We start from the raw sequence: 57,671 nt of genomic DNA on the forward strand, positions 1-57,671 counted from the left end.
GCGGTGATGAAAAGAGGGGCCGTCCGGCCCGCGGATTTCGTACCGCTACAAGTGGCGCAGGCATCAGGCGGACGCCTGTTGGCGTGGCGCACGGCAATATCTGCCGCGGAGTAACGCAATCATTCGCGCTACGCAAATCCGCGAAACAGAATGCCACTCTGTGGCTTTCGCGGGCTGACCGACCCGCCGCCCACGGCGGTGATGAAAAGAGGGGCCGTCCGGCCCGCGGATTTCGTACCGCTACAAGCGGCGCGGGCATCAGGCGGACGCCTGTAACAGAAACCTGACGGCATTGATGAATATTGATCGGATAGCGGAGTTGAGAGAATACGGGCGCGGCCTCGTGGCGGAGCAGGGATAGCGAATGATATTGATTCGCTCCCCTGCGCCGGTGTGCTGTTCAGGGCCGGCGGGCCCGGGCTGCGCGGTCGATACCCTTCCTGGCCCGCGCTGGCGCATACGATCGGCGCGCCCGGCGGTGATCAGCCGCTCTGTGCCAGCGGCCACTGATTGAGCTGAATTCCGCGCGCCGGCGCGTCCTGACCAAAGTCTTTGAGCACCGCCTTTACGTCCGGGTCAATGTACCCGGCGTTTTCCTGCTCGACGATCAGCACGCTTTGGTCCGGGATCTGCGACAGCAGGCTGTGCAGACGCGGATTGTGTAGAAAAGTCAGGTTCTGTCGCAGGCGCAGCACGTAGTGATCTTCATAGCGGGTCAGCTGCAGGGCGTAACGATGGCTCTGGTAAATGCTGCACAGCAACTGCGCCACCAGCCCCAGCGCAATCCCCGCCAGCATGCCAAATGCCAGGATGCCGCCCAGGGTGGCAAAGAACGGTAGCGCCTGCTGCCATCCGGCGCGCAGCTGGTCGATAACCAGACGCGGCGCGGCCAGCTTATAGCCGGTCCATAGCAGCACGGCCGCCAGGCTGGCCAGCGGAATGGCATTTAACAGCGGGCTGAACCACAATCCGCAGATCAGCAGCAGCACGCCGTGCAGTAAAATAGACGTCTTACTCTGCGCGCCGGCGCTGACGTTAACCGAACTGCGTACGATGACCGCGGTGACCGGCAGCCCGCCCAGCAGGCCGCACAGCACATTGCCGACGCCCTGCGCACGCATCTCTTTATCCGGCGACGGCGGCGGGTTTTGCGGGCGCAGCTTCTTCAGCGCCTCCTGCGAGAGCAGCGTTTCCAGACTGGCGACCAGCGCCAGGGTGAGCGCCACGACGTATACCGACGGGTCGGTCCACGCCCGCCAGTCCGGAGCCTCCAGCTCGGCGGTCAGCGCGGCGAAGCTGTTAAACTCGGGTAACGTGATGCGCGGCAGCGCCATGCCGGGAACCAGACGATCGCCAAGCAGCGTCGCGCAGCAGCCCAGCAGCACCGCCATCAGCGGGCCGGGGATCCAGCCCAGCGCTCTACTGCGGGCGATCGCCGGCGTCGTCCAGAGCCACAGGGTGAAGAGCCCGCCCAGCGCCACGGCGATCGCCGCCGGTGAGAGGGCGACTTCACCGCCGAACAGCGCCGACAGGCTGCCGTCCGCCGCCCCCAGCGCGACCGGAATTTGCTGCACGATCAGTAAAATACCTATCGCCGCCAGCATGCCTTTGATAACGCTCCCCGGCACCAGTGAGATAAAACGCCCGGCGCGCAGCATCCCCAGCGCGACCTGCAGGATCCCGGCCAGCACCAGCGCCAGCAGAAAGGCGGAGAAGGATCCCAGTGAGGCGATCGCGGCCACCACAATCGTGACCAGGCCGGCCGCCGGCCCGCTAACGGCAAAGGTTGACGGGCTCAGACTGGTGACCACCAAACCGCCGATCACCCCGGTCAGTAGCCCGACAAACGGCGGCAGTCCGCTGGCCTGAGCAATGCCGAGGCACAGCGGCAGCGCCACCAAAAAGACCACCAGGCCGGCCGGAATATCCTGACGTAACGTTTTCAGCGTCATGCGGAGAGCTCCTCTTGCTGTTGGGTGATAAGCGCTTGCAAGTGGCCGCTGTGCAGGTCATAAATACAGCCGTGAAGCGCCAGCGGCGCGCCGCGCCGCCAGGCGTTGCGCACCGGCTCGACGCGGATCAGATGGGCAAATTGCGCCAGCACGTTAGCCTCGACCAGCGCGGCGTGCCGCGCCACGTTCTCCTCCGGCGCCACGTCCGTCCGACCGCAGGGGAGGTGCGCGGCCAAATCACCGCGCAGTCGGGTAATTCGCCGCGACAGCGCAGAGTTTTCGTCATTCAACGCCATCTGCGGCAGATTGACCGCCGCCTGCACGCCGCCGCAGCCGTAATGACCACACAGCACGATGTTAGCGACCCGAAGATAATCAATGGCGTACTGCAGTACGCTCATCAGGTTGTCATCCTCCGCCATTACCATATTGGCGATATTGCGGTGGACAAACAGCTCGCCGGGATGCGAGCCGGTCAGTACCTCGGCGGGGACGCGGCTGTCGGAGCAGCCAATCCACAGCGAGTGTGGCGCCTGCCCTTCGGCATCTTTGGCGAAATAGTCGGCATTGCGGTCACGGCACTGCAAGGCCCAACTGCGATTTTTGGCAATCAGCGAACTCAGGGTGGTTAACATGACGCTCTCTCTGCGGGGACAAACAGGCCTGACGCCTGCCCGTCCGCTTTTTCCTCACCACGACTTGCCGGAGATCTCCGTTAAGCGTGCATTCATCTCGGTCCATCACTATTAGCACCGGCGGATTAATGAATTAACCAGGATTAATCTTATAAGCAACAATTAATTAAAATTGTAATTTTATTAAAATAAAGTACGGTTTTTACAGAGAGGCATTACTGCGCAGGGTGCGCATTGACATACCCCAGAGAGTAACTAATTAAATCATTATGATAGGATCGTAATCCGACAAACACACTGCTCAATGTAAACTTATTACACTTACAAAAATAAAGATAATTTAAAGACGGCTATCTCGTTAAATAACTAAATTTTTTTTATTGATTAATAATAGTGAGGGAATCACGGCGGTGAGAGTCGGTATTATCCGCCTGATTATCGATGATGACTCCCGCGAGGCGTGCAGCCGATCGTCACGCACCTGCAGGACTAAGCTGGAAGTCGTGCGGCGCCATTCCCGACGCCCAGTCACCGTACAGCGGGTTCGGCAGCGTAATAGACTGCGTGCCACCCTGCGCCTGATGCGGCCGGACACATGCCCGACGCGGCGCATGAACCTGATGTCCGGTGGCGGCGCCAGAATCATTGAGGTATCGCCAGCGTACCGCACGGTGCATAACCCGCAGCCGGAATGGCATCATAACGCGCCTGCTTGTTACTGCTGCCGCGCTTCAGACGCAGGGGATGATTGACGGCCGGAAGCCCGGTTGGGTCAGGTTCGCGACGATCGCGGCGTGCTCTTGCCGATCGCGGTGAGATACGTAAAACAGCGTGTCCCCCGCGCGGGGAACGTGCTGCGCAACGTCGACCCGCGCCGGGAATGGCCAGGCCTGACGCGCCTGCGTCAAATACGACCCGCTGGCGTTGCCGTCAGGCTGCGCGCTTCGCACCTGCCAGGCGCTGCAGGCGCGGTTATCGAGCAGGGTGTCACCCAGATCCACCGCCGCCGCCCGCGGCTTCGCATCCGGAGGCGGCGCCCGGTCGAATGCCTGCGTCGCCAGGCGAAACGTCTGAAGCGCCAGCGCCCGATACTCACCGGACTGCTGGAACCGGTTCAGCCCCATGACCGTTTGCTGAGGCAGCTGCTGCCGCGCGCGGTCCGCATCAGGTGCACAGCCCGCCAGTGCCATCAGCAATGCGGCGCCGTCCGCCATCGCGGTTTCATTATCGTCCCGTTGCGCTACGCTGCCCCGCCCGCCGCGAAGCGCTCAGCGTAGCGAATGACGACTTTGCAAAACGCTGTTTCAGGTTATGATGAGGGCGTGATGTTTTGTCAGGAGCGCACGATGTCTACTCCCCTGTACTCCCCGCTGCTTCGCCAGCTTTCCTGGGTGGAGCACGCCTTTCAGCCGGCCGGCGAGCCGCCGCCCGCCGACGCCCGCTACGCGCATCAGCGCCACAGCGCCACGGTGCTGACCGACCGGCAGGCCTGGCCGGCCAAAAGCCAGCCGGGTGACGCCGTGATCGGCAGCGCGCAACACGCCGTGGCGGTGTATACCGCCGATTGCCTGCCGCTGCTGATTGCCGATAATCGTCAACGGCGGGTGGCCGCGGTGCACGGCGGCCTTCAGGGGGTTACGGCGGGGGTAATTAACGCCGCGGTGCGCGCGCTGGCGGCGGCGGGCAGCGCGCCCGGGGAGCTGTTCGTGGCGATTGGCCCGTCGATAGGCCCCTGCTGCTACGAGCTGGGCGAAGAGGCTATCGCCCGCCTGCGCGCCGCGCCGCTGCTGCACGACACGACGCTGCCCCTCTTTGCCACGGCCGCGCACAATCCGCGCGCCCGGCGGCCGCAGGCCCGGGCGCAGCAACACGGTCAGTGGTGCGATCTGCCGGCGCTGGCGGAGGCGCTGCTGCGCCGCGAAGGCGTACCGGCCGCGCAGATTGAGCGGCTGGGGGTGTGTACCTACTGCGAGGCGGAAGCGCAGGCCAGCTACCGGCGTAATACCCACACCGGCGAGGGCTATGCCTCACGCTATTCGTGGATAAGACGGCAGGGCTAATCTAATGATAAGTCCGCCGCACGGGCTTATTTCCGCGCGGGCTTACCCTCGTGTGCCCCCATCATCTGCGGCGGCGGGTTCTCCCAGCGATCGTCGCGGGTGGCGGCATAGTCAGGATGAAGTGGATACCAGATGCGGTTATCCGGTTTGTTTGCTTCCCCCACAACGAGAAAGCGCGCTTCTGCGTCACCGTTATTAATAAAGGTGTGACAAATGCCGGTACCGGCGGGAAAGGCAACCGCATCGCCGGGGATAAGCGGATAGCACTCGCCATTAATCCAGACGTCGGGTGTTCCCTCGAGCACATAGACGAATTCTTCTTCATGGCTCTCAGCATGCGGCCATGACAGGCGCCGCCCGGGGAGCAGCCGCTCGTGATGAATACCTGTTCGCGTCAGCCCCAGTGCCCTGCCCAGCGGGGCGCCGAACGCCATACGTTCATCACTGCCGGGATACGGCGGACAATCTTCCTGCTCCAGTTCCTGCCAGTGGCGAATAAACGCCGGTCGCGTTGGCATAGTCTCCCCCTGAAGTGAATAAAAAAACCCGCCAGCGGCGGGTTTTCGTTAACCTCTTATTTGGCGCTGGGGCGCAGCGCCGGGAACAGGATCACGTCGCGAATGGTGTGGCTGTTGGTAAACAGCATCACCAGGCGATCGATACCGATGCCGAGGCCGGCGGTCGGCGGCAGACCGTGCTCCAGCGCGGTGACGTAGTCTTCATCGTAGAACATCGCTTCATCGTCACCGGCGTCCTTGGCGTTGACCTGCTGCAGGAAACGCTCGGCCTGATCTTCCGCATCGTTCAGCTCGGAGAAGCCATTACCGATCTCGCGGCCGCCGATGAAGAACTCAAAGCGGTCGGTGATCTCCGGGTTCTGGTCGTTACGGCGCGCCAGCGGCGACACCTCGGCCGGGTATTCGGTGATGAAGGTCGGCTGGATCAGGTGCGCCTCGGCGGTCTCTTCGAAGATCTCGGTGACCACGCGGCCCAGTCCCCAGCTCTTTTCCACCTTGATGCCGATCGCCTGCGCGATGGCCACCGCCTTGTCGAAATCGTCGAGATCGGCAAGATCGGTTTCCGGACGGTACTGCTTGATCGCTTCGCGCATGGTCAGTTTGGCAAACGGCTTACCAAAATCGAAGGTGTGGTCACCGTAAGGCACTTCGGTGTGCCCCAGCACGTCCTGCGCCAGGGTGCGGAACAGGCTCTCGGTGAGTTCGATCAGATCCTTATAATCCGCGTACGCCATGTAGAGTTCCATCATGGTGAACTCCGGATTATGGCGCGGCGAGATCCCTTCATTACGGAAGTTGCGGTTGATTTCGAACACGCGATCGAAGCCCCCCACCACCAGGCGCTTCAGGTACAGCTCCGGCGCGATGCGCAGGTACATGTCGATATCCAGCGCATTGTGATGGGTGATAAACGGACGCGCTGACGCCCCGCCCGGGATCACCTGCATCATCGGCGTTTCCACTTCCATAAAGTCGCGCTTCACCATAAAGTGGCGGATACCGGCCATGATCTGTGAGCGAATTTTAAAGGTGTTACGCGACTCGTCGTTGGCAATCAGATCCAGATAGCGCTGGCGATAGCGGGTTTCCTGATCGGCCAGGCCGTGGAACTTGTCCGGCAGCGGACGCAGCGCTTTGGTCAGCAGGCGCAGCTCGGTGCAGTGGATCGACAGCTCACCGGTTTTGGTTTTGAACAGCGTACCGCGCGCGCCGAGGATGTCTCCGAGATCCCACTTTTTGAACTGCTCGTTATAGTGTCCTTCCGGCAGATCGTCACGTGAAACATACAGCTGAATGCGTCCGCCGACGTCCTGCAGGGTCACGAATGAAGCTTTGCCCATGATGCGGCGGGTCATCATCCGGCCGGCAACGCGCACTTCCACGCCCTCCCCGACCAGCGCTTCAGCGGAGATGTCGTCATACTGCGCGTGCAGCCGATCCGCCGTGCTGTCGCGGCGGAAGTCGTTCGGAAACGCCACGCCCTGGCGGCGCAGTGCGCCCAGCTTTTCGCGACGCGCTTTCAGTTCGTTGTTGAGTTCAAGTGCGGCATCGGCGCCCTGCGGGTGTTGTTCAGACATGTCGGTTCCTTATAGCCCTGCTTTCAAACTTGCTTCGATAAAACGGTCCAGATCGCCATCCAGCACCGCCTGGGTATTACGCGTTTCGACCCCGGTGCGCAGATCTTTGATGCGCGAGTCGTCCAGCACGTAAGAGCGGATCTGGCTGCCCCAGCCGATATCAGACTTGTTGTCTTCCGCCGCCTGCTTGTCCGCATTTTTCTTTTGCATTTCATATTCATACAGCTTGGCGCGCAGCTGTTTGAAGGCCTGGTCTTTGTTTTTATGCTGCGAACGGTCGTTCTGGCACTGCACCACAATGTTGGTCGGCAGGTGGGTAATACGCACCGCGGACTCGGTTTTGTTCACGTGCTGACCGCCGGCGCCGGAGGCGCGGTAGACGTCAATGCGCAGATCGGCCGGGTTGATCTCAATGTCGATGTTGTCATCCACTTCGGGATAGATAAACACCGAGCTGAATGAGGTGTGACGGCGCCCGCCGGAGTCAAACGGGCTTTTGCGCACCAGGCGATGCACGCCGGTTTCGGTACGCAGCCAGCCGAAGGCGTAGTCGCCCTGAATGCGCAGGGTGGCGGATTTAAGACCGGCCACTTCGCCTTCTGACTCTTCGATAACTTCGGTTTTGTATCCGCGCGCTTCGGCCCAGCGCAGGTACATGCGCAGCAGCATGCTGGCCCAGTCCTGCGCTTCGGTGCCGCCGGAGCCGGCCTGAATATCGAGGTAGCAGTCGGCGCCGTCGTACTCACCGGAGAACATCCGGCGAAACTCCAGCTCACCGAGCTTCTTCTCCAGCCCGTCCAGTTCGGCAACCGCCTCGTTAAAAGTCTCTTCGTCGTCGGCTTCGACCGCCAGTTCGAGCAGGCCAGTGACGTCTTCCAGACCCTGCGCCAGCTCATCGAGCGTATTAACAATCGCTTCCAGCGAGGATCGCTCTTTGCCCAGCGCCTGCGCGCGGTCAGGTTCGTTCCAGACGTCCGGCTGTTCCAGCTCGGCGTTTACTTCTTCAAGACGCTCTTTCTTGGCATCATAGTCAAAGATACCCCCGAAGAACGCTGCTGCGCTCAGTGAGATCCTGGATACGGTTTTTTACCGGATTAATTTCAAACATGGTTTTGAGATCTTATTAGGTGATCGAAAAGGGCATAATGGTAACCACGCAGTTTAACCGAAATGGCGTCCTGTTTGTAGCACTGAACGCGCATTGCCTGTTCAGCATTGCGCCACTTTTTTCGCGTAACCCTGCATCCCTTGTCTTAATGGAGAAAAAGATGACCGTGACCGATGCCCTGCTGGCATTTACCTTTGCTGCCACGCTGCTGACTCTGACGCCAGGGCTGGATACGGCCCTGATTTTGCGCACCTCGGCGGTGGAGGGAACCCAAAAAGCGATACAGGCGCAGCTGGGGATCAACGCCGGCTGTCTGGCGTGGGCGGCGGCGGTGGCTTTTGGCCTCGGTGCGCTGATTGCCGTCTCTGAGCTGGCCTATAACCTGTTGAAGTGGTGCGGCGCGGCTTATCTGGCCTGGCTGGGCGTCCTCATGCTGCTTAACCCTCGCCAGCGGATGGGGGAAGTCAGACTCGAGGGCAGCACGCAAAATTGGTTTGTCCGCGGATTTTTCGGCAACCTGTTGAATCCCAAGGTCGGTATTTTCTACGTTTCATTTCTGCCGCAGTTTATCCCCAGCGGCCATTCGCCGGTGCTGTGGACCTTTGGCCTGGTGTTTATCCATATTCTGCTGGGTACGCTGTGGTCCGGTCTGCTAATTGGCAGCACCCGCCGCCTGTCAGGACTGCTGAAGCGCCAGGGCGTGGTGCAATGGCTGGATCGCACCACCGGTGCCGTCTTCCTGCTGTTTGCCGCCAGGCTGGCGCTGAGCCGCCGCCCGGGGTAAGTGTGGCGTAACGTTCCGGCCTGTTGCCAGGGCCGGAGCGATTCGCCTTCAGCACCGAACCGGGCAGGATCGGTCACGCTTTGTCGGGTTACAGCGCCTGGAGATGGTCGATAATCAGCTGGACGTTACGATTGCCGCGAAACTCGTTGACGTCGAGCTTATAGGCCAGCTCAATCTGCTTCACGCTCGGATCGGGCCACAGCGCAGTATCGACGTTAAAGGCAATGCCGTCCAGCAGCGGCCCACCGCCCAGCGGCTCGATCATCACCTTCAGGTGCCGTTCGCCGACCAGCCGCTGCTGCAGCAGTTTAAACCTGCCGTCAAAGGTCGGCTCCGGGAACGCCTGCCCCCACGGACCGGCTTCGCGCAGCGTCTCGGCGGTGTGCAGCGTCAGCTCGTGCGGCTGCAGCTCACCGTCGGACCAGATAACCCCCCGCAGCGTCGCGGCGTCGAGCCACTCCGCCACCAGCGCGGCAAAGCGCTCGCGAAAGCCATCAAACTCGCTTTCGCGTAGCGACAGCCCCGCCGCCATGGCGTGGCCGCCAAATTTCAGCATCATGCCGGGGTACAGGGTATCCAACCGCTCCAACGCGTCGCGCAGGTGCAGCCCGGCGACCGACCGGCCCGAGCCTTTCAGAGTGCCATCGCCGGCGGGCGCAAAAGCGATCACCGGGCGATGGAAACGCTCCTTCAGGCGCGAAGCGAGGATGCCGACCACGCCCTGATGCCACTCGGGGTGGTACATGGCGATGCCCACGGGCAGCGCCTCGCGCTGATTTTCCAGCGACTGGCACAGGGTCAGCGCCTCCGCCTGCATCCCCTGCTCAATCTCTTTACGGGTCTGATTGAGCGCATCCAGCTCGCTGGCCAGCATCCGCGCCTCGGCAATGCTGTCGCTGAGCAGCAGCGCTACCCCGACTGACATATCATCCAGTCGTCCGGCGGCGTTTAAGCGCGGGCCGAGCGCAAAGCCCAGATCGCTGGCCGCCAGCTGGCTGCCGTCGCGGCGGGCCACCTCCAGCAGCGCGCGGATGCCGGGCCGGCACTTGCCGGCGCGGATGCGGCTCAGCCCCTGCCAGACCAGAATCCGGTTATTGGCATCCAGCGGCACCACGTCGGCCACGGTGCCCAGCGCCACCAGATCCAGCAGATCGGCGAGGTTGGGTACCGGCAGCGCGTCGCTGAACCAGTGTTGCTCACGCAGGTGGGCGCGCAGCGCCAGCATCAGGTAGAAGGCCACGCCGACCCCGGCCAGCGCGCGCGATGCAAACGCGCAGTCCGCCAGGTTGGGATTGACGATCGCCGCCGCGGCCGGCAGCGTCTCGCCGGGCAGGTGGTGATCGGTGATCACCACCGGGATACCGCGCTGCCGGGCGCTGTCCACCCCGGCGTGCGATGAGATGCCGTTATCCACGGTCAGAATCAGCTCCGCCCCGCGCGCATGGGCCTGCTCGACCACTTCCGGACTGAGGCCATAGCCGTCTTCAAAACGGTTGGGCACCAGATAGGCGACGTTGCTGGCCCCCATGCTGCGCAGCGCCAGCACGCTAAGTGCGGTACTGGTGGCACCGTCGGCGTCAAAATCGCCAACGATGACGATGCGTTGCTGGTTAATCAGCGCCTGGTGCAGGACCGCCACCGCGCGATCGATACCGTTCAGCTGCTGGAACGGCAGCAGGTGTTTTGCCCCGCGCTCCAGCGCCCGGGCATCGGTCACGCCGCGGCTGGCATACAGGCGCCGCAGCAGCGGCGACAGGCTTTCCGGCAGTGCAGCGTCCGCCGGCACAGGGCGGCGACGCAGTTCGGTCACCGGCTTCACTGTGGCGCGCTAACCTTATCCAGCATCTGCTTCATCTCCTGCGGTCCCTGGTAACCCGGCACCATCATGCCGTTCTCCAGCAGGATCGCCGGGGTGCCCTGGATGCCAAACAGCACGCCCAGCTTGTAGTGCTTGCTGAGATCGATATTGCAGCTGGCCGGCGCCGGCGCCTTGCCGTTTTCTACCGCGTCAAACGCCTTATTACGGTCGGCAGCACACCAGATCGCGGTCATCTCTTTCGCCACCTTGCCCTGCATGCCTTCACGCGGGAAAGCCAGGTAGCGCACGGTAATGCCCAGCGCATTGTAGTCTTTCATCTGCTCGTGCAGCTTGTGGCAATAGCCGCAGGTGATGTCGGTAAACACCGTAATCACGTGCTGCTCTTTGGGCGCCTTGTAGACGATCATCTCATCTTTTAGCGCGTCCACTTTCTTCATCAGCTGCTGATTGGTGACGTTCACCGGCTGGTTGCCGCTGACGTCATACAGCGGCCCCTGAATAAAGTGCTTGCCGTCGTCGGTGACGTACAGCACGCCGCTCTCGCTGAGCACGGTTTTGGTCCCCGGCAGCGGCGACGGCTGAATTTCCGTCTCATGCAGACCAAGACGGTTCAGGGATTGCTGAATGGCTGCATTATCCGCCTGAGCGAAGCCGCTGGCAGCGGCCATCAGCAGGGAGAGCAGCACTACACGCTTTTTCATCTTATTTCCTTATTCTCCGCGCGTCAGGCGCGCGGATGATGCTGTTGATGTAACTGACGCAGGCGCTCGGTGGCCACATGCGTATAAATTTGGGTGGTGGAGAGATCGCTGTGCCCTAACAGCATTTGTACGACACGCAAATCGGCGCCATGGTTCAGCAGGTGGGTTGCAAACGCATGCCGCAGCACGTGCGGGGAGAGCTTCTCGCTGTCGATGCCGGCCAGCACCGCGTAGTGTTTGATCCGGTGCCAGAAGGTTTGTCGCGTCATCTGCTGCCCGCGATTGCTGGGAAACAGCACGTCCATGGTGCGACCATTCAGCAGCCAGGGACGGCCATATTCGATAAACTGCTCAATCCAGTGCACCGCTTCTTCACCCAGCGGCACTAACCGCTCTTTATTACCCTTACCGGTGACGCGCACCACGCCCTGGCGCAGGCTGACATCACTGAGGGTTAAGCCTACCAGTTCTGAGACGCGCAGTCCCGTGGCGTAAAGCAGTTCCAGCATCGCTTTGTCGCGCAGCTCAATGGGCACGTCCAGCACCGGCGCCTGCAGCAGCCGTTCCACCTGCGCTTCGGTCAAATCTTTCGGCAGCCGCTGCGGCAGCTTGGGAGACGCCAGCTGTGCGCAGGGATCGTCACTCCGCAGCTTTTCCCGGTAGCAGTATTGATAAAAGCGCCGCATCGCGCTCAGCAGACGGGCGGCGCTGCTGGCCTTATAGCCGCCCGCTTGCCGATCGGCGAGAAAGTCCTGCAGATCGCTGGCCTGCGCATGGCGCAGCCCGCTGCCGCGCGCCGCCAGCCACGCCGCCAGCGTGCGTAAATCGCGCCGGTAGGCCTCCAGCGAATTTTGCGCCAGATTGCGCTCAATCCACAAAGCATCGAGAAATTGTTCAAGTAGTGCGCTGTCCTGCACGCGGCCTCCCGCCAGTGAAATCGTCGCCAGTATATCGCAAATTATCGTCCCGGGTCGCTATTGACGGCGCGCACGCCCCACGCTGCCGCCGCCAACGGCTTTCTGCTACACTCGCCGGCAGGCGTTCAGAAAAGAGTGTTTCCGCGTGAAGATAGGCTTATTTTACGGTTCCAGCACCTGCTATACCGAAATGGTGGCAGAGAAAATCCGCGACATTATCGGTGACGGGCTGGTGACCCTGCACAACGTTAAAGACGACCCGCCGCAGCTCATGGAGCAGTATGACATGCTGATCCTCGGGATCCCGACCTGGGATTTTGGCGAGCTGCAGGAGGACTGGGAGGCGATCTGGTGCACCCTGCCGACGCTGCAGCTGCGCGGGAAAGTGGTGGCACTGTACGGCATGGGCGATGCGCTGGGCTACGGCGAGTGGTTCCTCGACGCGCTGGGTCTGCTGCACGATCTGCTGACGCCGATGGGCGTGCAGTTTGTCGGCTACTGGCCGGTGGCGGGCTATACCTTTACCGCCTCCAAAGCGGTGATGAACAACGGCACGCACTTTACCGGCCTGGCGCTGGATGACGTCAATGAGTTCGACCTCACCGATGAACGGCTGGCCGTCTGGTGCGAACAGATCCTGACGGAGATGGCCGACACCCTCTGATCCCCCGCGGTCAGTCGCGCCGCAGGCCGCGTCGCCAGCTGCGCCACTCCGCTTCGCTGAGCGCATCGCGCATCAGCCACAGCACGCGATAACGCCCTCTGCCCTGCCGCAGCGGCACTCCGACGGCCCAGGGCAGCAGCCAGAGCGGCCCGCGCCGTTGCCACACCTGCTGCTGCCAGTGAATCTCGCCCGTCTCACTCAGTCGCAGGGTGCCGCTGACCGCTGCCAGGCGCTGTCGCCAGCGCAGGGCCTCGAGCGCGACGGCCAGCAGCCCACAGGCGTTCAGGCCGCGCGCCGGCCAGGCGGTGGGCCAGCCGGCCAGCAGCAATCCGGCAATCAGCAGCGCCGGGAGCACGGCCAGCCGCCGCGCCAGCCGCGACGGCCGCCATTCAGACCGGCACCGGTCCACGCGCCTGATTACGCTGCTGAATCAGCTGCACCATCGCGTTTAACTCGCTGTCGGCCGGCTCGCCGTGGTTCATCAGCCAGTTAAACAGATCCGGATCCGGCTGCTCCAGCAGGCGAATGAATTGCCGCTTCTGCGCGTCGCTCAGCGCGGCATATTCATACTTAAAGAAGGGCATAATGGTGACATCCAGCTCAAGCATGCCGCGGCGGCAGGCCCACTGAATGCGTGCTGTATCGTTGATTTCCATGATCGATGCGCTCGCAGCTAAACAGTGCCGGCTAGTGTAGCGCGTTTACCCGCACGGCTCGACGCCGTTTTTGCCCCTTTGCGGCACTGCTCGCATCCGCACACTTTTGTGCCGCCGGGTCGGAAAGGTGTTGCATTGGCTTTCGGCTCTTTTAACATAGGAGGCATTTCGTCACTCACTGACTGCCAGGATATGCCCATGTCTGAAATGACTTTTCCCCCCCGCCAGCCCGCCGCCGCCGCGCGCCTGCCGCTGACGCTGATGTCGCTTAACGACTGGGCGCTGGTCAGCGTGCAGGGCACCGACAGCACGACCTATCTGCAGGGACAGCTGACCCTCGACGTCGCGGCGCTGGCGGCCGATCAGCATCGCCCAGCCGCTCACTGCGACGCCAAAGGCAAAATGTGGAGCACCCTGCGCCTGTTTCATCGCGGCGAGGGCTACGGCTATCTGGCACGCCGGTCACTGTGCGAGACGCAAATCGCCGAGCTGAAAAAGTATGCCATCTTCGCCAAAGTGACCATTGCCGCCGATAACGAAGCGGTGCTGCTGGGCGTGGCCGGCTTCCAGGCGCGCGCCGCGCTGGCGCCGCTGTTCGAGCACCTGCCAGATGCCGACAGCCCGGTGGTGCAGGCCGGGGACGCGACCCTGCTGTGGTTTGACCGCCCCGCCGAGCGTTTTCTGCTGGTGCTGACCACCGCCGATGCGCAGCGGGTGGCGTCGGCCCTGCGCGCCAGCGCACAATTAAACGACAGCCAGCAGTGGCTGGCGCTGGATATTGAGGCCGGATTGCCGGTGATCGACGCCGCCACCAGCGCGCAGTTGATTCCGCAGGCCGTCAACCTGCAGGCGCTGGACGCCATCAGCTTTAAGAAGGGCTGCTACACCGGACAGGAGATGGTGGCACGTGCCAAATTCCGCGGTGCCAATAAGCGCGCCCTGTGGTGGCTGGCCGGCCGCGCCAGCGCCGCTGGCGACGTCAACGGATCGCTGGAGCTGCAGATGGGCGATAAGTGGCGCCGCACCGGCACCATTCTGGCCAGCGTCCGGCTGGATGATGGCACCTGCTGGGTGCAGGCGGTGTTGAATAACGATATCGCCGCAGACAGCGTGCTGCGGCTGGAAGGCGATGAGGGCGGCGAGCTGCGTATTCAGCCGCTGCCCTATTCGCTGGCGGAGTAGCGATACCGCGCGGGCGGAGGCGCAGCCCCGTCCGCCCGATCACCTCACGTACAGATAGATGGCGAGAAAGTGGCAGACGCTGCCGCCAAGAACAAAGCCATGCCAGATGGCGTGATTGTACGGAATACGCTTGCTGGCATAAAAGATCACCCCCAGCGAGTAGATCACGCCGCCGAGGGCCAGCAGCCAGACGCTGCCGGCCGATAAGCGCATCGCCAGCTGATAAATCACGATCAGCGACAGCCAGCCCATGCCAAGGTAGGTGATTAGCGACAGCACCTCAAAGCGGTGGGCAAAAGCCAGCTTAAAGACCACCCCCAGCAGCGCCAGGCTCCAGATAACCACCATCAGTCCGTGCGCCAGCGGCGAGCCAAGTCCCACCAGCAGAAACGGGGTATAGGTGCCGGCGATCAGCAGATAGATAGCACAGTGGTCAATTTTTTTCAGCCAGAAGCGCGCCCGCGGATGCGGGATGGCGTGATAGAGGGTGGAGGCCATAAACAGCACAATCATGCTGCCGCCGTAGAGACTGTAGCTGACGATCGCCGTGACGCCGGCGCGGCTCTCTACTGCCTGGGTTAACATCAGCACCAGGCCGACAATACCAAACACCAGTCCGAGCCCGTGGCTGATGCTGTTGGCGATCTCTTCCGCCAGTGAATATCCCTGTTTCAGGGCGCCGCGATCTTGCATAACATCCACCTGAGTGACTCCCCCTGCAACGCTACGTTGCGCTAAAAATAGTCAGAAACACTCTAACTGGGAATAATTTCAGAGTACAGGCGTTAGCTGAAAATAAATTATGAATGGCTGTAACACAGCGGGCCGTGCGCTGCGCAAACGATTACTTTACAATTCCGGCAGGATAAGTAAGGAGAGTTTGACCATGTCACACCCTACGTTTGATTTTGGCCCGCTGAGCGACGGCGTCGCCTTTCTGATGGAGCTCGACAAGCTGAAAAGCGTTGAGCGCCGCACCCGCCTGATCGGCAATGCGCGCCAGGAGAACTCCGCCGAGCACAGCTGGCACCTGGCGATGGCCGCCATGACCCTTGCGCCGTGGGCCGCCGAGGCGGTGAACCTGGATCGGGTGATTCAGATGGCGCTGCTGCACGATGTGGTGGAGATCGATGCCGGCGACGTGATGGTATACGACCTCGCCGCACGGGAGGCCGTTCAGGCGCAGGAGCAGGCGGCGGCGGAACGGATCTTTGGGCTGCTGCCGGGCGCGCAGGGCGCACGTTTTCGCGCCCTGTGGCAGGAGTATGAGGCCGGCGAATCCGCCGATGCGCGCTTTGCGAACATGCTCGATCGGGCGCTGCCGATCCTGCTTAATCTGCACAACGGCGGGCAGAGCTGGCGGGAGAACGGCATTCGCCTCGAGCAGGTGATCGCCCGCAACGCCGCGCTGGCGCGCGACTGGCCGGCGCTGTGGCAGCACCTCAGCCAGCACCTCCAGCTGGCGCAGCAGCAGGGATGGTTAGCCTGAGGGTGCGGCAAACGCCGCGCGCAGCCACTGGCTAAACGCCGTTACCGCGCGCGGTACCTGGGGCGCCCAGGGGCGCAGCAGGGAGATCTGGCGGGCAAACGCGCCGCGAACCTGCCAGTCCGGCAGTAGCCGACAGAGCGCCCCGCTCTCCAGCGCGCCCCGGGCGCTAAAGTCCGGGAGCAGGGCAATGCCGAGACCCGCCAGCGCCGCGTCGCGGATCGACTCACTGTTATTGGTTGCAAACGGACCGCTGACCCGGACGCTCACCGGGCGATCGCCATCGCGGGTAAAGTGCCAGTCGGGTGGTGCCGATCCGCGCGGGTAGTAAAGGCAGTGGTGCGCGGCGAGGGAGGCCGGCGTGGCCGGCTGACCACAGTGGCGCAGATAGTCGGGCGAAGCCACCAGCAGCGGCTCCGTAGTGCACAGCGGCAGCGCAATGTGGCTATCCGGCAGCGTATCGCTGTGCCGAATCGCCAGATCGTAGCCTTCACTCACCAGCGATACCAGCCGGTCAGAGACCTCCAGCTGCACCCTGACCTGCGGATGGGCGCGCAAAAAACCGGTGACGTGCGGCACCAGCTGCTGGCGGGCAAAAGCCACCGGCGCGGTGACCCGGATCCGGCCGCGCAGCGGACCGGAAGCATCGCGCACCGCGGCAAAACTCTGGCTGATGTGGCTAAATGGTTCCCGTAACTCCGCCACCAGCTTCTCGCCCTGCGCCGTGAGCCGTACGCTGCGGGTGGTGCGGCTGACCAGCGGCACGCCGGCCTGCCGCTCCAGCGCTTTTATTTTTTGACTCATTGCCGCTTTGCTGACCCCCAGCTGCTCGGCTGCGCGGGTAAAGCTGCCCCGATCGGCCAGCACGGTGAGCCAGTAGAGCGGTAGCCACAGCGCATCCGGTGTTATCTCGTCCATTACCATTGTTCACGACAGTAAATAATGAGTTTCAGTATAGTGGTTTTTCCCGCCCCTTTTTCCGCGTAATCTGGCCTCTGCATCGATAACTCAGGAGGTTTTTATGCCGTTACTGCAATTTGATCTGCTGGAAGGACGCAGCGATGAAGAGCTGCAAACCCTGCTGGATGCGGCGCACCGCGCGGTACTCAGCGCCTTTCAGGTGCCCGAGCGCGATCGCTACCAGATTGTTTATGAAAACAAACCTTCCCGGATGATCCTGCAGGATACCGGACTGGGCTTTGAGCGCAGTCCGCAGCAGGTGCTGGTGCGGGTGTTTACCAGCCCGCGCAGCGATGCGCAGAAGCAGCACTTTATGGCCGAGCTGGCGCGTGAGCTGCACACCCACTGCGGGCTGGACGGACGCGACCTGATGATTGCCTTCATCAATAATGCGCAAAGCGACTGGAGTTTTGCCCGGGGTGAGGCGCAGTACGTGACCGGGGCACTGTAACCGTCGCTGCGGGGTTTGCCGCAGCGCGGGGCGGAAATCATCTATACTCTCCCGGCGGCCCGGCCAGAGTCGCGCCCGTCCGGCGCATCGCCGGCCGCTTTCGGGAGGGACACATGCTTGAGTTAACTGAACGCCGCGTTATCCACCGCGCCGCGCGCCTGGACGACCTGCGCGCGCGGCAGTCGCGACCGGTGCCGGTGCTGATTGTTGGCGGGGGGATCAATGGCATCAGCACCTTCCGCGAACTGGCCCTGCAGGGCATCCCCGCTATCCTGATCGAGAAGGGCGACTGGTGTCAGGGCGCCAGCAGCGCGCTGTCGCGGATGATTCACGGCGGCCTGCGCTACCTGGAAAACGGCGAATTTTCCCTGGTCGAGGAAGCCGTGACTGAGCGCGATCGGCTGTTAAAAAACGCACCCCACTGCGTCTTTCCGCTGCGCACCACCATTCCGATTGACCGCTGGAACGGCGGAATGCTCACGGCCGCCAGGCGTTTTTTTGGCCAGCCGCAGGCGCCGGTACGGCGCAGCGCGATGCTTATCCACAGCGGCCTGACGCTGTACGATCTTTACACCCGCCGCTATGGCACCCTGCCGAAACACGCCCTGCACGATAAGGCCGCCACCCGCGAGCGCTGGCCCGACTTTGCCGACTGGGTGACCTGCAGCGCCAGCTACTTTGATGCCTGGATCAGCGCGCCGGAGCGGCTCGGCCTGGAGCTGATTGAGGACAGCGAGCGCGCCTGTCCGCATGCCCTGGCGCTGAACTACTTGCGGCTGGTGCACTGCCGCGACGGGCGCGTGACGCTGGAGGACACACTGAGCGGCGAGCGTTTCACCCTGCAGCCGCACGTGGTGGTCAACGCCGGCGGTGCGTGGATCGATAACCTGAATCAACAGCTGGCCGCCCCGGCCCCGCGGCTGATTGGCGGCACCAAAGGATCGCACCTGATTCTCGACTGCCCGGCACTGCACGCCGCGCTGGACGGTGAGATGATCTACTTTGAGAACCGAGAAGGCCGCATCTGCATCCTGTTTCCGTGGTATCAGCACGTACTGCTTGGCACGACCGATATTCGCGTAGACGATCCGGACGAGGTGGTGTGTGAAAGCGAAGAGCGCGATTACCTGCTGGACGCCCTGCGGTTTGTGTTTCCCGCTATCGCCATCGATGCCGATGCGGTGCGCTATACCTACTGCGGCGTGCGCCCGCTGCCGGTGAGCGAAGCGCACAGCAACGGTGCCATTCCGCGCAGCCACTCGCTGGTCCTGCTGCCGCCGGAGGGAGATCGCGATTTTGTCACCCTGTGCCTGGTCGGCGGCAAGTGGACCACCTTCCGCCGCTTTGGCGAGGAGGCGGCAGATCGGGTGCTGCGTCTGCTGGGCGAACGCCGCCGCGTCTCCAGCGCGGCGCTGCCGATTGGCGGCGGCCAGAACTTTCCCAGCCCGGCGCGGCGGCGGGCCTGGGAGGCGCAGCTGGCGCAGGCCAGCGGTTTGCCGCCGGCGCGCATCACGCAGCTGGTCACCCGCTACGGCACCCGTGCGGTGCCGCTGATCGCCCTGCTGAGCCGCGACGGCGATCGCCCGCTGCGCCATCACGCCGGCTACAGCGAGAACGAGCTGCGCTGGCTGATTCGGCATGAACAGGTCTGCCGGCTGGAAGATCTGCTGCTGCGGCGCACCGCGCTGGCCATCGCCGGCGAGCTGACCGCTCCGCTGGTGACGGAGATCGCCGCTCTGCTGGCCTCCGCGCTGGCGCTGTCGGCAGACGACGCCCGCCGGCATCTGGCCGAGACCGGCGAGCGCCTGGTGCGACTGCACGGGCTGAGCCAGTTAGCCCCCCTCGCCACCGCCGGCGCAGAGACGGCGGCCGCCTCGCCACCGGCAGCGGGCTGATGGCGACCCCGGCCTGCATTTGGGGGGCCTCTGAGGCCCCCGCCGCGCCCGCTAACCACACCGCACCGCCAACGCCGTGAGGTTCCCGACAGAAACGGACAGAATGCCGGCTTCGGCCTGCACTCGGGGGTCCTCTGAAGCCCCCGCCCCGCCCGTGCCCACTAACCGCACCGCACCGCCAACGCCGTGAGGTTCCCGACAGAAACGGACAGGATGCCGGCTTCGGCCTGAAAGATTGCCACTTTTCCCCCAGCGGGATAAATTACGCCCTCGCGATGAAACACAGACACCTGCCAGGCGCCGGGATGCGCCCACGATCACGAGAGGAAACATGTCATCTGAATGGCTCTCTTTGTTACTTTTTGCGGCCGCGGTCGCCATTTACGCCACCCTGGCCGGACGCCACCGGTTATGGTTCTCGCTGCTGCTGCTGCTTTCCGCGCTGTTTGTCATACTGAATGCGACCGAGCTGGCCAGTAACTATTTTACCGGCGAGGGCATCAACGATGCGGTGCTGTACACGCTGACGAACAGCCTGCAGGGCGCCGGGATCGGCAAATACCTGCTGCCGGCAGGAGGTCTGATGGTGGCGCTGATTGCGCTGTTCTGCGGGCTGGCCTGGATCCTGCGCGGCCGACGCCGCACCCGCTACAGCGGCCGCTTCAGCCTGCTGGCGCTGCTGCTGGCGCTGGCGTCAATTAATACCTCTCCGGCCTGGCAACAGGTGTCGTCGCTGATTCGCTCGCAGATTCGCCACGGCGAGTCCGACTTTGCCAGCCATTACCGCGTGCCGGCTAAAACCCTGCCCGCGTCAGCGCCCAACCTGGTGTGGATTTACGTCGAAAGCCTGGAACGTACCTACCTGGATAATCACCACTTTCCCGATCTGGCGCCGGAGCTGAACCGGACCCGCGCCGACGCGCTGGACTTCAGCGCCACCCGGCAGCTGCCGGGAACCGAGTACACCATTGCCGGCATGGTGGCGTCGCAGTGCGGCATTCCGCTCTTTGCCCCCTTCGACGGTAACGCCTCCAGCTCGATGTCCACGTTCTATCCGCGCAACGTCTGTCTGGGCGATATTCTGAAAGCCAACGGTTATGAAAACTATTTTATGCAGGGCGCTAACCTCAGCTTTGCCGGCAAAGATCTGTTTTTACGCTCGCACGGGTTCGACCACCTCTACGGCCTGAATGAGCTGCAGAGCCGGGTGGATGAGCCGGACTACCGCAACGACTGGGGCTGGTACGATGACACCGTACTGGATGAGGTCTGGCAGCAATATGTTGCGCTGTCGCAGGCCGGTAAACGCTTCTCGCTGTTTACCCTGACGGTGGACACGCATCACCCCGATGGCTTTATCTCCCGCAGCTGTCAGCGCAATCGCTACGCGTTTGACGGGAAAGAGAACCGGTCGCTGGCGGCGGTGGCCTGCAGCCAGGAGCACGTGGCGCAGCTGATTGAGCGCATTAAAGCGTCGCCGTGGTTCAAAAATACCGTGATCGTGGTGTCGTCGGATCATCTGGCGATGAACAATACCGCGTTTAAATACCTCAATCAGCATCCGCGCAATAACCTGTTTTACGTGATCCGCGGCGATCGGCCGCAGGCCGCGCTGAGTGATGCTCCGCGCAGCACGCTGGATAACGGCGCTACCGTGCTGGATATGCTGGGCGGCGATCGCGCCATGGGTCTTGGCCGCAGCAGCCTCGCGGAGACCTCGCTGAGCGCGGTGTTTCCGGATATCAAAGCGAAAATCCTCAGCTGGAAGCCAGATATCATCGGCCTGTGGAACCTGCCTAAACGCATCAGCGACTATCAGGTAGATACGCAGAAAGGCACCTTTAGCTTTTCCGGCGCCACTTACAAGCTGCCGCTGCTGCTGAGGGTCACCCCACACCAGGTGGAGCCGAAATTTGATGTCTATATCGTGGAGCGGCTGAAGCTACAGCTGGCGCGCTTTGCCCCGGACGATAAGTTTGTCTGGGTCGACAGCTGCTACAAAATGGGCAATGTCTGGCAGCCGGCGCTGATGACCGACGTTGGCTTGTGCATCGCCTCGGGCGATCTGAACAGCATTCCCACCCTGCGCAAGCTGCCGTTTGGCAGCAGTCAAGGCCGGGTGGATTTCAGTCAGCTGCCCGCCGGGGACGATGCGACCCGCGCGCGCAATGTTGCCCGACTGAACGTGCCCGATAGCGACTTTCACTACCCGTCTGACAGCCTGATTTTCTCCCTGCCGGGCCTGCCGGAGGGGGTGAAGTCAGTGAGCGGCCTCTCCTTTGCCGAAAACTGGGGGCGCTGGTCCGATGCCAATCTGGCGCCGGCGGTCACCCTGCGCTGGGACGCCCCGCTACCGGCCGCCTTTACGCTAACGCTCACGGCCAAAGCGCTGGGCGATAACGTCGGCAAACCGGTGGCGGTGCGGGTGGGCGACAGCGAGCAGCTGATCTCGCTGGATCGCGAGGCGAAGAGCGTGACCCTGCGGTTTGCTAACCCACAGGGGGCCGACAGCGTGGTGATTGTGCCACCGGCGCCGGTCAGCTCGACGCTGGGCACCGTGGAGGGGGCACCCACGCGTAAACTGGGCGTCGGACTGGTGCGCGTGCACATTCAGCCACAGGCGGATTGATTCCCCAGGCTGGCAGAAAAAAAGCCGCGGGGTGCGCTTCAACTGGCTGAAAAAGCGATTACTATGGTGCTTCCTGTCATCACCTGGTCTGGATAGAACCGTTGAAATCGCTGCGCACCCTGATTATTGCTTTGCTCACCCCCCTGCTGCCCGCACCGGCGCTGGCCGCCGGGGTGGTCGACCCGCTCATGGCCTCGCAAATTGTTGAGCGCTATGCTGATTCTATTTATGCCAACACCAAAGCCACCGGCATGGCGATGGTGGTGATTGACGCGAATCAGCGGATCTTCACCAGCCGGGGGGCGGTGAGTCCCGGCAGCAGCCAGCGGCCGCAAAAAGATTCGCTGGTGCGTATTGCCTCCCTGAGCAAGCTGCTGACCAGCGAAGTGATGGTGAAGCTGGCCGAACAGGGGCGGCTGAATCTCAACGACCCGCTGAGCCAGTATGCTCCGCCGGGACGCCGCGTGCCAACGGCCGGCGGACAGCGCATTACCCTGCTGAATCTGGCGACCCACACCAGCGGCCTGCCGCGCGAGCAGCCCGGGGGCAAACCGCACCGCCCGGTGTTTGTCTGGCCGACCTGGAGCCAGCGCTGGAGCTGGGTTAACAGCGCCAGCCTGACCCACACACCGGGCACGGTCGCCGCCTATTCGAATCTGGCGTTTGATCTGCTGGGCGATGCGCTGGCGGTCGCCGGCGGCAAGCCCTATCCGCTGCTGCTACAGCAGCTGATTACCCGACCGCTGGGGATGAAAGACACCACCTTTACCCCTTCGCCCGAGCAGTGCCGCCGGCTGATGATCCCCGCCAAAGGGGCGAGCCCCTGTAATAACACCCTCGCCGCCATCGGCAGCGGCGGCGTCTACTCCACGCCCGACGATATGGGGCGCTGGATGCAGCAGTTTCTCTCCTCGGACGTGCACGCGCGCAGCGGCCAGGCCGACCGTCTGCAAACCCTGATCTACCGCCGCGGGCAGCTGAGCCAGGTGATTGGCATGGACGTGCCGGGCAAGGCGGACGCGCTGGGGATGGGCTGGGTATACATGGCCCCGAAAGAGGGACGGCCAGGGATCATGCAGAAAACCGGCGGCGGCGGCGGCTTTATCACCTATATGGCCACGGTGCCGGAGTATAGCGTGGGGGTGTTCGTGGTGGTGGCCCGCTCGCCGGAAACCCGCTTTACGCCAATGAGCAACGGAGCCAATAACCTGCTCACCGAGCTTATCGGCAACACGCCGGGCAGCGCCGCGCTGGCGGCCAGCATTATGGAGGAGGAGTAGGCCCGCCGGCCTTGAACGGCATCCCCGGGCGATAGCCGCGGCCAGGCGGCCTGTAGCAGTGAGACGTTTTCGTTCACCAGAGCCCCCGCGGTGACGCAGGAGAGATGTTACCGCTACCCCGGCCGCTGGCCCGCGGCTGCCATTTACCGAAATCGGCCTGCAGTGCGCATCGTTGCCGTCTATGCCTGGACGCCGTGGCTGGCGGTAAAGCCGGCGGTGCTCGGAGGAGCCCGCGTGATGCATCAACGCGGGCTGGATCTGCCGCCGGCGGAGCGGCGCCGCGCCGATCGCCTCCCGCTTTGCGCGCAATGCGCTAAAAAAACCGCTGCGAAGCGCGATGGCGTGCGGAGTATCGGGTGATGGCAGGCGCTGAGCCGATCCCGGGCGCGTCCCCGGCAGGTTTCATGCGGGCGGACAGGCGGAGCACGCCGGCCGCGTTCACCCAGTCTGACTGGTATCCCACTGGCGTGACTCCGCCCCAGCGCGCCCTGCTCAGCGGCGATCCAGCGAAGCAGACACAGGGATGCCCCGTTTTACGGGCTGCCGGCGCGAAAGAGAGGATGGAGGGATGCATGGTGGTGCAGCCGCATGGCTGATTGACCCGCGCGATCGGGATCGGCGCCTTGCTTCGCAGCGGTGGCCATCACCGCGGCGCGCACGCCATCCTCCGGGCGTCAGAAGAGCAAAAACCCCCGCCGCGAGGCAGGGGTCGGGATTACGCGCTGCGTATCAGGTGGTCGAAGGCGCTGAGCGAGGCCTTCGCCCCTTCCCCGGAGGCGATGATGATTTGCTTGTAAGGCACGGTGGTACAGTCGCCGGCGGCAAACACGCCCTTGACGCTGGTTTCGCACTTCGCATCGATGATGATCTCGCCCATGCGGTTGCGCTCGACCGTCCCGTCCAGCCAGCCGGTGTTTGGCAGCAGGCCAATCTGCACAAAAATTCCGGCCACCGGCAGGTGGTGTACGGCATCGCTGACGCGATCGCGGTAGTCCAGCCCGGTCAGCGTCTTGCCATCGCCCTTCACCTCGGTGGTCTGCGCATTCAGGATGATGTCAACGTTGGCCAGGCTACGCACTTTATCCTGCAGCACCTTGTCGGCCTTCATCTCCGGCGCAAACTCGAGCAGCGTGACGTGCTCGACGATGCCCGCCAGATCGATAGCGGCTTCCACGCCCGAGTTACCGCCGCCAATCACCGCCACGCGCTTGCCTTTAAACAGCGGGCCGTCGCAGTGCGGGCAGTAGGTGACGCCGCGGGTGCGGTACTGCTCTTCTCCCGGCACGTTCATGTTGCGCCAGCGGGCGCCGGTGGCAATGATCAGGCTTTTCGCCTTCAGCACCGCGCCGGAAGCGGTTTCGATCTGGTGCAGGCCGCCCTCTGCCGCCGGGATCAGGCGACTGGCGCTCTGGGTGTCAATGACGTCGACGTTATAATCATCAACGTGGGCTTTCAGCGCGCCGGCCAGCTTTGCCCCTTCGGTTTTCGGTACCGAGATGTAGTTTTCAATGTCGACGGTATCCAGCACCTGACCACCGAAGCGTTCGCCCATCAGTCCGGTGCGAATCCCTTTACGCGCCGCGTACACCGCCGCCGCCGCGCCCGCCGGGCCGCTGCCGACAATCAGCACATCATACGCTTCGCGCGCGCTGAGCGCCGCCGCGGCGCGTTTTTCAGCGTTAACGTCGACTTTGCTGACGATTTCCGCCAGGGTCATGCGTCCCTGGCCAAAGGGTTGCTCGTTCAGGAATACCGCCGGAACGCCCATTACGTTACGATCGCCAATCTCCTGCTGAAACGCGCCGCCGTCAATCGCGGTATGGTGAATGCGCGGATTGAGGATAGCCATCAGGTTCAGCGCCTGCACCACGTCCGGGCAGTTATGGCAGGAGAGGGAATAGTAGGTTTCAAAATGCAGATCGCCATCCAGCTCGCGCACCTGCACCAGCAGATCCTGCGCCTCTTTCGAGGGGTGGCCACCGGTCTGCAGCAGCGCCAGCACCAGCGAGGTGAACTCGTGCCCCAGCGGCGAGCCGGCAAAGCGCGGGCCGTGTTGGGTCTGCGGATTGGCAATCATAAATGACGGCTTGCGCACCGCCAGCTGATTATCTTCGCGGTAGCTGACCTTGTCAGACAGACCGGCAATGGTGGTTAACAGTTCACGAATTTCCGCCGATGTGGCGCCGTCGTCCAGCGTGGCGACCAGCTCTACCGGCTGCGTGAGTTTTTCAAGATAAGCCTTTAACTGGGCTTGCATAGTGGTATCGAGCATTAAAGCCTCCCCGGCGAAAAAACGGGTGCCGCAGCACCCGTGAACACGTCAATGATGAACGCCCATGGCGATCCGCGTTAAATTTTACCGACCAGGTCCAGAGACGGCGCCAGCGTCGCGTCACCCTCTTTCCATTTGGCCGGGCAGACTTCACCCGGGTGCGCAGCCACGTACTGGGCGGCTTTCACTTTGCGCAGCAGGTCCGAAGCGTCGCGGCCAATGCCTTCGGCGGTCACTTCAACGGCCTGGATGATGCCCTGCGGGTCAACGATAAAGGTGCCGCGATCGGCCAGGCCCTGATCTTCGCGCATGTTGTCGAAGTTACGGGTCAGCGCGCCGGTCGGGTCGCCTATCATGGCGTATTTGATTTTGGCGATGGTCTCAGAGCTGCCGTGCCACGCTTTGTGGGTAAAGTGGGTGTCGGTGGAGACAGAGTAGATATCCACGCCCAGCTTCTGGAACTCATCGTAGTGATCGGCTACGTCACCCAGCTCGGTCGGGCAGACGAAGGTAAAATCGGCCGGATAGAAGAAGAACACGCTCCAGCGGCCTTCGGTATCTTTCTCGGTCACTTCGATGAATTCACCGTTTTTGAAGGCCTGGTTGGTGAAGGGTTTGATTTTGGTATTAATCAGGGACATGTGGTTTCCTCCTGTTGTCGTTGGAGGAAAAAGTACCGAAATCTGTGACGCAGGGCTAATTCGTTGGGCGTATTAAATCAATCAGCAAAACCTTACGCCCGCGCACGCCGGCGCTCCGCCGCGCCCGGCGCGGCGGCATGCGCACTACGCCTGGGCTTCCAGCCAGCCCGGGCGCATCTCCGGCACCGCGCGCAGCAGGGTGGCGGTATAGTCATCCAGCGGCGCGCTGAACACCCGGTCCAGCGGCCCTTCACGCACGGTTGCGCCGTTGCGCAGCACCATCACCTCGTCGGCAATGGCCCGTACGACCTGCAGATCGTGGGTGATAAACAGCAGCGCAATGCCGGTTTCCTCCTGAATACGGCGCAGCAGCGCCAGCACATCGCGGCCCACCAGCGGATCCAGCGCCGAGGTGGGCTCATCACAGACGATCAGCGTCGGCTCGACCGCCAGCGCGCGGGCAATGCAGACCCGCTGCTTCTGGCCACCGGAGAGGTGCCCCGGCAGGCGCGACGCCAGCGACGCAGGCAGCCCAACCTGCTCCAGCAGCGTCGCGACGCGCGCCCGGCGCTGGCTGGCGTTGAGTGAGGTGAGGCAGACCAGCGAGCGCGCAATCTGCTGCCCGATGGTCAGACGCGGGTTTAGCGCCGTGTCAGGATGTTGATGAATCAGCTGAATGTTCCCCAGCTCGGCGCGGCTACGGCCGCGCAGGGTGAGCGGCAGCGGCACGCCGGCCAGGCTGACGTGGCCCTGCTCCGGCGTCGCCAGCCCGCAGATCACCCGGCCGAGCGTCGATTTACCGGCGCCGGATTCGCCGATCAGCGCCAGCGTCCGCCCCTGTCCCAGCGTCAGAGAGATGTCGCGCAGAATCGGCTGCTGCTGATAGCGCAGCGATACCCCCTGAACCTGCAGCAGCGGCGGCGCCGCCGGACGCGGCCGGTGTGGCTCGCCGTGACAATTCAGCAGGTCGCGGGTGTAGGTCTCCTGCGGCGCACCGATCAGCGCGGCGGTCTCACCGCTCTCCACTTCGCGCCCCTGGCGTAGCACCATGATGCGGTCAGCCAGCTGGGCGACCACCGCCAGATCGTGACTGATATAAATCGCCGCCACGCCGCTGTCGCGGATTGCCTCGCGGATCGCGCGCAGGACCTCCAACTGCGTAGTGACGTCCAGCGCGGTGGTGGGCTCATCAAAGATTATCAGATCCGGCCCGGCGCACAGGCTCATGGCAATCATCGCCCGCTGCAGCTGTCCGCCGGAAACCTGGTGGGGATAGCGGTGAAAAAACGCCGCCGGCTGCGGCAGTTGCAGCTGGGTAAACAGCGCGATGGCGCGGGCAATCGCCGCCTGACGACTGAGCACGCGGTGGCGCAGTGCGCTCTCAATCACCTGCTCGCCTATAGGCTTCGCCGGATTAAATGACGCCGAGGCGGACTGCGCGACGTAGGCAATGCGGCGGCCGCGGATCGCGCGCAGCTGGCGCTCGCGCAGCCGGGTGAGATCAACACCGTCAAAGCAGATGGCGCCTGCGGTGATGCGCATGCCTTCCCGGCAGTGGCCCAGCACCGCCTGGCCAATGGTCGATTTGCCGGCGCCGGATTCGCCAATCAGGCCCAGCACTTCTCCCTGCGCCAGCGTAAAGCTGATGCTATCCACCAGCACGCTCTCTCCGGCGCTGACCTGCAGGTCGGAGACGGTTAACAGTTGATTGTTCATCAGTTACTCCTGCCAGCGGCGGCCGCGACGGCCGAGCAGCGTATCCGCGACGCTGTTCAGACAGAGGGCTAACAGCGCAATCGCCGCGCCGGGGATCAGCGCCGCCCAGACGCCAAAGAGAATGCCGTCTTTGTTGTCACGCGCCAGCCCGCCCCAGTCGGCGGTGGGCGGCTGAATACCCAGGCCGAGGAATGAGAGCGCCGACAAAAACAGCAGTATAAAAATAAAGCGCAGGGCGAATTCGGCGATCAGCGTGGTCAGCGCATTCGGTAACATTTCGCGCCACAGGATCCAGCCAATGCGCTCGCCGCGCAGCCGCGCCACTTCGATATATTCCTGGGCGGCAATGTCCACCGCCAGCGAGCGCGCCACGCGCAGCACGCGGGTCGACTCCAGCACCCCGAGCACGAGGATGATCACCGGCAGGGTTTTTGGCAGCAGCGCCAGCACCACCAGTGCCAGAATCAGCGTCGGGATCGCCATCAGCATATCGTTCAGCCGGGAGATCAGCTGATCGACCCAGCCGCGGCAGTAACCGGCGATAAAACCCAGCAGCGTGCCGAGGATAAACGCCAGCAGCGTCGCCAGCAGGGTGACGCCGAGCGACACCCGGGTTCCCCAGACCAGCCGGGAAAAGAGATCGCGTCCGAGGTTGTCGGTGCCGAGAGGAAAGCGCGCCGAGGCGAACTCCCACGGGCCACCGACAATCTGATCTGCGGCGTAAGGCGCAATCCACGGCGCGGCCAGCGCCACGCCAACAAACAGGAGCATGCCCAGCACGCCGGGCAGCAAAGAGAGAGAGCGTATCATCACCAGCCTCCGGGCTTAGCGTCCATGCAGCAGACGCGGGTTGGCCAGCAGCGCCACCACGTCAGCCAGCAGGTTGAGGAGAATATAAATCGCCGCCAGCAGCAGCGCGCAATCCTGAATCACCGGCATATCGCGCTTGCTGATGCTGTCGACCAGGTACTGCCCCAGCCCGGGATAAACAAACACGTTTTCCACAATGACCACGCCAACCATCAGCCACGCCAGGTTGATCACCATCACGTTGATGATGGGGCCCCAGGCGTTGGGCAGCACGTGGCGAAACAGCACCGCGCCGGGCGACAGTCCCTTCAGCAGCGCGGTATCGACCCAGGCGGCATTCTGCGCGTTGACCAGCGCCGCGCGGGTCATGTTACTCATGTGCCCCAGTACCGCCAGCGTCAGCGTCAGGCACGGCAGCGCCATGGCCAGCAGGCGATCGCCAGCGCTCATGCCGCTGCTGACGCTGCTGTTGCTGGGCAGCCAGGCGAGGCCGATGGCGAACACCGCAATCAGCAGATAGCCGGAAAAAAATTCCGGCAGCGAGACGGTGCTGCGGGTGAACAGGTTCAGCAGCCGGTCCGGCCAGCGCCCCTGCCAGCGGGCGCAGGTGAACCCCACCAGCAGCGACAGCGGCACGGCAAACAGCGCGGTCAGCCCCGCCAGCGCCAGGCTGTTGCTCAGCCGTTCGGCCAGTACCGGTCCGATTGGCTCGCGGGTGGAGAAGCTGCGGCCAAAGTCCCCCTGCAGCACGCCGCTGAGCCAGCCGAACCAGCGGCCGATCGCCGGCTGATCCAGGCCGAGCTGCTGGTTCAGCGCGGCCACCGCCTGCGGCGTCGCGGTCTGACCCAGGATGGCGCTGGCGGGGTTGCCGGGCAGCAGCTGGATCCCGGTAAAGATGATGGCAGATACCACCAGCAGCATGAGGAGACCGGCCAGCAGGCGCTGGCCGATGAGCGTGAGCAGGGTGAAGGGCACCCGGCGCGAGCGTGAACGTTGAACAGTCATAAGGTATCAGGCAAACCACACTTTTTCTGCCGCCCGGTTCCCGCTCATGCTGAAGCCGGGAATGGCGGTAAAGCCTTTCAGTTTAGTGCTGGCGGCATCCAGCGCGTCCGCATACAGCGGAATGATCTCGCTGCCTTTTTCCGACAGCATCAGCTGGATGTCCTGGTAAATCTGCCGACGCTTCTGCTCGTCCTGCTCGCCGCGCGCCGCTTTCACCAGCTGATCAAACGCCGGCTCTTTCCACTGCGATTCATTCCAGGGCGCATTGCTGGTGAACACCAGCGACAGCAGCGCATCCGCGGTCGGGCGCAGCGACCAGTTGGAGGAGACAAACGGTTTTTTCATCCAGACGTTATCCCAGAAGGCGTCATCCGGCACGCGCTCCACCTGCAGCGGGATCCCCGCCTTGCTGGCGGAGGCTTGATACAGCTGGCCGGCGTCGACCGCGCCGGGGAAACCGGCATCGGCCACCGACAGCACCAGCGGACCGCTAAAGCCGGCCTTCTGCCAGTGGTATTTCGCTTTCTCCGGATCGTAGGGACGCGGCGGCAGATCTTTTGCAAACCAGGGGTTGGACGGGAAGATCGGGTTGTCGTTCGAGACGGTCCCGAAGCCGCCGAGCACCGTGTCGATCATCTGCTGCCGATCGATGGCGTATTTCAGCGCCAGCCGCCCGTCGAGGGTGTTAAACGGCGCCAGAGTGGCCAGTCCCGGAAAGGTGAAAATCTGGCTATCTTTTGCCGTGACCAGCTGCACCGTCGGCATCGCTTTCAGCCGGTTTACAATGCGCGGGTTCACGCGGTTGATCAGGTGAGCAGAGCCGCTGGCCAGCGCGGCGACGCGCGCGGTGGAGTCATTCATGGCCAGGGTTTCTACCGAGTCAACGTGGCCGCGATCCGGATTCCAGTGGTTCGGGTTGCGCTTCACCAGCGCGCGCACGCCCGGCTTGAAGCTCTCCAGAATAAAGGCGCCGGTCCCGATGCCTTTGTCGAATGACGTATTTTCCGGCGTGATAACAAAGTGGACGTCGCTCAGCAGCGCAATAAATTCCACGTTCGGTTCGCTGAGGGTGATGGTCACTTCGTGGCTACCGCTGGCGCGCAGCTCGGTCACCGTTTCCAGGTAGCCTTTCACCGACGAGGTGGAGGTTTCTCCGCGGTGGTGGTTCAGCGACCAGATAACGTCTTTCGCCGTCAGGCTGCGTCCGTCATGGAAGGTGACCCCTTTGCGGATTTGCAGCACCCAGCCGCGGCCGCCGTCTTTCACCGCCCAGCTTTCGGCCAGTGAGGGCACCACTTTTCCCCGATCATCCACTTCTGCCAGGCAGTTAAACAGCTGCGAACCAACAAAATACATCCAGGACTCGAACCAGAAGGCCGGATCGAGGCGATCGGTGCTGGAGGCGTTATCCATGCCCACGATCAGGTGACCGCCCTGCCTGGGCGTCCCGGCGGCCAACGCCGCCGACAGCGGCCAGCCCGACAGCGCCGTGGTGACCGACAGCGCCCCGGTGGTTTTTAAAAAATGGCGACGATTCATGATGCGGTTTCCCCGTAAGCGTTATTCTTGTCCCGCGGCGGCGCGGGTGAGTATTATTTTAATGCCTGAGACAGCGCGGCGATATTCTCCGGCCCGATGCCGCAGCAGCCGCCGATAAGCGTCGCACCGGCCGCAACCCACTCCTGCGCCCACAGCAGATAGCCTGCCGGATGGGTATCTTTCCGCAGGGCGCTCAGCCCTTCGTTAGCGCCGCCGCCGTTGCTGTTGTGCTCAAAGGCGTTGGCATAAACGCCAATCCCCAAATCGGCACCCAGCGCGTCGCGCGTCGCCTTCGCCTGGGCAATGGCGGAACGCATCACTTCCGGATGGCTGCAGTTAAACAGGATCTGCGCGGCTCCCAGCCGCACCGCCGTCTGCACCGCGTCAGGCACGGTTTCGCCGGAACGCAGCACGCTGTCGCGGCGGGCGGCGTCGTGTTCATCCTGCAGGGTGAAGGAGAGCCACAGCGGTTTGTCGCTGTCGGCGAGCAGTTCGGCGATAGCCTGCGCTTCGGCCAGGCTGCTGATGGTTTCGCCTAACCAGAGATCGACCGACGCGGCCTGCGCGTCAATCAGCGGGCGATGGATCGCCTGCGCGGCGTGTTTTTCGAACAGATCGGGACGGTAGGAGCCGAGCGCCGGCGGCAGCGAGCCGGCCACGCGCACCGGATGCGCAGCGGCATCGGCCGCCTGACGCGCCAGCTGACCGGCCAGCGCCGCCAGCCGCGCGCCGTCCTGCTGAAAGCGCGCTTCGCCAATGTGGAAAGGCACCACGGCATAGCTGTTGGTGGTGATCACCTCAGCGCCCGCCTGAATAAAGCTGTCGTGCACCTCGCGCACCCGCTCCGGTGCCTCATATAACGCCAGGGCAGACCATTCCGGCTGACGAAAAGGCGCCCCAATGCGCGCCAGCTCACGGCCCATACCGCCATCAAGAATTGTCACCTGCGATGTCATATCGTTGTCCCTGCCACAGTCAGTTATCAAGTCGCTATGCATGCTACAGGGAATGATGGCTATATGTCCAGACGTCTAAACGGCAGCGTTATGCCCTTTTCTGCTGATGATGAGCGCCAACCGGCTATCACCGCGTTGAGAGCGTCAGGGTGCCAGCATCCAGTCAACCGCGGCGTGAGCGTGAAGGGCCGTGGTGTCAAACACCGGCACCGGCGAGTCCTGCTGGCCGATCAGCAGCATAATCTCAGTGCAGCCCAGGATAATGCCCTGCGCACCGCGGGCGATCAGCGCGGCAATCTCTTTCTGGTAGACTTCTCGCGAGCGCGCCAGGACCACGCCCGAAACCAGCTCCTGATAGATAATGTCATGCACCCGCTGACGTCCTGGCGCATCCGGTACCAGCACCTGCAGGCCGAAACGTTCACGCAGGCGCCCGATGTAAAACGCCTGCTCCATGGTGAAGGCGGTGCCGAGCAGCCCGACGGTGTGCAGGCCGGCCTCGCGGACGGCCTGTCCCGTCGCGTCGGCAATGTGTATTAGCGGCAGGCCGCTGCCGGCGGCGATCTCATCGGCCATGCGGTGCATGGTGTTGGTGCAAATCACCAATCCTTCTGCGCCCGCCAGCGCCAGTTTTTGCGCCGCCGCCACCAGTTTGACGCTCAGCGCCGACCATTCCCCCGCGTGCTGCAGCGTTTCAATTTCGGCAAAATCCATCGACCACAGCAGGCATGTTGCCGAATGCGGCGCCCCCAGCCGCGCCATCACCTGCTGATTGATAATGCGATAATAGTGGGCAGAACTTTCCCAGCTCATGCCGCCCAGTAATCCTAACGTTTTCATCGATACGCTCCCTGACGCCATCAAATAACGGCACATCACGCGGTGCCGCCTTTACTGTAGCGGCACGGGCGCGGCACGATTGGCACAATTGGTGCGCCAGCGTCCGGCAGGCAGCGCCTCGTCAGCGCTAAACGCCACCTCCATTGATGCCAGATACAGCGCAAAATAGCGGCGTACCAGCGTCAGAAAGCGCGCGGACAGGACGATGCCGCGGGTATCCGCGTCGGTATGCAGCAGCCCCTCTGCGCGACAGGCGGCCAGAAAGCGGCGCAGGTGCGCGCGCGACACGCCGCACACCGAGGCGGCCTGCTGATAGTTAATCAGCAGCGGCGCGCGCGGCGCGCGCACGGCTTCGCTGAACACATAAAACAGCATCATGTGACCGGCATCGCGGCTGAGCAGGCTCTGCCCGGCACTGAGCAGATCCTTGATAAAGATGTCGTGCCGCAGCACCCGGGCGTAGCGCGTAAAAAAGCGCGCCACAAAATCACCGTCGCCGATTCCCTGCAAGAGCTGGCTGTCGGGAAACAGCGTGCCGAAAGGCGCGATCAGCGACAGCAGCAGCTCGGCGGTTTCGGCCTGCGCCTTCGCGGTGATGGCGAATTGCAGACAGCGGCGATCGTCCGCATCCGGCGTCAGCTGTAGACGCTTTCCGGCGTGCAGAAAACCGATAAAGGCATCGACCGTGTTTTTACTGACCAGGCCCAGCCGCAGACAGTGTGCCTTGAGACCTTTGATCGACGGCGTCGACGAGGTGTGAAACCGGTGCAGCAGAATCAGGCACAGTAAAAAGCGGTGGGTTTTAAACAGCGTTTTGAAATACAGCGGTTTGCTCTTACAAAGCGTCACTAACAGGTAAAAGTGAGACAGAAGTGCCGTATCGATTTTTGGGTGGCGCAGAATTTCTGCGGCGCGCTGCTCAATGGCCGCGATCACCTCCTCGCGACTTTCAGATGCGGTCATAACGCCCTCTCCCGTGTGTAAGCCAGCCGCAGCCGGTGAAAAAAATAGCAACAGCGTTCCCTATCCCGCGCATGTGCGTGATGCAACGCCCCGGAGTGACGATAAGACAGGTCGGGTATTAAACGACGGTATAATGCTCAAGAATATATTTGTATAGCTCGACATTCGTCATGAAATTAAGCTTGCGCATCGCGTTACGCTTATAGCTGCTGACTGTTTTTTCGCTGATGCCCATCGCCCGGGCTGCGCGTTTACCGCAGGAGTTGATGCCGAGTAAATACATCAGTTCCCGTTCGCGGCTATTGAGCGGCCCGTCCGGCTCAAGAAAAATAATTTCGTCCGTATCCGGGCCAATCAGCGATTTGAGCGCCGCGCTAAACACAAACAGATCATCGGATCGGGATAAATAAAATATATCCCGGCCGCGGAAGCGCGGATACAGTTCGCCTCCGGTTTGTCCCAGCGGTTCGCGCAGCGCGACCACAATGTCCCGCGCTTTACCACCGTCGCTGCCGGCGGCAGGGGATTTTCCCGGCATAAAAAAAAGACAATCCGCATCGCGCTTCACCCGGGTCAGCCCCAGTGAGTGAAACAGGGTGGTGGGAAAGATAGACTGAATCAGGCTTTTTAAACCGATAACAAAATAGGCGTCCGTGTCGACGATGCGAATATAACACTTTCCGGCCATAATGATGCCTCCCCGTGAGTCAGATAAAATATAGAGATAGCGAGTGCATTCCGTGGCGCAGTGAGAAGGGGATACATTATCCGGCAACGCGCGCCTCTCCCCGGCGGCCAGTATCCTCAGCCATACCGCTGACGGCAAGGCCGCAGCGGCTGGGGAAAAGGAACGAAATAAAAAAAAAGAGTTAATGAGAAAAGAGAACGCGCTGGCGACAGCGATCGCGGCAGTCTCGCGATGCCCGCTGGCGGTCGGCGTACAGGACGGCGCGATCGCACGCCGCCGCGAGGGGGAACACCCGCTATCGCGCGCGATAACGATAAAAAAAGAATAAAAAAACGACGTCGCCGGCGACATGACGAGACGTGTCCGGAGGAGGATCCGCGCAATGACGGCGATGACTATTCACGCGTCGCGTGATTTACCGACCGCTCTGGATGAAACGGGGATTATCCACTCTGCGCCCTGACGTTCAGGGAAGCGGCATGGTCCGGTCGCCCGGCGCGTCCGCGCAGTAAAAGCGCAGCGTGTTGCCGGCCACGATTTCACACAGGGTGAGCCGCGGTGCGGACACCTCATCATCGGGAGAGTATCCGCAGCCGGTATCAATAAACAGATGATTGCCGAGTAAGCGCGGTGCCGGCAGTACCGTGTGCCCGGAAATCAGCAGCCGCGCACCGGCAACGTGCCGGCAGAGATTCTGACGGAGTACCGTTCTGTCCCACAGTAGCGTATCCACCGAGGCGGTATCGACGGCGTCCGCTGTAGCAAGGGGCCAGCGCGAAAAAGGATAGCCGGCGTGAACCACGCCGATGGCGCCTGCTGCCGTTTCAACAGTAAGCGTCAGGCTCAGGTGCTGAATCAGCGTGTGCGCCAGCCGCGCCTGCTCATCGGGGGGGGTATGTTGCCACCAGCCGCCGCCGTTGCGCTGCCAGCGGTCAAACGGCTGCTGCTGCTGCCGCACCTTAAGGAGCATCTCTTCGTGATTGCCCAGCACGGAAAAAAACCAGCCGGTCTCGCAGAGGTGGATGCAGGCGGCGGAGTCCTCACCGCGATCGATGATATCACCCACGCAGAACAGGCGATCGTCAGCGGGGTTAAAGTGGACGTGCGCCAACGCGCGGGTCAGTTCGGCCATCGATCCGTGGATATCGCCACAAAAAAAATCTCTGCCGCGCACGTTGGCGGCAAAAGCTCGGTGAAGGGGCATCCCACCCGGCGTGCTCATGGTTTCACTCCTCCGCTGGTCCCGGCCCACAACCCTAACCTGAGAGCGCTTCGACACCAATGATTAATTTTGGGTGCTGACCTCACAGAGATGGCCACTGCGTCGCGCGAAGGCGATAACGTTTCCCTCAGCCTGACAGCCCAGCCTAACCGGTATTTTGGCACAATATCCGGGCCGGCCGTGCGCTAAAAACCCCGCCGCAGCCGGCATGCATCGCAAAAAAGCATCACCGTTCCCGGGCGGGGGGCGCCCGTTAATAACTATTATATTCAATTGGTTAGCTATTAGCGTTAATCGCGGCGCGTATGGCAGCCTCACCGTAACGGGCATTTTAGCGATTTTTTCAGTTTATCTGGCGCAACGGCGGTTATCGCCCGCTTTCGCCGTCCGCAACCGGCTGGGCACGCTGCGGGACAAAACGCAGATTCCAGCGCGCACTGACTGTGATTGGCCGCGAAAAACGGCTAAACTTGTCCCCTGCGTGAGCATCTCGCTCCAATCCTGAAACAAGACCATAAGGCGCAAAGTATCGTGGCTCAATTCGTCTATAGTATGCACCGCGTCGGCAAAGTGGTTCCGCCGAAGCGTCATATCCTGAAAAACATCTCCCTCAGTTTCTTTCCCGGCGCCAAAATTGGCGTGCTGGGCCTGAACGGCGCGGGTAAATCGACCCTGCTGCGCATCATGGCCGGGATCGATACGGATATCGAAGGGGAAGCGCGTCCGCAGCCGGGAATCAAGATAGGCTACCTGCCGCAGGAGCCGCAGCTGAATCCGGAACACACCGTGCGCGAATCCGTTGAGGAAGCGGTCGCGGAGGTGGTAGGCGCGCTGCAGCGTCTGGATGAAGTTTACGCGCTGTATGCCGATCCGGATGCCGATTTTGATAAGCTGGCCGCCGAGCAGGGCAAGCTGGAAGAGATTATCCAGGCCCACGACGGTCATAACCTGAATACCCAGCTGGAGCGCGCCGCCGATGCGCTGCGTCTGCCGGACTGGGATGCCAAAATCGCTAACCTCTCCGGGGGGGAGCGCCGCCGCGTCGCTATTTGTCGCCTGCTGCTGGAAAAGCCGGACATGCTGTTGCTCGACGAACCGACCAACCACCTCGATGCCGAGTCGGTGGCCTGGCTGGAGCGCTTCCTGCATGATTTCGAAGGCACCGTGGTTGCCATTACCCACGACCGCTATTTCCTCGATAACGTGGCGGGCTGGATCCTCGAGCTGGATCGCGGCGAGGGCATTCCCTGGGAGGGCAACTACTCCTCCTGGCTGGAGCAGAAAGATCAGCGTCTGGCGCAGGAAGCGTCTGCCGAAGCGGCCCGCCGCAAGTCAATTGAGAAAGAGCTGGAGTGGGTGCGCCAGGGGACCAAAGGCCGTCAGTCTAAAGGCAAGGCCCGTCTGGCGCGCTTTGAAGAGCTGAACAGCAGCGAATACCAGAAGCGTAACGAAACCAACGAACTGTTTATTCCACCGGGCCCGCGCCTCGGTGACAAAGTGGTTGAAGTGAGCGGCCTGCGCAAATCCTACGGCGATCGCGTGCTGATTGACGACCTCTCCTTCTCCGTGCCGAAGGGCGCCATTGTCGGCATCATCGGCCCGAACGGCGCCGGTAAATCGACCCTGTTCCGCATGATGTCCGGTCAGGAACAGCCCGATGCCGGTGAGATCGTGCTGGGTGATACCGTTACCCTGGCCTCCGTCGATCAGTTCCGCGACGCGATGGATAACAGCAAAACCGTGTGGGAAGAGGTCTCCGGCGGTCAGGACATTATGCGCATTGGCACCACCGAAATGCCGAGCCGCGCCTACGTCGGCCGCTTTAACTTTAAGGGCACCGATCAGGGCAAACGCGTCGGCGAACTCTCCGGCGGTGAGCGCGGACGTCTGCATCTGGCCAAGCTGTTGCAGGTTGGCGGCAACATGCTGCTGCTTGATGAACCCACCAACGACCTTGATATCGAAACGCTGCGCGCACTGGAAAACGCCCTGCTGGAGTTCCCGGGCTGCGCGATGGTTATCTCGCACGACCGCTGGTTCCTCGACCGCATCGCCACCCACATCCTGGATTACCAGGACGAAGGTAAGGTGGAGTTTTTTGAAGGGAACTTTACCGAGTACGAAGAGTATAAGAAGCGCACGCTGGGCGCCGAAGCCCTGCAGCCGAAGCGCATCAAGTACAAGCGGATGATCAAATAAATCCCTTCTGCGCGGGCGCCGGTTCGCCCGCGCGCCTCAGAATTGCAGGCCAGCGGTCACCCAGCCGCTGGCCTTGTTCTGCGGCCCCAGCCGCGGATCGCTCCCCTGCCGCCAGGCGTAGCTGGCATTGATAAACGCCCGCGGATGAAACTGCCAGCTGACCCCGATCCCGTAGCCTTTCATGATCACCGTTTGCTTCTGCGGCGCAAACTTCTGCAGCTTACCCCGGCCGTAGTCATAAAACAGCTCGACGCGCGCATTGGCCAGCAGCGGAATGGGTGCGCTGATCGACGGCGACACAATGATTCCGCTGTCGGCGCTGGCCGCCGAGTTGCCGTAGGCACGTACCGCGTAAGCCCCACCCAGAGAGAGCTTTTCCGCGCCGTCCAGATTTTTACTGGCCTGCTGGCCGCTGACGCTGAGCGCCAGATTGATCCCCGGCGTCAGCGCCTGCAGCAGATTCAGGGTTTCCATTAGCTTCAGAAAGCGGCCGCGGGTGGCGGCGCCATTCCACTCGTCGCGGTTGCTCAGGCGCCCGATCGCCGGCGCCAGCTGCAGCTGGATGCGCCACGGGCGCCCCAGCAGCGCGCCCTGGAAATCGCCCGCCAGCTGGAGTCCCGCTACCGGTGCGCGGCGCCTGTTTTCCATTCCCCAGAAGCGATCCATCATGCGCTTGATATCGAGGTTGCCCCCCAGCGTCAGCCGGGCGCGTTCGCCGCTGCGCAGCGGCGAACTGGCATACAGCGACAGGATATCGGCAAAGCCATCCCCCAGCCCGTGCAGTACCGGGCCGCCGAGCCGGTAGCTCACCCGCGAAGCGGCCATCCCCAGCCGGCTGCCGTTTGCGGTAACCGGCAGATCCCAGGCGAGGCGGCCGATCAGCGTGTTACCCCGATCGCTGCGGTGGTCGATTTGCAGAAAATCCGGCGCCAGCCAGGCGAGCGCCTGCAGCCGGTCTCCCCAGCCGGCCGGGCTGTTGATCGTCAGCTGTCCGCCCAGCCGGTTGCGGCCGCTGGCAAGGGAGCCCAGATTATCCATGACCAGCGCGCCCTCTACGCGCGGCGCCGCTGCCAGCTTGAGGTTAAGCACACTGCCGCCGGGCCGATCGCCCGGAGTCAGATACGAGGAGACCTCGCCGACGCCGGGGAGGTCAGCCAGGCGGGTCATCATCGCTTCCCAGTCGCCGATGGCGCGTCCGTCGGCATCGCCCGCACCGAGATAGCCGCGCAGCGTGCGATCACTCAGCAAAGAGGCGTTGCGGGCCACTCGCGCGCGCTCAATATGGCCGTGAATGATGTCAAACACGACCGTATTGTCGACCACGCGCTGGTCCGGCAGGTAAGCGTAGCTTAGCCGCTCGCCCTGCTGCTGCAGCACCGCGGTCAGCGTCACCGCCAGATGCTGGAGGGCGCTTAAGCTCATCCGACGCCCGGCAAACGGCGCCACGCAGGCGGAAACCGCCGATTTTGCCGCCTCCGGCACGTGCAGTACGCGGATCGTGCGCACCCATAGCGCCGGCAGATCGGAGCGGCTCTCCGCCAGCGGCGGCTCCGCCGGTGCCGGCAATTTTTCTTCTTCGCCGCGCACCGGAGACAGGCGATTGTGCAGCATCGGGTTGGTTTGCAGCAGTTGACCACTCAGCGAGGGGGGCGCCGGCGTGGGGGCCGCCGGCGTCAGCGGCGAAAAGTGCAGGCAACACAGCGCCAGCAACGCCGCCAGACCCGGTGTCGTTAAGCGTGGCATCTTCATCAGGTGTTCAGTATTCCGGTAAGAAAAAACCCTCAGCCGGATGGCTGAGGGTCTGGATGCATCGTGACATCAGACGCGGGAGCGGAACTGGCCGCGGCGTTCAGCGGCGTAATACCAGCGCTGCCCCGCCTCGGAGTTAAACCACTGCCGCTGCGCCGGCACGGTCAGAAACTCCAGAAAAGCCTTTTGCCCTACCGGCTCATGCTCAAACGGAAAGCCCGGCGTGGCCGGCGGTGTAGGCTTGGTCGGCGGTGTATCCTCTCCCGGGCGCGGCGGCTGTGCGGGATCGGACGGCACACCGGCGGCGCTGTTGCTGACGCCCGTGGCCTCAGGTGAGCGCGCGATTACGCGGCCGTTTTGCTCCACTTCATAGGCCGCTGCGTAGCGATCTACCGCGATGGTCTTGCCGTTCATTACCAGTCGGGAGCGCTGGGGATCGGGAGAATTATGGCTAAAGGTGCCGGCCCGCACCGCGTTAACCTGCAGCGTATTGTTCGCGCTGAGCGTGGTGTGCCGTCCGGATGATACCGTCGGGGCTCCCGACCAGGATACGGTCCGATCGCGGATATTACTGGCGGCGATGGTGACATCGCGACCGGCCGTCAGGGCGCCGTTAAACACCATGTCTTTGCCCGCCACCACCTGCATATCGTCACGCAGCGTGGCGCCGTTCAGCAGGACGTTACCACCGGCGTTCACGGTCGCACTGCGCGCCGCAATGCCGGCCTTGACGTCCTGACCGGCGCGCAGCGCAACCTCCGCGCTGCTGCTGAGGGTAGTGACGTCGATCTGCCGATCGGCGCTAAGCGTGATGGCCTTATTTGCCCGGATGCCGCCGCCGGCGTTAGCGCTCTGCGGCGACTGGCGGATGTCCTGCGCGCGGATATCCACCGCCTGCTGACCGTTCAGCATCCCGTTCAGGCGTACCTCTTTTTGCGCACGGATCTGCGTATCCCCCTGCACGCTGAGATCGTGAAGGGTGAGATCGCCGCCGCTGGTCAGCGTCAGATCGTTTTTTACCCGACTACGCGATTGCAGCTCGGTGTCGCCGGTCGTAGTCAGATTCAGCGTATCCGCCGTCACCCTGATGCGATCCGCCGCGTTGCGGCCCTGCGAAAGATCATAAGCACCGCCGGTCAGCTGCAGATCGCCGGCCTGCAGCGACGCGGTGCGTCCCTGCGTGGTCGTGTCCCGCACGTCCAGCGCTACGGTCTGCGCCTGCGTGTGCCCCTGCAGCTCCGCCTGACGGCTGGAATAATAGACATTTTTTGCCGCCTGCGTCGTTACGCCCGCCTGCTGTGACAGCTTGCCACCGCTGTTGATTCTGACATCACCACCGGCGCGGATGTCCGCCGTCTGCTGGTAATCCCCCCGCGTGCTGACCGTGACGTCATCCTGCCCGCGGATGTGCGCCCCCGCCGCCTGTTTCACCTGCTGCGCCGACAGCACCAGGGATTTCGCCTGCATCGCCTGATTGACCTGGATGGTACCGCCGCGGGAATCCAACACCAGATCGCCATACGACTGTCCGGCGCGATTAACATTTATGTTGCCGTCATTACTGCGCACCACCAGCCGCTGCTGGCTGTGGGCTACCGCATCGACCAGCCCGCTGCTCAGGACATTTTGACCGGCGCGGATCCCTTGCGGGCCGCTGACGTCGCTGGCCGCCAGCGCCACATCGTGGTTCGTCGAACGGGACACAACGGTCACCTCACCGCTGAAACGCGCATCGTGCCCGTGCGGGCCGGTCAGTACGTTGTCAGCAAGTATCGTGGTGGCGCCGGACCCGAAGGTGGCGTTACCTGTCTGCACATAGCTGTTCGCTTTGGTCGTGGTCAGCGTGGTGTTGCCGGGACCGTTGAAGACCGCCCCGTCTGCCACGTTGATGGCTTCACCGCTGACCTCAACCGAACCAAGACCGCGGGTGGTCATGTGGCCACCGGCATTGACGAGCCCCTGGCCCTGGCTACTCAGCAGAACGCTGCCGTCGCCGACAAAGCGCATATCGTTCGCTTCCAGCACGCCAGTGCTATTGATCACCCCGCGGGTGAGTTTATCGGTGGCCCAGGCGGTGAGCATGACGTTGCCATCCCTGGATACCGCCAGTCCGCCGTGATTAATCAGCGCCTGCAAGCTTCCCTGATTGATGCGCACGCGCATTTTGCCCAGCGCCGGGAAAGAGAGGGTAATATCGCCGCCGGACGCGAGATGAATGTCGCCATGCTCGGCGGTAATCCGCCCGCTGTTAGCCACTTCCGCCGCGCCAATCAGCGCCGTGGACTGGCCGCTGACGATCTCCCCGTCATTGCTGACCTTGCCTTTACCGCCGCCGTGAAATCGGTTGTTTCCTTTTATAAAATCGTCGTTGCCAATCTCCAGTGAGGAAGCGATCAGACTACCGACATTGATTTTGGCACCGTTGCCAATCAGCACGCCATTAGGGTTAACAATAAACACCTTACCGTTGGCATTAAGCGCGCCCTGAATCAGGGTAGGATCGAGACTGCCGATCTTATTCAGCACCGCGGAATTAACACTGTTTTGCTTAAAGTTTAGCGATTCGTTTTTCGCTACGTTCATGTTATCCCACTGGATAATCATTTTGTCGCTGTGCTGCTGAATGACGGTATTATTTGCATTTTGCGTAATATTACCCGAGCCGCTGACGATATTTCCGTTCCCAACGGCCAGCACCTGCCCGGCCACACTCAGTGAAACCGCGAGCGTTAACGGTTTGATAATAATGCGTATGTTTTCCATAACATATCCTGATAATTATCTGTCGAAAAGGGATCTTAGGCCGTTTCCCGTTCGCGCTCAATCTCAGGACCCGTTTTGGTACGATATTGATCTTTTATATCGCATAATATATAAAAGTTATTTTTAAATATCGATAAAAATGCACTTTTCGCAAAATTTCGACGTTTAAATTTAATTATTAACTTAGATGATTAATCGGGGCATCACCCACAGCGCCGCCGGTACGGGGCGCGTTGGCGATGGTGGGTCTGGCATCACGGGGGAGCGCGGCGCAGACGATCTCTGCGCCAGCAGGGCATTACAAAAATAAACGCGCTTTTACCACCTCGACGCAGCGTAAAAAACGCGTGTCGTAGTCATCTTCTTCTACGTGGACATAGTCGATACCATTGGCGTTCAGCAGGGAGATAAGCAGCGTCTGAAACGCTTTACGATCGACCGAACTGCCGAGGCTGCGCAGGCCGTCGGCTACCCACGGAACGTTATTCTCCAGCAGTATGACCAGATCAAAGCGGTATTCCGCAATCAGCGCCTGAACAAACGGATGCTCGCGGCCTTCATACTTTTTGCAGAACGCCTGAGTAGTGACAAAATCGGTATCAATAAAGGCAATTTTATTGGCGTATTTAACGGCAAAGTCGATGTACTGCGCCTGGCCAAGCGCAATTTTGTCGTAGTCGGAGTACTGCAGGGCCATTTCATCGCCGCCAAGATGGGAAAAGACGTAGTCGCGGCCATACTCCCAGGCGCTGGTAGTATTAAAGATATTGGCCAACTTATTGACCAGCGTCGATTTGCCGCTGGATTCGCCGCCGAGAATGGCTACCGTGCGCACAAAAAACGGCTTTACCTCGGTCGGAATATATTCCCAGTAGCGGAATGGATCCTGACGAATCTGCCCGCCGCTGATATTCATGAAGGATCGCTTCGGATCGATCACCCGCACGTCAATGCCAAGGTGCTCGAGAAAGCGCGGCGCATCCTGCTCTTCGCTGGTGTAGAGATAGCCAGGATCGATACCCTGACTGGCCATAAAGGCTTTGACGCCCTCGCTCCAGACGTCCCAGCCGTGCGGATAGGGCTCCATCCCCTCTTCATTGAACGCGTGAATGCGAATATTTTTCTGATATTTAAAGGTTTGCAGTAGCCAGCGCAGGCGATCGCTGACCGTCGGCTGCTGTGACATGGCGCTGTCTTCAAACAGCCGCCGGTCGCGCGGTTCGTCGTAGCCCATCACCACGTGCAGCTCATCAACCTGACTGCAGGCGCGCTGAATCAGGTAGATATGCCCGGTGTGCAGCGGATAGAATTTGCCAAATACCACGCCGATTTTCTTTTCACGGCGGGGAAACTCCAGACCGAGAAAGCGGTGCAGGGCCTCCAGCTTTTGCGCGCTGGGGCTCTTAATTTTAGCGTTGAGCAGCTGGCTGAGATAGCCCTTGGTCATGCCGCTGGCTTCAGCCACCTGCTGCAGCGTGCAGCCCTGTTGGCGAATCGCGGTTTTCAGATACTCAAATGACGACATGGTCTGCCTCCTGCATAAGGGTGCGGGCCGCACGGCCCGTCAGCTATTATAGGTCGTCTAAAATACTCAGCGCGTCAGCCAGTTTTTTCACACCGTAGACTTTCATGTTGTCCGGCACTTTTTTCGGCACGTTTTGCGCCGGCACAATGGCGCGGCGAAAGCCGTGTTTGGCCGCCTCGGTGATGCGCTCCTGGCCGCTGGGCACCGGACGGATCTCCCCCGCCAGCCCCACTTCGCCAAACACCACCAGATCCGGCGGCAGTGGCCGATCGCGCAGGCTGGAGACCATCGACAGCATCAGCGCCAGGTCGGCGCTGGTTTCGCTGACTTTAACCCCGCCCACTACGTTAACAAACACGTCCTGATCGGCCATTTGCAGGCCACCGTGGCGGTGCAGCACCGCCAGCAGGATCGCCAGGCGGTTCTGCTCCAGCCCTACCGCCACGCGGCGCGGGTTGCCCATCAGCGACTGATCCACCAGCGCCTGAATTTCCACCAGCAGCGGCCGCGTGCCCTCCCAGATTACCATCACCACGCTGCCAGAGGTCACCTCTTCGCCGCGGCTCAGAAAGATGGCCGACGGGTTGCTGACTTCACGCAGCCCCTGTTCGGTCATGGCAAATACTCCCAGCTCATTCACCGCGCCGAAGCGGTTTTTATGGCTGCGCAGGGTGCGAAAGCGGGAGTCGGCGTCGCCGTCCAGCAGCACCGAACAGTCAATACAGTGCTCCAGTACCTTCGGGCCGGCCAGCGAACCGTCTTTGGTCACGTGTCCCACCATGATGATGGCCACGCCGCGGGTTTTCGCAAAGCGCGTCAGGTAAGCCGCGGTTTCACGCACCTGTGCCACGCTGCCGGGTGAGGATTGAATATCGGCCATATGCATGACCTGAATGGAGTCGATCACCATCAGCTTCGGCTGCTCATCCTCGGCAATCTGACAAATTTGCTCAATGCTGGTTTCCGACAGCATGTTCAGATTCTCGGTAGGCAGGCCGAGCCGGTGGGCGCGCATCGCCACCTGCTGCAGCGACTCTTCGCCAGTGACGTAGAGGGTTTTCATCCCGGCGGCCAGTTTGCACAGGGTTTGCAGCAGCAGGGTACTTTTTCCGGCGCCGGGGCTGCCGCCAATCAGAATGGCGCTACCGGGCACCACACCGCCGCCCAGCACCCGGTCGAACTCTTTGAACCCGGTGCTAAAGCGCGGCAGCGCCTCGAGGCTGATCTCGGAAAGTTTCTGGACTTTGGCGACGCCGGCACTGCCGGCATAGCCGGCGAGTCGCTCGTTGCGCGCCACCGTCGGCGACGCCGCGAGGCGCACCTCGGTAATGGTGTTCCAGGCGTGGCAGGCGCTGCACTGTCCCTGCCAGCGGGGATAATCTGCGCCGCACTCATTGCATACAAACGCGCGCTTTACCGCTTTAGCCAAACTGACCCCTTATCGCTCTTCATGAACCAGACTGCCAGTCAGGATGCACAGCACCCCCATCAGATCGGCATGGCGAATCATCACTTCACTCTGTTCGTTTACCGTCGGCTTGGCGTGATAGGCGATGCCCAGCCCCGCCGCCGCGATCATCGGCAGATCGTTAGCACCATCGCCAATGGCCACGGTTTGCTCCGGCGGGATCTGGTATTTTTCGGCCAGCTCGCGCAGCACCGTGGCTTTAAAGCGCGCATCGACCACGGTGCCGATGACGCTGCCGGTTAGCTTACCGTCGCGCATCTCCAGCGCATTGGCATAGGCGGCGTCAAGGTGCAGGGTATCGCGCAGATAGTCGGCGAAATAGGTGAAACCGCCGGAGGCGATAGCCACTTTCCAACCCAGCGCCTGCAGTTTTTGTACCAGCACGCGCAGGCCCGGCATCAGCGGCAGCGCCTCTCGCACCTCGCGCAAAATATTGCCGTCGGCCCCTTTCAGGGTCGCGACGCGCTCGCGCAGGCTGGCGGCAAAGTCCAGTTCGCCGCGCATCGCCCGCTCGGTGACCTCGGCAACGCGCTCGCCGCAGCCGGCCAGCCGGGCAATTTCATCAATACACTCCATTTGGATGGCGGTGGAGTCCATGTCCATCACCAGCAGTCCCGGGCTTTTCAGGTGGGGAATTTTACCCAGCGGCGCCACGTCCAGTCCCGATTCGTGCGCCAGCTTTGTCGCCCGCGGGGTTAATGAGCCGGCCAGGCGTACCACCTGATACTCATCCACGTTCCACGCGCTGACAATCACCATCGCCGCGCCCAGCTGGTGCTGGTAGGCGGTCAGGCGCTCTTTATTCAGATCGTGTCCATACAGCAGCCAGCCGCTGCGGCCCGCTCGGTAATCGAGTGGCATCACTTCATCACCGCTCAGTGAGAGAGGCAATCCGGGCCAGAGAGAGACATCAAGCGGCAGATCGCACCAGGTCAGACGATTTGGCATTACAGCTCCTGTAGGGACATTTTAACCACGCAAGAGGCTACCTTGTCTGCCTCGCTTCTGGCAACATAAACAGCAGTCTGGCGGGCAATAAATAAGGGTTAGGATGGTCGGGTCGCGCTTAAAATTTCGTCTGCACCGAACGGTGATCGTGCTGTTTTGCCTGGCGCTGGTGGTGCTGCTGATGCAGGGCGCCTCCTGGTTCAGCCTTGGTCATCAGATGGCTCGCCACGCTCAGGTCGATGAGCTGGCCCATACGCTGGCGAAGCAGATGGCCTTTAGCCTGACCCCGCTCATGGAAAACGTCGACGATAATCAGCCGCGCATCCAGGCCTCACTGGATAATCTGACCAACAACAGCCGCATTCTCGACGCCAGCATCTATGACGGCAGCGGCGCGCTGATTGCCCACAGTGGTGAACGGATTAACGTTCGCGATCGGCTGGCGCTGGATGGCAAGCGCGCCGGTAGCTATTTTAATTACCAAATCGTTGAGCCGCTCGACGCGCCGGAGGCGCCCGGCGGATTTCTGCGCCTGACGCTGGATACGCACGTGCTGGCCACCGAGGCGCAGCAGGTGGATAACACCACCAATATCCTGCGCCTGATGATGCTGCTGGCGCTGGCAATCGGCATTATTCTCACCCGCACGCTGCTGCGCGGACAGCGCACCCGCTGGCAACAATCGCCGTTTTTGCTGACGGCTAATCACCCGGTGAAGGAAGAGCATGACGGCGACGGTCCCGCTGGCGTTGATAACGCGGCCACGGATAAAAAAACGGACAAATAGAGCTGTTTTTTGCCGATAGCCCGTCTGGTGCTATACACCCGACATTTTCCGCCGCATCTTAAAGCCTGGTCAGGCGCAGCAGCGTCCTGTGTCCAATCCAGTCATTAAGGAGCTATTTATGCAACGGAACTCTCTGATCGCGATCCTGCTGGCCACGGCGGGCCTTGCCAGCGCCGGCAGCGTCTTTGCCGCCGATCCGCAGGTGCTGACAGTTTATGCCACCGAAAAAGCCAAAACCTCCCGCTCATCCGGCGATCTCAATAACTTCGGCACCACCTTTGAAGTGACGCTGGAGAATCTGACCCCGGAAACCATCGATTTGCGCACCGTCTGCCTACGCGGCTACGCACACGACGGCCGGGAATTTCCGGTCGCGCGCATCGAGGATAAACTGACGAAAGGCAACCTGAAGCCGCAGAAAAAAGTGACCGGGCTGGCCGTGTTCTCGGCCGCGGATGACAGTGTGTTTGACGTTAATCAGCTGAAGCTGTCAAATCACTGCGATTGACGCCTGATGGGCAGACAGCAAGCGAGGCTGGCGGGCGCCAGCCTCGCTGCGCATTACGCGTTGTCGCCCAGCAGGACCGACTCCAGCGCAATCTTAATCATGTCATTAAACGTGGTCTGCCGCTCCGCCGCGGTGGTTTGTTCGTGGGTGCGGATGTGGTCGGAGACGGTGCAGATAGTCAGGGCTTTGGCACCAAACTCCGCCGCCACGCCGTAGATACCCGCCGCTTCCATTTCCACGCCCAGGATGCCGTACTTCTCCATCACGTCAAACATCTGCGGATCCGGCGTGTAGAACAGATCGGCGGAGAAAATATTGCCCACGCGGGCCTCCACGCCCAGCGCTTTCGCCGCGTCCACCGCGTGACGCACCATCTCGAAATCGGCGATCGCCGCAAAGTCGTTATCCTTAAAACGCAGGCGGTTGACTTTGGAGTCGGTGCAGGCGCCCAGTCCGATGACCACGTCGCGCAGCTTAACGTCCGCGCGCACCGCGCCGCAGGAGCCAACGCGAATGATTTTCTTCACGCCAAAATCGGTGATCAGCTCTTTGGTATAGATGGAGCAGGAGGGAATGCCCATGCCGTGGCCCATCACTGAAATCGCCCGGCCTTTATAGGTGCCGGTGTAACCGAGCATGCCGCGCACGTTGTTCACTTCACGCACGTTGTCCAGAAAGGTTTCCGCAATGTGTTTCGCACGCAGCGGATCGCCGGGCATCAGCACCACGTCCGCGAAATCACCCATCTCTGCATTAATATGTGGCGTTGCCATGTTCTATCCTTTTTCATTTTGCCGGGGCGGGCAGCCCCGGTCACCTGTGCGGATGCTGTTTTACAGCATTGATTTGCCATATTCCATATCGGACAGGCCAAAGTAGCGCGCGACGGTCTGGCCAATGTCGGCAAAGGTGTCACGCGCACCGAGGAAGCCCGGTTGTACGCCCGGTCCGTAAATCAGTACCGGTATGTGCTCGCGGGTGTGTTCCGTGCCGTGCCAGGTCGGATCGCAGCCGTGGTCAGCGGTGAGGATCAGAATGTCGCCCTCTTTCACTTCCGCCATCAGCTCCGGCAGGCGGCGGTCGAACAGCTCCAGCCCGCCGGCATAGCCGGCCACGTCGCGACGGTGTCCCCAGTCGGAGTCAAAGTTGACGAAGTTGGTGAAAACGATGGCGTTATCCGGCGCGCTGCGCATCTCGGCCAGGGTGGCGTCAAACAGCGCATCCAGCCCGGTGGCTTTCACTTTTTTGGTGATGCCAACATGGGCATAAATATCGGCGATTTTGCCCACCGAAATCACTTCGCCACCGCGCTCGTCCACCAGCTTTTTCAGCACCGTGGGTGACGGCGGCTCGACGGCCAGATCATGGCGATTACCGGTGCGCTCAAAGCGGCCCGGCTTATCGCCGACGAACGGCCGGGCAATCACGCGACCGATGTTGTAGCCGCCTTCGGTCAGCTCTTCGCGGGCGATATCGCAGAGTGCATACAGACGATCGAGGCCGAAGGTCTCTTCATGACAAGCGATCTGGAACACCGAATCCGCCGAAGTATAGAAAATCGGTTTACCGCTTTGCATGTGCTCTTCACCAAGGCGGTCCAGGATCACCGTGCCGGAAGCATGGCAGTTACCCAGATAGCCCGGCAGCCCGGCGCGCGCCACCAGTTTGTCCAGCAGCGCCTGCGGGAAGCTGTTTTCCTGGTCGGTAAAGTAACCCCAGTCAAACAGTACCGGTACGCCGGCAATCTCCCAGTGTCCTGACGGCGTATCTTTGCCGGAGGAGAGCTCCTTCGCATAGGCGTATGCGCCAATGATATTGGCATCTTTATCCAGCCCCGGCGGAAACCGGCCGCTGGAAGCTTCAGCCGCTTTGCCCAGTCCCAGCGCCGTCAGATTCGGCAGATGCAGCGCGCCCTGGCGTCCCTTATCGGCCTCACCGTTAGCGCAGGCCTGCGCAATGTGGCCCAGCGTGTCTGCGCCGCGGTCGCCGAACTTGTCGGCGTCGGCGCTGTAACCAATCCCGAAGGAGTCCAGCACCATCATAAATACACGTTTCATGTCACGCTCCCGTGTGGTTACTGCAAAAATGCGATCAGAGTAGTATACCGCAAACCCGGCGCGTTACCGCCTGTCGTCGGGCGGTTTAGCCGCGGTTAACCGGCAATCCGGCGATACACTACCGGGGTGGGCGCCGGGGCGCGGTCGCCGAGTACGATGGCCTGACGCACCGCCTGCGCCGCGGCCTGCCACTGGCTTTCACTGGCGGCGTGAATGATCGCCAGCGGGCGCTGTCCATCCACGGCATCGCCGAGCTGAACCATCTCACTCAGCCCCACGCTGTAGTCGAGCGGATCGCTGGCGCGCTGGCGTCCACCGCCTAACGCGACCACCGCCATGCCCAGCGCGCGGGTATCCATCGCGGTGATGATGCCCGGCGCGTCGGCATATACTGCTTTGCTCAGCATCGGCGCCGGCAGGTAGCTGTCCATACGCTCAATAAAGTCCGCTGGGCCGCGTTGTGCCGCCACCATCTGCGCGAATACCTCGGCCGCCCGGCCGTTGTCCAGTACCGCCTGCAGCTGACTGCGCGCCTCGGCATCGCTGCCGGCCAGCCCGCCGGAGATCAGCATTTCGCTGCACAGCGCCAGCGTCACCTCCAGCAGGCGCGGGTTGCGCTGCTCGCCGGTGAGAAACCGTACCGCCTCGCGCACCTCCAGCGCGTTACCGGCGCTGGAGGCCAGTACCTGATTCATGTCGGTCAGCAGCGCGGTGGTTTGACACCCCGCTCCGTTGGCCACGCCGACGATGGATTCAGCCAGCGCCAGCGACAGCGACAGCGTGGGCATAAACGCTCCCGACCCCACCTTGACATCCATCACCAGCGCATCCAGCCCTTCCGCCAGCTTTTTCGCCAGGATCGAGGCAGTGATCAGCGGGATCGAGTCGACGGTCGCGGTGATGTCACGGGTGGCGTAAAAACGCTTATCGGCCGGTGCCAGCGAATTGGTCTGGCCGATGATCGCCACGCCGACCTGGCGGATCATCTGCCGGAAGCGGGCGTCGTTCGGGAAGATATCAAAACCGGGGATCGCCTCCAGCTTATCCAGCGTACCGCCGGTGTGACCGAGACCGCGGCCGGAAATCATCGGCACGTAGCCGCCGCAGGCGGCCACCATCGGCCCCAGCATCAGCGACGTCACATCGCCGACGCCGCCGGTAGAGTGCTTATCCACCACCGGACCGTTCAGCCCCAGCGAGCGCCACTCCAGCACGCTGCCGGAATCGCGCATCGCCAGGGTCAGCGCCACGCGCTCCGCGAGGGTCATATCGTGAAAGAAGATGGTCATCGCCAGCGCGGCGATCTGGCCTTCGCTGACGGTATTGTCACGAACGCCGTTAATGAAAAAGCGGATTTCGTCTTCGCTGAGCGCCTGGCCGTCACGCTTTTTTCGAATGATTTCTTGTGGCAGATACACGCATACCCCCGGTGAGGATAACGGGCGGGTCAGCCCCCGCCCAACAGGTGAAAATCAGTAGCCGGACTGGCTGCTGGCGCCGTGATGGCCCGCCGCGTTGAGCAGGCTGGCCAGCAGGCTGGAGGCGCCAAAACGGAAGTGCCGCGCATCGGCCCAGCCGGCGCCAAGAATACCGTCGGCCAGCTGCAGGTAGGCGGCGGCGTCTTCGGCAGTGCGCACGCCGCCGGCCGGTTTGAAGCCTACGCGCGCTTTTACGCCCATCTGCGCAATCACCCGCATCATCAGTTCGGCGGCGTGCGGCGTGGCGTTGACCGCCACTTTGCCGGTGGAGGTTTTAATGAAGTCGGCGCCGGCGTGAATGGCAATTTCTGAAGCCTGACGGATCAGCGCATCGCTCTGCAGCTCGCCGGTTTCGATGATCACTTTCAGCAGGACGTTGGCGTCGGCGCAGGCGTCTTTACAGGCTTTCACCAGCGCGAACCCGACCTCCGCATCTCCGGCCATCAGTGCACGGTACGGAAACACCACATCCACTTCGTCGGCGCCCAGCGCGATGGCTTCCCGCGTCTCGGCGAGCGCCGCCGCCACGTCGTCATTGCCGTGGGGAAAGTTGGTCACGGTCGCAATACGGATCTCAGGCGTACCCTGCTCATTCAGCGTCCGGCGCGCTACCGGAATAAAGCGCGGATAGATACAGACGGCGGCCGTATTACCGGCCGGTGATTTTGCCTGCTGACAGAGCGCAATCACGCTGTCATCGGTGTCATCGTCATTGAGGGTGGTTAAATCCATCAGGGCCAGGGCGCGCAGGGCGGCAGCGGTAACGTCAGTCATGGGGCTCTCCACTTGAAGACGGGGGATGTGCGTATGGTAACATCGCCAGTCATGGCTATTTTGTGCTCAAAGTCACACGACAACATGAAAGAATGACAAAGAGATCATTTTTTAGTGATTCAAATCACACTTAATTGCTCAATGTGAACTTAGCAACACCATTAATCACAAAAACGCCATGCCGCTGGGGAAACAGCGCATGGCGTTGTGATTATTCTAACATTGTTCAGACTTACAGCGCCAGAAAGACACCGGCGATGGTGGCGCTCATCAGGTTCGACAGCGTACCAGCAATCACCGCCTTGATCCCCAGGCTGGCAATATCATGACGACGATTTGGCGCCATACTGCCGAGGCCGCCGATCAAAATGGCAATCGACGACAGGTTGGCAAAGCCGCACAGGGCAAAAGAGATAATCGCTTTGGTGTGGTCTGACAGCGGTTGCAAGCCCGCCGCCACGACGTCGGCATCCCCCTTCAGGTATTCGCCGAAATTGAGGTAGGCGACGAATTCATTCACCACCAGCTTCTGACCGATAAACGAGCCGGCCACCACCGCTTCGTTCCACGGCACGCCAATCAGGAATGCCACCGGGGCGAACAGGTAGCCGAGGATCAGCTGCAGCGTCAGCTGCGGGTAGTCAAACCAACCGCCGATGCCGGAGAGAATGCCGTTAAGCAGCGCAATCAGCGCCACAAACGCCAGCAGCATCGCGCCAACGTTCAGCGCCAGCTGCATGCCGGACGCCGCGCCGGCGGCGGCGGCATCCAGCACGTTGGCCGGCTTGTCTTCCGCCCCGGCCAGCGCGCTGTCTGACGGGGAGTCGTGCGGCGTTTCCGTTTCCGGCAGCAGCAGTTTGGCAAACAGCAGACCGCCCGGTGCCGCCATAAAGGAGGCCGCTATCAAATACTCCAGCGGTACGCCCATCTGCGCGTAGCCCGCCAGCACCGAACCGGCTACCGAGGCGAGGCCGCCGCACATCACGGCAAACAGCTCCGAGCGGGTCATGGTCGCGATAAACGGCCGTACGACCAGCGGCGCTTCGGTCTGGCCCACAAAAATGTTCGCGGTTGCCGACAGGGATTCCGTACGCGAGGTGCCCAGCAGTTTTTGCAGCCCGCCGCCGAGTACGCGAATGATAAGCTGCATAATGCCGAGGTAGTAGAGGACCGCAATCAGCGAGGAGAAAAACACAATCACTGGCAGAACGCGCAGAGCAAACACAAAGCCGCCGCCGCCAAACACCTCAAACATTTTGTCTGAAACCAGCCCGCCAAAGATAAACGAGATGCCCTGGTTGCCGTAGGCGATGACGTTGGCGACCCCTTCAGACATCGCCAGCAGCACCCGCCGGCCGGTCGGCACGTAGAGGACCAGCGCGCCGATGGCCACCTGAATCAGAAACGCACCGCCGACGGTGCGCAACTTAATGGCCCGCCGGTTTGTTGACAGCAGCACCGCGAACAGCAGCAGCGCCACCATACCCACCACACCCATAATGAGTTGCATAATTTTCCTCAGAATCAATAAGGCGCGATTCGCCCCCGGTCAGAAAAGCGTGCTTTAGCAAACTAAAACACGAAACTGCGGCGATTATAACGGCGGGGACGCATTGAAACTGGAAAAATGTCACAAATAAATACAACTGGAAGCAAAGGTAAAACTTATTTAGTGACACAGATCACACTAAATTCGGAAGAGCCGGTGGGTATTGGCGCGTATTTGCTGCGCAATCTGCGGGGCCGGCTCAGGGCGGAGAGCGCAGAGCGCGTGAAACACGTTGACGATGCGCTCGGGGCGATTAGGCTGCCCCTGAAAGCCGCTGACCGGCATATCGGGCGCGTCGGTCTCCAGCAGCAGCGCGCTGAGCGGCAGCCGGGCGATAGCCTGCCGGGTTTTGTTGGCACGGGGATAAGTAATGGTGCCCCCAACGCCGATCAGATAGCCAAGGCGCACGTAGGCTTCCGCCTGGGCCAGGCTACCGGCAAAGCCGTGTACCACGCCGCCTCGTGGCAAATTCTGCCGCCGCAGGTGCATCGCCAGCGTATCGTGGCTGCGGCGCGCGTGCAGGATCACCGGCAAATCGTACTGCCTGGCCAGCCGCAGCTGGGCATCCAGCAGCGCCTGCTGGCGCGCGAACTGCGGATCCGCCATCAGCTTATCCAGCCCAATCTCGCCAACGGCCACCAGCTTCTCTGGTGCGCGCCGCAGCTGCTGCTCCAGCGCCGCCAGGCTGCCATCATCATGCTCCGCTACCGCCATGGGATGCAGGCCCAGTGCGGCATAGACCGGCGGATGGGCCGCGGCCAGCGCCAGCACCGGCGCAAAGCGCGCGGCGGAAACCGATACGGCAATCAGCCGCTCCACGCCGGCGGCGGCAGCGCGTGCCAGGCTGGCCGCCTCGTCACCGACAAACGGTGGAAAATCAAAATGGCAGTGGGTATCGACGAAGCGCAGGCTCATGCCAGCGACCCTTCATCCAGCCCGGCGTCATTGTCGGCGACCGTCGGCACCCGCAGCGTCGCCAGTGAAACGCTGCGTCGGTGACGCTTTAGCGCGATCGGCTCGCCGTCACTGAGCCACTGCCCCAGCGTGGCAAGAAAGTAGCGACCGCAGCGCCGCCCGAGGTGGTAGTCCTGATTCAGCGCCCCTACGCGGCTGCCCAGCGCGCTGCTGGCCAGCGGCTTCGGCGGAAAAATTTCCACAATCCGCAGCTTGCCCGGCGGTTTTTCAATAAAACGCTGAATATCGCGATAGCTTTTCTCGTGATGCTGCACAATGCGCACCATCGGCTGCAAGCTGCTGTCGCCGAGCCAGCGCTCCATGCGCTTAAACCACTGCGGCGTGTAGAACATCTGCGAGGGTACGGTGCGCACCACCACGAGGGTGTTAGCCCCCAAGCGCGCCGCTTCACGCACCGGTATGGCGTCACTGATGCCGCCGTCCAGCCACGTGCTCCCCTCCAGCTCTACCCCATGGCGGTAAAAGCCCGGGATCGCGCTGGACGCGCGAATTATGTCCAGCCAGTTCTCCGCCCGCGGGGCGAAGTAGTGCGCGGCAAAATCGTCGCTGCGGCAGGCGGCCATGAAAAATTGTTTGCCGGCGCTAAAGCGCGCATCCGCGCCCGGCATCGCCAGCGGCAGCTCTTTAGCGGTGACCTTCACCAGCCAGTCGAGGTCAATCAGATTGCCGCCGCGCACAAAGCGCAGCGGATTAAAAAACAGTGGATTGGTGGTGTAGCGGGTAATCACGCGCCGCGCATAGCCGCGCTGGCCGCACACAAAGGCCGAGAGATTCTGCGCCCCGGCGGAGGTGCCGAGATAGTAGGTGAAGGGGTCGAAGCCCGCCTGCTGAAATTCATCCAGTACCCCGGCCGTGAAGATGCCGCGCTGGCCGCCGCCTTCGCACACCAGCGCCATTTTTCCCGGCGTAAAGGGCCGGGTCGCCAGCGGCTCAATGTTGCCCGGCGTGACCTGAATACGTTTTCCCACGGTGGACTCCATTACGGCGACGGATAATCTGGTTGTGCAGGATAACGGTTCACGCGCCGGCGATCGAAGCGGATGTTGCTATCCAGCGGAGAAGTTTGTAACCAGAGAATAATAGAAAACGCCGGGCGCCTCAGTGAGGCGCCCGGCGCAGGGTGTTCCAACTGGCCGCGTCTGACTAGAGTCGCTTACGGCCGGTAAACAGGCTGACCAGAAACAGGATAATACCGACCACGAACACGACCTTCGCCGCCCAGGCCGCCGTACCGGCCAGTCCGCCAAAGCCCAGCGCTGCAGCAATCAGCGCAATGATCAGAAAAATAATGCCCCACCTAAACATAAGCCTCTCCTTAACCATAGTTAGCATCAAACTGCTTGCCGGGATTTGGCACCCCGGACAATATCATTGTTATTGCGCCCTGCTGGCGGGCTGCACCACGCCAGCTGGGGGGTTACGATTTAACTTTCAGGTCGTTCTTAACGCTTTTGACGCCTTCAATGGCTTTGGCAATCGACTCAGCGCGATCAGCCTGCGCCTGGTTGTCCACATTGCCGGAGAGCTGAACCACACCGTGCGTGGTTTCCACTTTGACTTTCCGTGACGGAACAATGTCATCCGCTAACAGTTTAGCTTTGATTTCGGTGGTTGTGGCGGAATCACCGGCATAACCGCTGACCGAGGCCTTGGTGCTGTCTTTTACGTGAAGCTTGTCACTGACGGATTTAACCCCTTCCACTTTTTTCGCCAGCGCAACGGCTTTTTCTGCCTGGTCCTGCGACGGCACGAAGCCACTCAGGGTCACCACGCCTTTCTCGGTTTTCACCGACACATCGCTGCTTTTAATGTCGTCAGCATCCACCAGCGCGGCTTTGACTTTTGCGGTGACGCCGCTGTCGTCCATCCAGGCGCCAGCTTTTTGCATCGAGCTGTCAATTTTTGCCCCGGCCTCGCTGGCCGACGTCTGCGTTTTATCCATCATGGAAGATTCAGCCAGCGCGGAACCGCCCACAAAGAGTGAACCAATAATCATCGCCGTAAACGTCTTTGCAATCGTAGTCTTATTCATCTGTTTCTTCCTTTTCTTGTTACTTTCCCGTCATATACGCCATGACGGTGCCTGGACTGAGACGCGGGGTCATCATTGCCCGTTGAGAATAACTATAGACAAGATTGCGATTTTCACCGGACAGGACGGCATAATTGTTCGAAAACAGCGCATAATGGCGTTTTTTTAGGAGCAGTCTGTAAGAATTGCGGAAGAAAACAGCGCCCGCAGTGGCGGACGCTGCAAAACAGTGGGATCAGTGCTCGCGGGTTTTGCGGAAGGTGACGTCGGGAAAACGTTCCTGCGTCAGGTTAAGGTTCACCATCGTTGGCGCGATGTAGGTCAGGTTATCGCCACCGTCGAGCGCGAGGTTCACCTCATTCTTACGCTGAAATTCATCGAATTTTTTCACGTCGCCACACTCCACCCAGCGGGCGGTGGCAACGTTAATCGATTCGTAAATCGCCTCGACGTTGTATTCGCTTTTCAGGCGCGCCACGACCACGTCAAACTGCAGCACGCCGACGGCGCCGACAATCAGATCGTTGTTGTGAACCGGCCGGAACACCTGCACCGCGCCCTCTTCCGACAGCTGCACCAGCCCCTTCAGCAGCTGCTTCTGCTTCAGTGGATCGCGCAGGCGAATGCGGCGAAACAGCTCCGGGGCGAAGTTCGGAATGCCGGTGAACTTCATGGCTTCGCCCTGGGTAAAGGTGTCGCCAATCTGGATGGTGCCGTGATTGTGCAGGCCGATGATGTCGCCCGGGTAAGCCTCTTCCACGTGTGAGCGATCGCCGGCCATAAAGGTCAGCGCATCGGCAATCACCACGTCTTTACCGGTGCGCACCTGACGCAGCTTCATGCCCTTCTCATACTTACCGGATACCACGCGCATAAAGGCCACGCGGTCACGGTGTTTCGGGTCCATGTTGGCCTGAATTTTAAATACGAAGC

Annotated in this window: 51 protein-coding genes (1 of these 51 running past the window's edge); 12 read left to right on the top strand and 39 right to left on the bottom strand. The window is 61.9% G+C overall.

From position 1 onward, the window contains the following. Window positions 1–482 precede the first annotated feature (482 nt). The 3 genes from BS626_RS11850 to BS626_RS11860 all read right to left on the bottom strand — a co-directional run bounded on the left by BS626_RS11850 (window position 483) and on the right by BS626_RS11860 (window position 3,801). Window positions 483–1,952, bottom strand: coding sequence for a SulP family inorganic anion transporter (locus BS626_RS11850; RefSeq protein ID WP_075182617.1), 1,470 nt, complete (start codon window positions 1,950–1,952; stop codon window positions 483–485). Then, window positions 1,949–2,587: a carbonic anhydrase gene (locus BS626_RS11855; protein WP_075182618.1), complete on the bottom strand. Its 639-nt coding sequence runs from the start codon at window positions 2,585–2,587 to the stop codon at window positions 1,949–1,951. Before BS626_RS11855 ends, BS626_RS11850 begins: the two co-directional genes overlap by 4 nt. A gap of 731 nt (window positions 2,588–3,318) precedes the next feature. Continuing rightward, window positions 3,319–3,801 (bottom strand): HAD family acid phosphatase, encoded by a 483-nt coding sequence (locus tag BS626_RS11860; RefSeq protein ID WP_240494302.1) that lies wholly within the window; start codon window positions 3,799–3,801, stop codon window positions 3,319–3,321. A 132-nt stretch (window positions 3,802–3,933) separates the two neighbouring features. Here BS626_RS11860 and BS626_RS11865 point away from each other — a divergent pair, with 132 nt between their 5' ends. After that, window positions 3,934–4,647, top strand: coding sequence for a polyphenol oxidase family protein (locus tag BS626_RS11865; RefSeq protein ID WP_075182619.1), 714 nt, complete (start codon window positions 3,934–3,936; stop codon window positions 4,645–4,647). Window positions 4,648–4,673: 26 nt separating this feature from the next. On the opposite strand, the gene BS626_RS11870 is transcribed toward BS626_RS11865, so the two are convergent. The 3 genes from BS626_RS11870 to prfB form a co-directional block, all read right to left on the bottom strand. Then, window positions 4,674–5,165 (bottom strand): cupin domain-containing protein, encoded by a 492-nt coding sequence (locus BS626_RS11870; RefSeq protein WP_075182620.1) that lies wholly within the window; start codon window positions 5,163–5,165, stop codon window positions 4,674–4,676. Between the two features lie 56 nt (window positions 5,166–5,221). Then, window positions 5,222–6,742 carry a lysine--tRNA ligase gene (lysS, locus tag BS626_RS11875; protein ID WP_075182621.1) on the bottom strand — a complete coding sequence of 507 codons (1,521 nt, stop codon included), beginning with the start codon at window positions 6,740–6,742 and terminating at the stop codon, window positions 5,222–5,224. A gap of 9 nt (window positions 6,743–6,751) precedes the next feature. Continuing rightward, window positions 6,752–7,850, bottom strand: a protein-coding gene (gene prfB, locus BS626_RS11880) for a peptide chain release factor 2 (RefSeq protein ID WP_139308826.1) whose coding sequence is annotated in 2 segments (ribosomal slippage) — window positions 6,752–7,774 and window positions 7,776–7,850 — 1,098 coding nt in all. Because the reading frame shifts where the segments join, the coding sequence is not laid out codon by codon here. A gap of 160 nt (window positions 7,851–8,010) precedes the next feature. Between prfB and BS626_RS11885 the strand changes: the two genes are divergently transcribed. Then, window positions 8,011–8,634, top strand: coding sequence for a LysE family translocator (locus BS626_RS11885; protein WP_075182622.1), 624 nt, complete (start codon window positions 8,011–8,013; stop codon window positions 8,632–8,634). 88 nt (window positions 8,635–8,722) lie between these two features. Here the strand turns inward: BS626_RS11885 and recJ are convergent, their stop codons facing one another. Genes recJ through xerD form a run of 3 tightly spaced genes read right to left on the bottom strand, consistent with a single transcriptional unit; the run spans window position 8,723 to window position 12,071 of the window. Further along, on the bottom strand, window positions 8,723–10,453 hold the full coding sequence (recJ, locus tag BS626_RS11890; protein ID WP_075182623.1) for a single-stranded-DNA-specific exonuclease RecJ: 1,731 nt from the start codon (window positions 10,451–10,453) through the stop codon (window positions 8,723–8,725). After that, window positions 10,450–11,154 carry a bifunctional protein-disulfide isomerase/oxidoreductase DsbC gene (gene dsbC / locus BS626_RS11895; protein WP_075182624.1) on the bottom strand — a complete coding sequence of 235 codons (705 nt, stop codon included), beginning with the start codon at window positions 11,152–11,154 and terminating at the stop codon, window positions 10,450–10,452. Before dsbC ends, recJ begins: the two co-directional genes overlap by 4 nt. 23 nt (window positions 11,155–11,177) lie before the next feature. Then, complete coding sequence (gene xerD, locus BS626_RS11900; protein ID WP_075182625.1) at window positions 11,178–12,071, bottom strand: site-specific tyrosine recombinase XerD; 894 nt, start codon at window positions 12,069–12,071, stop codon at window positions 11,178–11,180. 145 nt (window positions 12,072–12,216) lie between these two features. Between xerD and fldB the strand changes: the two genes are divergently transcribed. Next, window positions 12,217–12,735, top strand: coding sequence for a flavodoxin FldB (gene fldB / locus BS626_RS11905; protein ID WP_075182626.1), 519 nt, complete (start codon window positions 12,217–12,219; stop codon window positions 12,733–12,735). A 10-nt stretch (window positions 12,736–12,745) separates the two neighbouring features. Here fldB and BS626_RS11910 read toward each other — a convergent pair whose 3' ends face one another. After that, entirely contained in the window at window positions 12,746–13,090 is a 345-nt protein-coding gene (locus tag BS626_RS11910) for a protein YgfX (RefSeq protein WP_170870462.1), read from the bottom strand. Between the two features lie 34 nt (window positions 13,091–13,124). Further along, on the bottom strand, window positions 13,125–13,391 hold the full coding sequence (gene sdhE, locus BS626_RS11915) for an FAD assembly factor SdhE (RefSeq protein WP_075182628.1): 267 nt from the start codon (window positions 13,389–13,391) through the stop codon (window positions 13,125–13,127). Between the two features lie 198 nt (window positions 13,392–13,589). Between sdhE and ygfZ the strand changes: the two genes are divergently transcribed. Then, the gene (gene ygfZ / locus BS626_RS11920; RefSeq protein WP_075182629.1) at window positions 13,590–14,573 is read left to right on the top strand and encodes a tRNA-modifying protein YgfZ; all 984 of its coding nucleotides are present in this window, start codon (window positions 13,590–13,592) and stop codon (window positions 14,571–14,573) included. 39 nt (window positions 14,574–14,612) lie between these two features. Here the strand turns inward: ygfZ and BS626_RS11925 are convergent, their stop codons facing one another. After that, the gene (locus BS626_RS11925; protein WP_075182630.1) at window positions 14,613–15,266 is read right to left on the bottom strand and encodes a hemolysin III family protein; all 654 of its coding nucleotides are present in this window, start codon (window positions 15,264–15,266) and stop codon (window positions 14,613–14,615) included. Between the two features lie 193 nt (window positions 15,267–15,459). Here BS626_RS11925 and BS626_RS11930 point away from each other — a divergent pair, with 193 nt between their 5' ends. Further along, on the top strand, window positions 15,460–16,062 hold the full coding sequence (locus BS626_RS11930) for an HD domain-containing protein (protein WP_083615957.1): 603 nt from the start codon (window positions 15,460–15,462) through the stop codon (window positions 16,060–16,062). Here the strand turns inward: BS626_RS11930 and BS626_RS11935 are convergent. Beyond that, window positions 16,054–16,977, bottom strand: a complete 924-nt coding sequence (locus BS626_RS11935; protein ID WP_075182632.1) for a LysR family transcriptional regulator — start codon at window positions 16,975–16,977, stop codon at window positions 16,054–16,056. The two genes, BS626_RS11930 and BS626_RS11935, sit on opposite strands and share 9 nt — an antisense overlap. A gap of 103 nt (window positions 16,978–17,080) precedes the next feature. On the opposite strand from BS626_RS11935, the gene BS626_RS11940 reads away from it, so the two are divergent. The 4 genes from BS626_RS11940 to ampH all read left to right on the top strand — a co-directional run bounded on the left by BS626_RS11940 (window position 17,081) and on the right by ampH (window position 23,274). Further along, window positions 17,081–17,470 carry a tautomerase family protein gene (locus tag BS626_RS11940; protein ID WP_075182633.1) on the top strand — a complete coding sequence of 130 codons (390 nt, stop codon included), beginning with the start codon at window positions 17,081–17,083 and terminating at the stop codon, window positions 17,468–17,470. Window positions 17,471–17,583: 113 nt separating this feature from the next. Next, window positions 17,584–19,365 (top strand): glycerol-3-phosphate dehydrogenase/oxidase, encoded by a 1,782-nt coding sequence (locus BS626_RS11945; protein WP_075182634.1) that lies wholly within the window; start codon window positions 17,584–17,586, stop codon window positions 19,363–19,365. A gap of 331 nt (window positions 19,366–19,696) precedes the next feature. Beyond that, a complete protein-coding gene (gene opgB / locus BS626_RS11950) occupies window positions 19,697–21,994 on the top strand; it encodes a phosphatidylglycerol--membrane-oligosaccharide glycerophosphotransferase (protein WP_075182635.1) in 2,298 nt (765 codons plus the stop codon). Between the two features lie 119 nt (window positions 21,995–22,113). Beyond that, a complete protein-coding gene (ampH, locus tag BS626_RS11955; RefSeq protein WP_240494312.1) occupies window positions 22,114–23,274 on the top strand; it encodes a D-alanyl-D-alanine-carboxypeptidase/endopeptidase AmpH in 1,161 nt (386 codons plus the stop codon). Window positions 23,275–23,989: 715 nt separating this feature from the next. Here ampH and ahpF read toward each other — a convergent pair. The 11 genes from ahpF to BS626_RS12020 form a co-directional block, all read right to left on the bottom strand. After that, window positions 23,990–25,546 carry an alkyl hydroperoxide reductase subunit F gene (gene ahpF / locus BS626_RS11970; protein ID WP_075182638.1) on the bottom strand — a complete coding sequence of 519 codons (1,557 nt, stop codon included), beginning with the start codon at window positions 25,544–25,546 and terminating at the stop codon, window positions 23,990–23,992. A 77-nt stretch (window positions 25,547–25,623) separates the two neighbouring features. Then, complete coding sequence (ahpC, locus tag BS626_RS11975) at window positions 25,624–26,187, bottom strand: alkyl hydroperoxide reductase subunit C (RefSeq protein WP_075182639.1); 564 nt, start codon at window positions 26,185–26,187, stop codon at window positions 25,624–25,626. A 144-nt stretch (window positions 26,188–26,331) separates the two neighbouring features. Continuing rightward, entirely contained in the window at window positions 26,332–27,906 is a 1,575-nt protein-coding gene (locus tag BS626_RS11980; RefSeq protein WP_371328499.1) for an ABC transporter ATP-binding protein, read from the bottom strand. Continuing rightward, on the bottom strand, window positions 27,907–28,713 hold the full coding sequence (locus tag BS626_RS11985) for an ABC transporter permease (protein WP_075182641.1): 807 nt from the start codon (window positions 28,711–28,713) through the stop codon (window positions 27,907–27,909). Window positions 28,714–28,728: 15 nt separating this feature from the next. Further along, a complete protein-coding gene (locus tag BS626_RS11990) occupies window positions 28,729–29,718 on the bottom strand; it encodes an ABC transporter permease (protein ID WP_075182642.1) in 990 nt (329 codons plus the stop codon). 6 nt (window positions 29,719–29,724) lie between these two features. Then, window positions 29,725–31,257 (bottom strand): ABC transporter substrate-binding protein, encoded by a 1,533-nt coding sequence (locus BS626_RS11995; protein WP_075182643.1) that lies wholly within the window; start codon window positions 31,255–31,257, stop codon window positions 29,725–29,727. 53 nt (window positions 31,258–31,310) lie between these two features. Continuing rightward, the gene (locus tag BS626_RS12000; RefSeq protein ID WP_075182644.1) at window positions 31,311–32,213 is read right to left on the bottom strand and encodes a homocysteine S-methyltransferase family protein; all 903 of its coding nucleotides are present in this window, start codon (window positions 32,211–32,213) and stop codon (window positions 31,311–31,313) included. 144 nt (window positions 32,214–32,357) lie between these two features. Next, window positions 32,358–33,053, bottom strand: a complete 696-nt coding sequence (locus BS626_RS12005) for an aspartate/glutamate racemase family protein (protein ID WP_075182645.1) — start codon at window positions 33,051–33,053, stop codon at window positions 32,358–32,360. 51 nt (window positions 33,054–33,104) lie between these two features. Further along, window positions 33,105–34,016: a hypothetical protein gene (locus BS626_RS12010; RefSeq protein WP_075182646.1), complete on the bottom strand. Its 912-nt coding sequence runs from the start codon at window positions 34,014–34,016 to the stop codon at window positions 33,105–33,107. Between the two features lie 118 nt (window positions 34,017–34,134). Beyond that, a complete protein-coding gene (locus BS626_RS18630; protein ID WP_075182647.1) occupies window positions 34,135–34,704 on the bottom strand; it encodes a LuxR C-terminal-related transcriptional regulator in 570 nt (189 codons plus the stop codon). Between the two features lie 466 nt (window positions 34,705–35,170). Next, complete coding sequence (locus BS626_RS12020; protein WP_075182648.1) at window positions 35,171–35,926, bottom strand: metallophosphoesterase; 756 nt, start codon at window positions 35,924–35,926, stop codon at window positions 35,171–35,173. Window positions 35,927–36,457: 531 nt separating this feature from the next. Between BS626_RS12020 and ettA the strand changes: the two genes are divergently transcribed. Beyond that, window positions 36,458–38,125 carry an energy-dependent translational throttle protein EttA gene (gene ettA / locus BS626_RS12025; protein WP_075182649.1) on the top strand — a complete coding sequence of 556 codons (1,668 nt, stop codon included), beginning with the start codon at window positions 36,458–36,460 and terminating at the stop codon, window positions 38,123–38,125. A gap of 36 nt (window positions 38,126–38,161) precedes the next feature. Here the strand turns inward: ettA and BS626_RS12030 are convergent, their stop codons facing one another. The 5 genes from BS626_RS12030 to serB form a co-directional block, all read right to left on the bottom strand. Next, window positions 38,162–39,874, bottom strand: coding sequence for a ShlB/FhaC/HecB family hemolysin secretion/activation protein (locus BS626_RS12030; protein ID WP_075182650.1), 1,713 nt, complete (start codon window positions 39,872–39,874; stop codon window positions 38,162–38,164). A 69-nt stretch (window positions 39,875–39,943) separates the two neighbouring features. Next, window positions 39,944–42,637, bottom strand: a complete 2,694-nt coding sequence (locus BS626_RS12035; protein ID WP_075182651.1) for a filamentous hemagglutinin N-terminal domain-containing protein — start codon at window positions 42,635–42,637, stop codon at window positions 39,944–39,946. Window positions 42,638–42,935: 298 nt separating this feature from the next. Further along, window positions 42,936–44,162 (bottom strand): multifunctional transcriptional regulator/nicotinamide-nucleotide adenylyltransferase/ribosylnicotinamide kinase NadR, encoded by a 1,227-nt coding sequence (nadR, locus tag BS626_RS12040; protein WP_075182652.1) that lies wholly within the window; start codon window positions 44,160–44,162, stop codon window positions 42,936–42,938. Window positions 44,163–44,208: 46 nt separating this feature from the next. Continuing rightward, window positions 44,209–45,591, bottom strand: coding sequence for a DNA repair protein RadA (gene radA / locus BS626_RS12045; protein ID WP_075182653.1), 1,383 nt, complete (start codon window positions 45,589–45,591; stop codon window positions 44,209–44,211). Window positions 45,592–45,600: 9 nt separating this feature from the next. After that, a complete protein-coding gene (gene serB, locus BS626_RS12050) occupies window positions 45,601–46,578 on the bottom strand; it encodes a phosphoserine phosphatase (RefSeq protein ID WP_075182654.1) in 978 nt (325 codons plus the stop codon). A gap of 103 nt (window positions 46,579–46,681) precedes the next feature. Here serB and BS626_RS12055 point away from each other — a divergent pair, with 103 nt between their 5' ends. Beyond that, on the top strand, window positions 46,682–47,365 hold the full coding sequence (locus BS626_RS12055) for a YtjB family periplasmic protein (RefSeq protein ID WP_075182655.1): 684 nt from the start codon (window positions 46,682–46,684) through the stop codon (window positions 47,363–47,365). 118 nt (window positions 47,366–47,483) lie between these two features. Next, window positions 47,484–47,873 carry a DUF4354 family protein gene (locus tag BS626_RS12060; protein ID WP_075182656.1) on the top strand — a complete coding sequence of 130 codons (390 nt, stop codon included), beginning with the start codon at window positions 47,484–47,486 and terminating at the stop codon, window positions 47,871–47,873. 53 nt (window positions 47,874–47,926) lie between these two features. Here BS626_RS12060 and deoD read toward each other — a convergent pair whose 3' ends face one another. The 10 genes from deoD to prfC all read right to left on the bottom strand — a co-directional run. Then, on the bottom strand, window positions 47,927–48,646 hold the full coding sequence (gene deoD / locus BS626_RS12065) for a purine-nucleoside phosphorylase (RefSeq protein ID WP_075182657.1): 720 nt from the start codon (window positions 48,644–48,646) through the stop codon (window positions 47,927–47,929). 60 nt (window positions 48,647–48,706) lie between these two features. Then, window positions 48,707–49,930: a phosphopentomutase gene (gene deoB / locus BS626_RS12070; protein WP_075182658.1), complete on the bottom strand. Its 1,224-nt coding sequence runs from the start codon at window positions 49,928–49,930 to the stop codon at window positions 48,707–48,709. A gap of 95 nt (window positions 49,931–50,025) precedes the next feature. Continuing rightward, a complete protein-coding gene (gene deoA / locus BS626_RS12075; RefSeq protein ID WP_075182659.1) occupies window positions 50,026–51,348 on the bottom strand; it encodes a thymidine phosphorylase in 1,323 nt (440 codons plus the stop codon). Between the two features lie 54 nt (window positions 51,349–51,402). After that, window positions 51,403–52,182, bottom strand: a complete 780-nt coding sequence (gene deoC, locus BS626_RS12080) for a deoxyribose-phosphate aldolase (RefSeq protein WP_075182660.1) — start codon at window positions 52,180–52,182, stop codon at window positions 51,403–51,405. Window positions 52,183–52,414: 232 nt separating this feature from the next. Beyond that, the gene (locus BS626_RS12085) at window positions 52,415–53,692 is read right to left on the bottom strand and encodes a NupC/NupG family nucleoside CNT transporter (RefSeq protein ID WP_075182661.1); all 1,278 of its coding nucleotides are present in this window, start codon (window positions 53,690–53,692) and stop codon (window positions 52,415–52,417) included. 177 nt (window positions 53,693–53,869) lie between these two features. After that, a complete protein-coding gene (locus BS626_RS12090; RefSeq protein WP_075182662.1) occupies window positions 53,870–54,646 on the bottom strand; it encodes a TatD family hydrolase in 777 nt (258 codons plus the stop codon). Next, the gene (locus tag BS626_RS12095; protein WP_075182663.1) at window positions 54,643–55,674 is read right to left on the bottom strand and encodes a patatin family protein; all 1,032 of its coding nucleotides are present in this window, start codon (window positions 55,672–55,674) and stop codon (window positions 54,643–54,645) included. Before BS626_RS12095 ends, BS626_RS12090 begins: the two co-directional genes overlap by 4 nt. Window positions 55,675–55,849: 175 nt before the next feature. After that, window positions 55,850–56,011, bottom strand: a complete 162-nt coding sequence (locus BS626_RS12100; protein WP_017493275.1) for a DUF1328 domain-containing protein — start codon at window positions 56,009–56,011, stop codon at window positions 55,850–55,852. Between the two features lie 112 nt (window positions 56,012–56,123). Beyond that, window positions 56,124–56,738, bottom strand: coding sequence for a molecular chaperone OsmY (osmY, locus tag BS626_RS12105; protein ID WP_075182664.1), 615 nt, complete (start codon window positions 56,736–56,738; stop codon window positions 56,124–56,126). Window positions 56,739–56,973: 235 nt separating this feature from the next. Next, window positions 56,974–57,671 carry the 3' end of a peptide chain release factor 3 gene (gene prfC / locus BS626_RS12110; protein WP_075182665.1) on the bottom strand. Its footprint extends 892 nt past the window's final position, so the window shows 698 of its 1,590 coding nt (coding positions 893–1,590); the start codon falls outside the window, past its right edge — the gene reads right to left on this strand; its stop codon occupies window positions 56,974–56,976.

Source organism: Pantoea sp. 1.19 (genome assembly GCF_001922585.1).
Lineage (GTDB): Bacteria > Pseudomonadota > Gammaproteobacteria > Enterobacterales > Enterobacteriaceae > 1-19.

What these genes read in the sequence shown, in the direction of transcription:
- BS626_RS11925 (WP_075182630.1), bottom strand. Translation starts at nt 15,266, where the DNA reads ATGCAAGATCGCGGCGCCCTGAAACAGGGATATTCACTGGCGGAAGAG.
- BS626_RS12055 (WP_075182655.1), top strand. Translation starts at nt 46,682, where the DNA reads ATGGTCGGGTCGCGCTTAAAATTTCGTCTGCACCGAACGGTGATCGTG.
- BS626_RS12020 (WP_075182648.1), bottom strand. Translation starts at nt 35,926, where the DNA reads ATGAGCACGCCGGGTGGGATGCCCCTTCACCGAGCTTTTGCCGCCAAC.
- BS626_RS11850 (WP_075182617.1), bottom strand. Translation starts at nt 1,952, where the DNA reads ATGACGCTGAAAACGTTACGTCAGGATATTCCGGCCGGCCTGGTGGTC.
- BS626_RS12000 (WP_075182644.1), bottom strand. Translation starts at nt 32,213, where the DNA reads ATGACATCGCAGGTGACAATTCTTGATGGCGGTATGGGCCGTGAGCTG.
- BS626_RS11870 (WP_075182620.1), bottom strand. Translation starts at nt 5,165, where the DNA reads ATGCCAACGCGACCGGCGTTTATTCGCCACTGGCAGGAACTGGAGCAG.
- lysS (WP_075182621.1), bottom strand. Translation starts at nt 6,742, where the DNA reads ATGTCTGAACAACACCCGCAGGGCGCCGATGCCGCACTTGAACTCAAC.
- BS626_RS11985 (WP_075182641.1), bottom strand. Translation starts at nt 28,713, where the DNA reads ATGATACGCTCTCTCTCTTTGCTGCCCGGCGTGCTGGGCATGCTCCTG.
- sdhE (WP_075182628.1), bottom strand. Translation starts at nt 13,391, where the DNA reads ATGGAAATCAACGATACAGCACGCATTCAGTGGGCCTGCCGCCGCGGC.
- dsbC (WP_075182624.1), bottom strand. Translation starts at nt 11,154, where the DNA reads ATGAAAAAGCGTGTAGTGCTGCTCTCCCTGCTGATGGCCGCTGCCAGC.
- BS626_RS11940 (WP_075182633.1), top strand. Translation starts at nt 17,081, where the DNA reads ATGCCGTTACTGCAATTTGATCTGCTGGAAGGACGCAGCGATGAAGAG.
- BS626_RS18630 (WP_075182647.1), bottom strand. Translation starts at nt 34,704, where the DNA reads ATGGCCGGAAAGTGTTATATTCGCATCGTCGACACGGACGCCTATTTT.
- BS626_RS12090 (WP_075182662.1), bottom strand. Translation starts at nt 54,646, where the DNA reads ATGAGCCTGCGCTTCGTCGATACCCACTGCCATTTTGATTTTCCACCG.
- BS626_RS11855 (WP_075182618.1), bottom strand. Translation starts at nt 2,587, where the DNA reads ATGTTAACCACCCTGAGTTCGCTGATTGCCAAAAATCGCAGTTGGGCC.
- BS626_RS12035 (WP_075182651.1), bottom strand. Translation starts at nt 42,637, where the DNA reads ATGGAAAACATACGCATTATTATCAAACCGTTAACGCTCGCGGTTTCA.
- BS626_RS11930 (WP_083615957.1), top strand. Translation starts at nt 15,460, where the DNA reads ATGTCACACCCTACGTTTGATTTTGGCCCGCTGAGCGACGGCGTCGCC.
- deoD (WP_075182657.1), bottom strand. Translation starts at nt 48,646, where the DNA reads ATGGCAACGCCACATATTAATGCAGAGATGGGTGATTTCGCGGACGTG.
- BS626_RS12085 (WP_075182661.1), bottom strand. Translation starts at nt 53,692, where the DNA reads ATGCAACTCATTATGGGTGTGGTGGGTATGGTGGCGCTGCTGCTGTTC.
- BS626_RS12060 (WP_075182656.1), top strand. Translation starts at nt 47,484, where the DNA reads ATGCAACGGAACTCTCTGATCGCGATCCTGCTGGCCACGGCGGGCCTT.
- BS626_RS11935 (WP_075182632.1), bottom strand. Translation starts at nt 16,977, where the DNA reads ATGGACGAGATAACACCGGATGCGCTGTGGCTACCGCTCTACTGGCTC.
- deoC (WP_075182660.1), bottom strand. Translation starts at nt 52,182, where the DNA reads ATGACTGACGTTACCGCTGCCGCCCTGCGCGCCCTGGCCCTGATGGAT.
- BS626_RS11945 (WP_075182634.1), top strand. Translation starts at nt 17,584, where the DNA reads ATGCTTGAGTTAACTGAACGCCGCGTTATCCACCGCGCCGCGCGCCTG.
- BS626_RS11860 (WP_240494302.1), bottom strand. Translation starts at nt 3,801, where the DNA reads ATGGCGGACGGCGCCGCATTGCTGATGGCACTGGCGGGCTGTGCACCT.
- BS626_RS12005 (WP_075182645.1), bottom strand. Translation starts at nt 33,053, where the DNA reads ATGAAAACGTTAGGATTACTGGGCGGCATGAGCTGGGAAAGTTCTGCC.
- opgB (WP_075182635.1), top strand. Translation starts at nt 19,697, where the DNA reads ATGTCATCTGAATGGCTCTCTTTGTTACTTTTTGCGGCCGCGGTCGCC.
- BS626_RS11995 (WP_075182643.1), bottom strand. Translation starts at nt 31,257, where the DNA reads ATGAATCGTCGCCATTTTTTAAAAACCACCGGGGCGCTGTCGGTCACC.
- BS626_RS11990 (WP_075182642.1), bottom strand. Translation starts at nt 29,718, where the DNA reads ATGACTGTTCAACGTTCACGCTCGCGCCGGGTGCCCTTCACCCTGCTC.
- BS626_RS12010 (WP_075182646.1), bottom strand. Translation starts at nt 34,016, where the DNA reads ATGACCGCATCTGAAAGTCGCGAGGAGGTGATCGCGGCCATTGAGCAG.
- BS626_RS11885 (WP_075182622.1), top strand. Translation starts at nt 8,011, where the DNA reads ATGACCGTGACCGATGCCCTGCTGGCATTTACCTTTGCTGCCACGCTG.
- BS626_RS12030 (WP_075182650.1), bottom strand. Translation starts at nt 39,874, where the DNA reads ATGAAGATGCCACGCTTAACGACACCGGGTCTGGCGGCGTTGCTGGCG.
- deoB (WP_075182658.1), bottom strand. Translation starts at nt 49,930, where the DNA reads ATGAAACGTGTATTTATGATGGTGCTGGACTCCTTCGGGATTGGTTAC.
- BS626_RS11865 (WP_075182619.1), top strand. Translation starts at nt 3,934, where the DNA reads ATGTCTACTCCCCTGTACTCCCCGCTGCTTCGCCAGCTTTCCTGGGTG.
- ahpC (WP_075182639.1), bottom strand. Translation starts at nt 26,187, where the DNA reads ATGTCCCTGATTAATACCAAAATCAAACCCTTCACCAACCAGGCCTTC.
- ygfZ (WP_075182629.1), top strand. Translation starts at nt 13,590, where the DNA reads ATGTCTGAAATGACTTTTCCCCCCCGCCAGCCCGCCGCCGCCGCGCGC.
- nadR (WP_075182652.1), bottom strand. Translation starts at nt 44,162, where the DNA reads ATGTCGTCATTTGAGTATCTGAAAACCGCGATTCGCCAACAGGGCTGC.
- osmY (WP_075182664.1), bottom strand. Translation starts at nt 56,738, where the DNA reads ATGAATAAGACTACGATTGCAAAGACGTTTACGGCGATGATTATTGGT.
- ahpF (WP_075182638.1), bottom strand. Translation starts at nt 25,546, where the DNA reads ATGCTCGATACCACTATGCAAGCCCAGTTAAAGGCTTATCTTGAAAAA.
- serB (WP_075182654.1), bottom strand. Translation starts at nt 46,578, where the DNA reads ATGCCAAATCGTCTGACCTGGTGCGATCTGCCGCTTGATGTCTCTCTC.
- BS626_RS12100 (WP_017493275.1), bottom strand. Translation starts at nt 56,011, where the DNA reads ATGTTTAGGTGGGGCATTATTTTTCTGATCATTGCGCTGATTGCTGCA.